Genomic DNA, 50,026 nt, shown 5'->3' with positions numbered 1-50,026 from the left:
GGCGACGGCCGGCGGGGGCGGCGCGCGCGACACCGCGGGCGCCGGAGCCTGGGCAGGCTCTGGCGACACGGCGCCGGGCTTGGGAGCCCGAGTATCGGTGTCTGTTCCGCTACGCTTACCGAACACTTAACAACTCCATGCGGCGGCTTATTTTCCCCGCAACTTGTCAATCAGGGGTGAAAGCAAGGAAGACTTTTGCTTCTTCGTCTCGCTGCGGCCGGTCAGGCGCTGGGCGATTTGAAGGAACATTTCGATCGACTTGTGGTTGGCGGAGATCTCCGCGATCATCTGGCCGTTGTTGGCGGCCGAGCCGAAGATCTGCGGTTCGAACGGGATCGAGACGACCGGCTGGCTCTCGATCGCCTTGGCGAACTCGGCGGCGGCAATTTCGGGCCGTTTCGGGACGCCGACCTGGTTCAGGCAGTAGAGCGGAGGCCGATCGTTGGGCCGCGAGGCCTTCAGCAGATCGAACAGGTTCTTGGTGTTGCGCAGATTGGCGAGATCAGGCGCTGCCACAATCAGGATGTCGTCCGCCCCGATCAGGGCGCGCTTGGTCCAGCCCGACCATTGATGCGGAACGTCGAGCACGATGCACGGCATGGTGGAGCGCAGCGTGTCGAACACGGCATCGAAGGCGTCGGTGCCGAAATCATAGACCCGGTCGAGCGTCGCCGGCGCCGCCAGCAGGCTGAGATGGTCGGTGCATTTCGACAGCAGGCGGTCGATGAAGGCGGTGTCGACGCGATCCGGCGAGAACACGGCATCCGCAATACCTTGCGGCGGGTCCTGGTTGTAGTCGAGCCCGGCGGTGCCGAAGGCGAGGTCGAGATCGGCGACGACCGAGTCCATTGCGAGGTCGCGCGCGATCGCCCACGCGACGTTGTGGGAGATGGTGGACGCGCCGACGCCGCCCTTGGCGCCGACCACGGCAATGATGCGGCCGACCGCCTTGGCTTCGGGCGCCGAGAACAGGTTGCAGATCGAGCGCACGACGTCGATCGCGCCGACCGGCGCGAGCACGTAGTCGCTGACGCCGCGGCGCACCAGCTCGCGGTAGAGCGTGACGTCGTTGATGCGGCCGATCACGACCACGCGGGTGCCGGCGTCGCAGACCGTGGCGAGATGGTCGAGGCCGGTCAGAAGATCGTTGCGGCCGTCGCTCTCGAGCACGATCACGTTCGGCGTCGGCGCCGAGCGGTAGGCTTCGATCGCGGCCGCCATGCCGCCCATCTGGATCTTCAGATGGGCCTTGCCGAGACGACGGTCTTCGCCGGCCGACTGCACCGCGGCAGCGGTCTCGACGGTCTCGCAGAAAGCCTGGACCGACACGCGCGGTGAGGGAGCAATATGCTCCTCGACCGGCGTCGGCGCCTCGGACTGCTCTTGTTGAGTCTGGCGAGCGTAGCTGATCATTTGCCGGTGTCGCTGAGTTTGGCCTTTTCGGCCTCAGGATAGGTGGTCGCCGTCGTCGTTCCCTTGCGATACTTCTCGAAGGCCGTGGTGCGACGCGCCGTATAGGACGGCGTTTCAGGCCGCGGCTGCTCGAGGTCCGACGGATTGTCGATCATCGCCGCCATGTTGCGCTGATAGGCGCAGCCGTAATTGTAATAGTCCTTGTTCTCGAACCAGCTCTTGTTCTTCATCGAGGGGCCGATGTCGTCCGGCCACAGGCCACAGGGACCGGCGATCGCGGCGATCTTGGAATAGGTGAGCCGGATCGGCGGCAGGAAGCGCCTGTCTTCCGGCTGGTAGGGGCGAATGTTGACGCCCCGCGGCGGAACGCCCGCGCCCGCCAGCATCGCCTGGATCTCGCGCATCGTGTCCGCGACCGGACGCGCGTTGGGCGTACCGGACGGCACGTCGATGCGGATGGCGCCGGTGCCTTCGTGCAGCCAGGCCGAGGCGACGCCCATCACGTCGGCGCGCTGGGCGGCGGTCAATCCGCCGCGGGCGTGGCCGACGAAGACGACGATCGAGCGGTTCTGCTCCTCGATCGCGATCGGATGGCGCTGCTTGTAATCGTCGGGGATGGAGGCCGTGACCGCTTCGTTGTGCTGGCAGCCGCCGAGGGCGAGCGCCAAGCCGACGAGCGCGCCACCGAAACGGATGGCGCGTTTGCGAATCTGGGGTGGTGCTGTGATCATCGTGAAATCCCCGTTCCGCCTCAGTCGGTAATGAAGCCGTAGGTGCCGCGGTAGTTCTTGGCCGGTTCGGTCCGGCCGGGCACGCCGTAGATGCGGTTGATATTGCCGAGCAGCTCGGCCTGCGGGTCTGCAGGCGCGGCGAAGCCGTCATCCGGCCGCGACAGGTCCTTTGGCGACGCGGCGCGAACGACATAAGGTGTCACGATCACCACCAGCTCGGTCGCGTTGTTGACGAAGTCACGGCTGCGGAACAGCGTACCGAGGATCGGGAGCTGCATCAGTCCCGGCAACCCGCTGACCGCCTGCTTGGTCTGCTGCTGGATCAGGCCGGCCATGGCCATCGCGCCGCCGGAGGGAATTTCGAGCGAGGTTTCGGCGCGGCGGGTCTTGATCGAGGGCACCGTCAGCGAGTTCACCGAGTTCGAGGTCACAGCCTGCGACAGCGTGATCGAATTTTCGTTCGACAGTTCCGAGACCTCGGTCATCACGCGCAGGCTGATCTTGCCCTCGCTCAGCACGATGGGGGTGAAGTTGAGCGAGATACCGAACTTCTTGAAGCTGATCTGGGTGGTACAGACATGCGTGGTGGGATCGCACGCATAGCCCGCCGGTACCGGGAATTCGCCGCCGGCGATGAAGGTCGCGGACTCACCGGAGATCGCGGTCAGGTTCGGCTCGGCCAGCGTCCGGATCACGCCGGCGCTCTCCATCGCGCGCAGGGTCGCCTGCACCGACGGCGTCGCGCCGAACTTCGTGGTCAGGGCGTTGCCGTCCACCAGGTTCTTGCCAAGAGCCGTGAAGGGGTTGGAGTTGGTGAAGCTCACCACCGAGGTGCCGTAGTTCAGGTTCGCCGTGAGATCGATGCCAAGCTGCTTGATGATGGTGCGCGCGACTTCGGCGACGGTCACCTTCAGCATGACCTGGTCGCGGCCGCGGACCACGATCGAGTTCACCACCTTTTCGGCACCGCCGGCGAGGCGCGCGGCGAGATCATTGGCCTGCTGCGCTTCCAGCGGGTTCGCCGCCGAGCCTGTCAGGACGACACCGTCGCCGAGGCCGTCGATCTGGATGTCGGAATTGGGCAGGACCTGCTTGAGCGCTGCGCGCAGGCCGTTGAGGTCGCGCTTGACCGCGATGTCATAGGCCGCGATCTGCTGGCCGGCGGAATCGAAGAACACAATGTTGGTCTGGCCGACCGAGGCGCCGATGATGTAGGCGCGCTGCGACGAGCGGACCACCGCATTGGCGATCTTGGGATCGGCGACGAGCACGTCCTTGATGTCGCGCGGCAGGTCGATCACGATCGACTTGCCGACGCCGAGCGAGAGGAAGCGTGCGTTCATCTGACCGTCGGCCGCGACCTGCGCCACGGGGCGGTAGTCGGCGGCGATCGCCGGGGTGAGCACCGGGTTGAGCGTCAGCGCGAAGGCGGCCGAAAACGACAGGGCGCGGACCATTGAGGTTCGCATCGTCGCCAAATCTGCCCTGCATTTCATATCGACAGTCCTCATCGTGCCTTCGCCGTCGCGCTTGGGATGCCGTAGCGAATGATCGAAACGCCATCGCGCTTCGCGGAATCATCGAGCGTGATCTCGCTCATCTTGACGTCGGCGATGCTGCGCAGCGCGAGCGACAGCGTGCCGCTCTGCCGGGCCGCGGAGAGCGTCGCCGTCTGCGCGGGATTGAGCTCGAGCGTGACGGTCTTGCCCACCACGGCGTTCTGGCCGTCCTTTTCCTTCGGCGCCTGGTCGATGGCCAGCACGCGGACGTTGGCCAGGATGATCTCGGACGTGACGATGTCCTGGGCGCCGGCGCCCTGGTCGGCGTTCTTGAGGCGGCGCGTCAGAAGCACGTCGACGCGGTCGTTGGGCAGGATGAAGCCGCCCGCGCCGGTCTCCGGCGAGATCTCGGTCGAGATCGCGCGCATGCCGGTCGGCAGGATCGCCGCCATGAAGCCGGAGCCTTCGGCCCTGACCAGCTTCTGGTCGCGGATCGGCTCACCCTGGATGAAGGGCGCGCGGGCGATCGAGCCGATGACCTGGGTTGCGCCCTCGGGGCGCTCGTTGCGGCGGATGAAGGTGGAGCTCGCGGTCGCAGCCGGCCAAGTCTGCCATTGCACGTCTTCCGGCTTCACGGTCTGGCCGAGGCCGATGTCGTTCTTGGCGACCAGGACGTCGACGGTCGGAAGCTGTGCGACCGGAGCCGCCGGTGGCGGCGCAGAGTCCGAGCCGCTCGCCAGGTACGCGGCGACACCGCCGGCGCAGATGGCGACCGTCAGGACGACAATGCGTGCCCTATTCATACGCTTCACTTTCCACAAAACGCCGCGACGCAGCCGCCGCCGTAATCGGCAGTTGACCAGCTATTCGTCAAAGCATGGTTAATGAGGCGTATCTAAATCGGCTTAACGCCGGCTTACCCGGTGGGTTCAGCGCAGTGCGAGGTGAGCGAGGTCGATCGCCTTCACCCATTCGGTCTCCGGATAGACCATCAGCGCGCCGAGCGTGAGCGCGATGCCGTAAGGAATGCCGCTCTCCTTGTCGTGCAGCCGCGCCAGCCAGGCCTGGCCCGCCAGCCCGTAAGGCAATGGCCATTGCCGGAACTGGAGCAGGAGCAGCGTCAGCGCTCCGCCGAACAGCGAGGCGTAGAGCAGGAAATCCATCAATTGCGCGAAGCCGAACCAGAGCGCGACCGAAGCCGCGACCTTGGCGTCGCCGCCGCCCATCCAGCCCATCGCAAAGCAGCCGAAGGCCACGACGAGGAGCAGTGCGCCGGCGCCGACATGGCTCAGCATCTCGTAAGGTGCCATGCCACCAGCGAACGCGAGCACGAAGAAGCCCGCGATCAGCGCCAGCGACACGCGGTTCGAGATGGTCATCGTGAAGAGATCGCTCGCGGCGGCGAAGGCCATCAGGGCCGGGAAGAGCAGAAGGCGCGCAAGGTCGAGGATCATGGGCGGCGTCTTGAGCTTGGGTTCATCGCGGGATCGGGGTGTCGCCGCATGCTAGCCGGCAGTGCTAAACAAACCGACAACGGCGGCAGCGGCGCTGCGAGCAGGGACCTGCCGGAGGCGCACTCACCAGATGCTGGCAATGCGCGCGGCGAGGACGGCCGTCGCGAGCAGCAGCGCAAGGCAAACCCAGTACGCTGGCGAAGAGGTCTCGGCCGCCTCCGCCTCGCTCGCCGCAACCGCGGCTTTCGTTCTGTACTCGCGCAACGCCACTGGAACTCGCCGCATTCAGAAAAACAAAGGCCCCGGAAGTCCGGGGCTTTTGCCGTCGTTGGTCGGTCGCTTACTTCAGCGAGGAGCTGATCGAGCCGAACTTGGTGTTCAGCGAGCTGCCGAGGTTGTTGACGACGGTGATGATGGCCAGTGCGATGCCGGCGGCAATCAGGCCGTATTCGATGGCGGTGGCGCCGGATTCATCCTTCGCGAAACGCGCAATCAGGTTCTTCATGAACTAAACTCCGTCTGGGGTGTGATCGCCTCGTTCGGCGCTGTGCTTGACGCGATAAACATGAGATCCGAGCTCTTTCGGTAGAGTTAATTCGATCGGGCAAACCCGCTTCCAGCCCGATGCTTTTGCCCAGAGTGAATTTGGCCTTAAGGATGCAATCGAAATTCTTCCTGTTCCAAATGCGCCCCAAGCGCGCCGTGGACTTCACCCTCCCTTAAATTTCGGGGAGTAGGCCTAAGCGGGATCAGAAGTTTGGAAGAGAGGCGACGATGTCGAGCCTGCCCATGCAAGTCGCCTTGATGCTCGGCGAGACCATCCAGAAGATGGTCCCCGTCACCTTCGTGCTCGCGGCGGTCTTCACCGTGCTCGAGCATTTCTGGGCCTGCAATCCCGGCGCGCCGTGGTGGCGCAAGCGCGAGATCCTCACCGACATCTGCTACTGGTTCTTCGTTCCGGTGTTCGCCCGCACCATGCGGATCGGACTCCTGATCGTCGGTGCCGGCGCCATCTTCAACATCCACGACGCCGACGACCTGATTGCCTTCTACGACAATGGCCATGGCCCGCTGGCGCAGTTGCCGCTGTGGGTACAGGCCATACTGTTCCTGGTGCTGTCTGACTTCATGCTGTACTGGCTGCACCGGCTGTTCCACGACGGCGGATTCTGGAAGTACCACGCCATCCATCATTCGTCGGAGGAGATCGGGTGGATTTCCGCAGCCCGCTTCCATCCCGTCAATCTCATGCTCGGGACGATCGGCGTCGACGTCGTGCTGCTGATGGCCGGCATCTCCCCGAACGTCATGATCTGGCTCGGTCCGTTCACTACCTTCCATTCGGCGTTCGTGCACGCCAACCTGAACTGGACCTTCGGGCCGTTCAAATATGTGCTGGCGACGCCGGTGTTCCACCGCTGGCACCACACCGCGCTCGAAGAGGGCGGTGACACCAATTTTGCCGGGACGTTTCCGATCTGGGACGTGCTGTTCGGCACCTTCCGCATGCCGGAGGGGAAACTGCCGCAGGACTACGGCAAGGACGAAGCGACCATGCCGAAGGAGATCGGGGGCCAGCTCGCCTATCCGTTCCGCCAGTAAGGGATCTTCCGAGGCAGCAAAGCGCCAGTCCGTTCAAACAATAGTCGGCGAGTTTGCGGAACGTTCACGAATTAAGGGCAGGTTAGCCGGGTCGGGCACCGGCTCCGCTGTGTATCGAATCGCTTCTGCCGGTTTGTGACGTCCCGGGGGTAAGAGTATGCGTAAAGAGTTGCTGCGCCGTCATGCGCGCGTTTGTCTTCTGGTTGCGGCTGCGGTGCTGGCATCGCCGGCCGCCAGCCTTGCCGAGGCGACCGCCGACACCATCGCCGTCAATGTCGACCAGGCCAAGCTGGTCCGGCTGCCCGGCAAGGTGGCGACCATCGTGGTCGGCAATCCCCTGATCGCCGACGTCACGCTCCAGCCCGGCGGCATGATCGTCGTGACCGGGAAGGGCTATGGTGCCACCAATTTCATCGCACTTGATCGGGGCGGTGAGATCCTGGTCGACCGTCAGATCCAGGTCGAAGGTCCGAGCGACCGGCTCGTCACCGTCTATCGCGGGGTCGAGCGCGAGTCCTACAGCTGCATGCCGCTGTGCCAGCGCCGCGTGACGCTCGGCGACAGCGACAACTATTTCAACAACACGATGAGCCAGGCCGGTTCGTTGAGCAACAACGCCAGCGGCAATGCCGGCGCGGCCGCCAAAACGAACTAGCAAGACGAGCTCGCAAGACGAACTGGCAAGACCGACGCGTTGTCCAGCGTCCACGACAGCGCGGATGCGGCCGGTACGATCTGCTGAGTCCATCCGCTCTTTCGGACATAAAAAAAAGGCCGTGCGTTGCGCACGGCCTTTTCCTTTTGCTTGCTCGCTAGAGCCGTCCGGGCCAACGGCCCGTGGGCTCAACCGGCGGCGCGGAGGTTGTCCGCTGCCGACTTGCCGGAACGACGGTCGGCCACGATCTCGTAAGAGACCTTCTGACCTTCACGCAGCGTGCCGAGACCGGCGCGCTCGACGGCGCTGATGTGTACGAAGACGTCCTGGCCGCCATCGTCGGGCTGGATGAAGCCAAAGCCCTTGGTCGCGTTAAACCACTTCACGGTTCCCATGCTCACGGGGTAGTTCCTTCTCAGATGTGCAGTGTCGAAGCCTACTTTCGCAGGCGGGTTAGATCGAGTTTCTGGAAGGGTCGTCAGCGTGTCTGAACCGGCTGTACCGGTGGATGCCAATGTCGTCCGGCCGAAAATCGATGAGTGATTTTATTGGAATTAAGGCACCAAAACAATCCTGACGTGCACGATTTTTTGATCCGCCGCGATCGACACGGCGGATCAGCATACAGGTCAGAATTTTACTTTCGCAGCCGAGATGCCGGAAGCGGATCAACGGCGGCGGAACTGGCCACCGCGCTGTCCGGGACGGGGAGGCCCGCCCACGCCACTCGGACGTTCGTCCTTGTGGCGGAAAATCAGCCGGCCCTTCTCGAGGTCGTAGGGCGACATTTCCACGGTCACGCGGTCACCCGCCAGCGTCTTGATGCGGTTCTTCTTCATCTTGCCGGCGGTGTAGGCGACGATCTCGTGCCCGGCGTCGAGCTGCACGCGGTAGCGCGCGTCGGGGAGGATTTCGGTGACCAGTCCTTCGAACTGGATCAGCTCTTCCTTAGCCATGAATTTCTCCAGGTCGTGGACGGCTAGTGCGAATAGGGTTTGCGGGTCGGTTGGCCCATCGGCCGACTCTCGCGGCGTAAAAAGGCCACGCCTTGTATCCCATCGGGCTTGCCGGCGCTATGCGCGGAACGCTGTTCCGGGCGCTCGGTTGGGGAAGAATGCGTCTTACCACCGGACCGTTGGCGGCGAGACCCCTTCGAGACCTTCTGGCTACCACCGGGACGTCCGTCAACATGCCTTCCGTCACCGTGCCGACCTTCGCCGGGCCTTCCGTCGCCATGCTTGGCGGCGCTATGGTGGCGTCCGTCGGCATGCCTTTCGTCGGTGCGTCGTCCGTCAGTGTGACGTCCCTCACCATGCCTTGCGCCTTGCGGACGCTGGCCCGGGCGGCCCGGCCGGCCCTGTCGTTGCTGCGGCGGGGGCGGACCCGCATCGCGGCGCCCGGCATCGGTGCGGTGATCCTCACGCGATAGCGTTACCTTGATCAGCCGCTCGATGTCGCGGAGATAGCTGAGTTCCTCGCCGCCGGCGACCAGCGAGATCGCGGTGCCGTCGGCGCCGGCGCGCGCGGTGCGGCCGATGCGGTGCACATAGGTCTCCGGCACGTTCGGCAGGTCGAAATTGATGACGTGGCTGATGCCGTCGACATCGATACCGCGGGCGGCGATGTCGGTGGCGACCAGGGTGCGGATCTCGCCCGAACGGAACTGGGCGAGCGTCCGCTCGCGATGGTTCTGCGACTTGTTGCCATGGATGGCGCTGGCGGCGATGCCAGCCTTCTCAAGCGTCTTCACGACCTTGTCGGCACCATGCTTGGTGCGGGTGAAGACCAGCGCGCGATTGACCGGCTCGTCCTTCAGGAGCTTGGTCAGGAAGGCGGGCTTGGCGGAGAAATCGACCTGGATGATGCGCTGGTTGATCCGCTCGGCGGTCGAGGACACCGGGGTGACCGCAACGCGGGCGGGGTCCCGCAGCATCGCGTCGGCGAGCTCGGCTATATCCTTCGGCATGGTGGCCGAGAAGAACAGCGTCTGCCGCTTGATCGGCAGCTTGGCGACGATTTTACGGATGTCGTTGATGAAGCCCATGTCGAGCATGCGGTCGGCCTCGTCGAGCACGAGGAATTCGACGCTTCCAAGCTTCAGCCCGTTGCTCTGTACGAGGTCGAGCAGCCGGCCGGGGGTCGCCACCAAGACCTCGAGGCCAGGCATCAGCGCGCGAACCTGGCGGCCCATCGGCACGCCGCCGATGGCGAGCGTCGAGGACAGCCGGATGTGGCGGCCGTAGGCGTTGAAACTGTCGAGGATCTGGCCGGACAGCTCGCGGGTGGGCGAGAGCACCAGCACGCGGCAGGTCTTCGGCTGCGGCTTGATGCGGTTCTCGAGCAGGCGGTGCAGGATCGGCAGCGCGAAGGACGCGGTCTTGCCGGTGCCGGTCTGGGCGATGCCGACGACGTCGCGGCCGGTCAGTGCCGTGGGAATCGTCTGGGCCTGGATGGGGGTGGGGGTGACGTAATTCTCTTCGGCGAGAGCACGCGCGATGGGTTCGGCAAGGCCGAAGTCCTGAAAGGAAGTCAAAAGATGGGTTCTTTCCATGTCGAAAGCGAGCGCCCGGCGCAATCAGCGGGGCACGCGCAATAAGGGTGTCGAATGGACACCTGCGTGTTTGGGGTGTCGGATGGCTTGATGGGATGGGGCAAGCCAGAGGCCCGGAAAGGGCTTAAGAACACGCGGCTCGCTACGACCCCTTGATTCGCAAGAGGTCTCGAACCTCCATATGGAACATTCAGGGGGCGGTTTCAAGGCAACGCGGCCTCAAACCGTGATTGCAGTGCAGAAATAGTTATGCCGGAAATTTAGACAGGGTTATTGTTTTGCTTAAAAAATAACCTGTCTGCCGCATTGGCATACATTTTATTCGCCCAAGATTTGGGCAATCGGACTGCGGCGAAAGTTGGATTGCAGCGAAATTATATAATCTGACCAATAGGTTGGCATGTGCCCAGCCCATGGCATGGTTCTTGCGATTCCATTAATCGCAGGCGGCCGTGGGGCCGTTTCGCAGCGTCTTTTTCACGTCTGCGTCAGGGAGATGATACATCCATGTTTAACAAATCCACTCACGATATAGCGGCGTCATTTAGCCGCCGTGGCGTTCTCGCCGCGACCGCCGGACTGATGATGGGTCTGGCTTCATTGACTGGCGCCAAGGCCGCGGACGACACCATCAAGGTCGGCGTCCTTCATTCTCTCTCCGGCACCATGGCCATCAGCGAAACCACGCTGAAGGACACCATCCTCTTCCTCATCGACGAGCAGAACAAGAAGGGCGGCGTCAACGGCAAGAAGCTCGAAGCCGTCGTGGTCGATCCTGCCTCGAACTGGCCGCTGTTCGCTGAAAAGGCGCGCGAGCTGATCACCAAGGACAAGGTCGCGGTCGTGTTCGGCTGCTGGACCTCGGTGTCGCGCAAGTCCGTGCTCCCGGTCTTCAAGGAGCTGAACAGCATCCTGTTCTACCCCGTGCAGTACGAGGGCGAGGAGAGCGAGCGCAACGTGTTCTACACGGGTGCTGCGCCGAACCAGCAGGCGATCCCCGCCGTCGACTATCTGATGAAGGACGAGAAGGTGAAGCGCTGGGTGCTCGCGGGCACCGACTACGTCTATCCGCGCACCACCAACAAGATCCTGGAGGCCTACCTGAAGTCGAAGGGTGTCGCCCAGGAAGACATCATGATCAACTACACGCCGTTCGGTCATTCCGACTGGCAGACGATCGTGGCCGACATCAAGAAGTTCGGCTCGGCCGGCAAGAAGACCGCGGTGGTTTCGACCATCAACGGCGACGCCAACGTTCCCTTCTACAAGGAGCTCGGCAACCAGGGCATCAAGGCCAAGGACATCCCGGTGGTCGCGTTCTCGGTGGGTGAGGAAGAGCTCGCCGGCATCGACACCAAGCCGCTGCTCGGTCATCTCGCCGCCTGGAACTACTTCCAGTCGATCAAGTCGCCCGAGAACGAGAAGTTCATCAAGGCCTGGCAGACCTACACCAAGAACCCGAAGCGCGTGACCAACGATCCGATGGAAGCGCACGTCATCGGTTTCGACATGTGGGTCAAGGCGGTCGAGAAGGTGAAGTCGACCGATCCGGACAAGGTGATCGACGCGCTGCCCGGCATCGAAGCCAAGAACCTGACCGGCGGCACCTCCAAGATGCTTCCGAACCATCACATCACCAAGCCGGTGTTCATTGGCGAAATCAAAGCCAACGGCCAGTTCGACGTGGTGTGGAAGACCCCGGGTCTTGTCGCAGGCGACGCCTGGTCGAAGGAGCTCGATGGCTCCAAGGACCTGGTCGGCGACTGGGTCGGCAAGAAGTGCGGCAACTTCAACACCAAGACCAACAAGTGCCTCGGCTCGGGCTCCTGATCCCGATCTGTCGGTTCATTGCACGACGGGAGGAGGCGGCTATTCCGCCGCCTTCTCCCCACTTCTGCCGGGGTGATTCAAAGTGCCAACCAATTTGTCCGCTCGTCTCTGTACCTTCGTCCTCTCGTTGTTCCTGATCGCGTTCGCACTGCCGGCCTTTGCCGGTCCGTTCGAGGATGCGGTCGCCAAATTCGCCAATGACGATTTCTCCGACACCGATGAGGCGATCGGCGTGGTCGCGAGCAGCGGCAACAAGCTGGCTTTCCCCATCATCAGCGCGCTCCAGGACGGTCGCCTCATGGCCGACCCTGATAGCAAGAAGGTTTACGTCACCGGTGCCGACGGCAAGTCGATCGATGCTGCGACCGGCGAGCCCGTCGCCAGCGTTCCCGACAGCGCCAGCGCTGTGCGCCTCAACAACCGCCTGCGCCGCAGCGTCGACGCTGCGATCGGCAGCCTGACGCTCCAGTCGCCGGATGTCGGAACGCGCCTCCAGGCGGCGCAATCCGTCTTCAAGTCGCACGAGGAGACCGCGCTCGAGCCGGTCGATGCCGCGCTCGCCAAGGAAACCAGCAAATCGGTCAAGGCCGCACTCGGCGATGCCCGCGCCGCGATCCTGCTGTTCAAGTCCGATGCCACCGAGGTCGAGAAGCTCGAGGCGGTCGCGACCCTCAAGGCGCGCGGCGACCAGGAGGCGATGGCGCTGCTGACAGGCATGGGCGATCAGCCGGCCTCGGTGACCAAGGCCGCTGCGAGCGCAATCAGCTCGATCCAGTCTTCGCTCGCGGTCTGGTCCACGGTGCAGAATGCCTGGTACGGCCTCTCACTCGGTTCGGTGCTGCTGCTCGCCGCGATCGGCCTCGCCATCACCTTCGGCGTGATGGGCGTCATCAACATGGCGCATGGCGAGATGGTGATGATCGGCGCCTACACCACCTTCGTGGTGCAGGAGGTGATCCGCACCCGCTATCCCAGCCTGTTCGACTATTCCTTGCTGATCGCCGTGCCGCTCGCCTTCCTCGTCGCCGGCGGCATCGGCGTGCTGATCGAGCGCAGCATCATCCGTTTCCTCTATGGCCGTCCGCTGGAGACGCTGCTGGCAACCTGGGGCCTGTCGCTGGTGCTGCAGCAGGCGGTGCGCACCATGTTCGGCCCGACCAACCGCGAGGTCGGCAATCCCTCCTGGATGAGCGGCGCGTTCGAGCTCGGCCAGATCACCATCACCTACAACCGGCTCTGGATCCTCGTCTTCACGCTCGCGGTGTTCGCGATCCTGCTCGCGATGCTGCGCTACACCGCGCTCGGCCTCGAGATGCGCGCGGTGACGCAGAACCGCCGCATGGCGGCCTCGATGGGCATCGCCACCTCGCGCGTCGACGCGCTGACCTTCGGTCTCGGCTCCGGTATTGCCGGCATCGCAGGCGTAGCGCTGTCGCAGATCGACAATGTCAGCCCCAATCTCGGCCAGAGCTACATCATCGACAGCTTCATGGTCGTGGTGTTCGGCGGCGTCGGCAATCTCTGGGGCACGCTGGTCGGCGCCTTCACACTCGGCATCGCCAACAAGTTCCTGGAGCCGGTCGCCGGCGCCGTGCTCGGCAAGATCGCGATCCTCGTTCTCATCATCCTGTTCATTCAAAAGCGGCCGCGCGGCCTGTTCGCGCTCAAGGGCCGTGCGGTGGAAGCATGACCCCTCACATGCTGACCCGATCGCTGGACCGCGGCGCGACGATCTTTCTCGCCATCGTCGCGGTCTGCGGCATCCTCATCCCGCTCTCAAACCTGCTGCTGCCCGCGGGCTCGTTCCTGCAGGTGCCGACCTATCTGGTCGCGCTCTGGGGCAAATATGTCTGCTACGCGATCCTCGCGCTTTCGATCGATCTGATCTGGGGCTATTGCGGCATCCTCTCGCTCGGCCACGGCGCCTTCTTCGCGCTCGGCGGCTACGCGATGGGCATGTACCTGATGCGGCAGATCGGCACCCGCGGCGTCTACGGCAACCCGATCCTGCCCGACTTCATGGTGTTCCTGAACTATTCGAAGCTGCCCTGGTACTGGTACGGCTTCGACATGTTCTGGTTTGCGGCGCTGATGGTGCTGTTCGTGCCGGGCCTGCTCGCCTTCTGCTTCGGCTGGCTCGCCTTCCGCTCCCGCGTCACCGGCGTGTACCTGTCGATCATCACGCAGGCGATGACCTATGCGCTGCTGCTTGCCTTCTTCCGCAATGATTTCGGCTTCGGCGGCAACAACGGCCTGACCGACTTCAAGGACATCCTCGGCTTCAACGTCCAGGCCGAGGGCACCCGTGCCGCGCTGTTTGCGCTGAGCTGCCTGGCGCTCATCCTGAGCTTCCTGATCTGCCGCTCCGTCGTGTCCTCCAAGCTCGGCAAGGTTCTGATCGCAATTCGCGACGCGGAATCGCGCAGCCGGTTCCTCGGGTACCGCGTCGAATCCTACAAGCTGTTCGTGTTCACGTTGTCGGCCTGCATGGCCGGCGTTGCCGGTGCGCTCTACGTGCCCCAGGTCGGCATCATCAACCCGAGCGAATTCGCACCCGGCAATTCGATCGAGGCGGTGATCTGGGTTGCGGTCGGCGGGCGCGGTACGCTGATCGGCGCGGCACTCGGCGCCGTCGTCGTTAACTATGCAAAAACGTTCTTCACCTCGGGCATGCTCGCGCCCTACTGGCTGTTCATGCTGGGCGCGCTGTTCATCCTGGTGACGCTGCTGCTGCCGAAGGGCATCGTCGGCACCTTCAATGCCTGGTGGGAGTCGTCCAAAGAAAAACGCACCGCAGCCAGCGCGAGCGCCGCGGCCGAAGATGGCGTCACCGAACCCAAGATGGCGGAGTAGGCGCAATGAACGTGATGGATACACGCGCGACCTCCGCGATGCTCTATCTCGACGGCGTGCACGTCTCGTTCGACGGCTTCCACGCCATCAACAATCTGTCGCTGACGCTCGCGCCCGGCGAGATGCGCGCCATCATCGGCCCGAACGGTGCCGGCAAGACCACGATGATGGACATCATCACCGGCAAGACCAAGCCCGACGAGGGCACGGTGCTGTTCGACGGCGTCACCGATTTGACGCGTCTGGACGAGACCCGCATCGCCGAGCTCGGCATCGGCCGCAAATTCCAGAAGCCGACCGTGTTCGAGAGCCAGACCGTGCAGGACAACCTCCTGCTCGCGCTCAATGTCGACCACAGCGTCAAGGGCACGCTGTTCTGGCGCGGCAGCAGGGCGGAGTCCGAGCGCATCGACAAGGTGCTGGAGACGATCCGCCTCACCGATGCCCGCAACCGGCTCGCCGGCAGCCTCAGCCACGGTCAGAAGCAGTGGCTCGAGATCGGCATGCTGCTGGCGCAGGATCCGAAGCTGCTGCTCGTCGACGAGCCCGTCGCGGGCATGACTGACGTCGAGACCCATCTCACCGCCGAGCTGCTGAAAGAAATCAACAAGACCCACACCGTGATGGTCGTCGAGCACGACATGACGTTCGTGCGCGAGCTCGGCGTCAAGGTCACCTGCCTGCATGAAGGCACCGTGCTTGCGGAAGGAACCATCGACCAGGTCTCGTCCAACGAGCGGGTCATCGAAGTCTATCTGGGGCGCTGAGCGATGCTTGAGGTCAAGGACATCAACCTGTTCTACGGCGCGGCGCAGGCGCTGCGCGGCGTCTCCATCGCCGCGGAGCCCGGCAAGGTCACCTGCGTGCTCGGGCGCAACGGCGTCGGCAAGACCTCGCTCCTGCGCGCCATGGTCGGGCAGTACCCGATCTCTTCGGGCGCGATCGTGCTCGACGGCAGCGACATCACGGGCCTCAAGCCCTATGAGCGGGCGCGCAAGGGCATCGGCTTCGTGCCGCAGGGCCGCGAGATATTTCCGCTGCTGACGGTCGAGGAGAACCTCAAGACCGGCTTCGGTCCGCTCAAGCGCGAGGACAGGCACATTCCGGACGACGTGTTCTCGCTGTTCCCGGTGCTGCAATCGATGCTCGGCCGGCGCGGCGGCGACCTCTCCGGCGGCCAACAGCAGCAGCTCGCGATCGGCCGCGCGCTGGTGATGCGGCCGAAATTGCTGCTGCTCGACGAGCCGACCGAAGGCATCCAGCCGTCGATCATCAAGGACATCGGTCGCGCCATCTCGTATCTGCGTAACCTCGGCAACATCGCCATCGTACTGGTCGAACAATATCTCGACTTTGCCTGCGAACTCGGCGACAGTTTCGCGGTGATGGATCGCGGCGCGGTGAAATTCTCCTGCGACCGATCCAATCTCGATCCGGCCGAAATCAGCCGCCAGATGGCGCTGTAATCCGAAAATTTCTGCCGCGGCCGGCTGGGGAGACGGATGCGCAGCGACGCTTTGACGACATCTTCGGTATTCGAGGCGAACCGCGCCCGCGGCGCGGTGCGCTTCGACGTCCATGCCCGCGATGGGGTGACGCGGCGGGGCGTCTTGCATGAGTCCGGCTCCCTGCGCGTGCGCTTTCCCTCGCCGGAGGGCGAGGGGCTCTCCGGCGTGTTCGTCAACACGGCTGGCGGCGTTGCCGGCGGAGACAGTTTTGACATCGAGATCGCGGCAGGTCAGGGCTCGCGCCTGACATTGACCACCGCTGCGGCCGAGAAGGTCTATCGTGCGCCCGGGGCGGCGGCGCAGCTCAATATCGCCTTGAAGGTCGCCGCGGGCGCGCACCTCGGCTGGTTGCCCCAAGAGACGATCCTGTTCGATCGTGCCCGGGTCCATCGTCGCTTCGACATCGAGCTGGACGAGGCCGCCTCGCTTCTGCTTTGCGAAATCGTCGTGTTTGGCCGCACCGCCATGGGCGAGCGGATGGAGCAGGGCGAGTTCATTGATCGCTGGCGGCTGCGTCGTGGTGGCAAGCTGGTGTTCGCCGAAACCGTCAGGCTCGACGGCAATATCGGTGCAAAACTAGGGCGATCGGCGGTGGCCAAGGGCGGTGCCGCGATCGGCACGGCGCTGATCGTTCCCGGCGACGAGCCGCTGATCGAGCGTATCCGCGAGGCCTCGGAGTCATTCGCCGGCGAGGTCGGAATCTCCGCCTGGAATGGCTTTGCAATGGCGCGGTTCTGTGCCCAAGATGCCGCGCGCTTGCGCGCCGATATGATGGCGGTGCTGGCGCGGACCGGCGCGGCGCTGCCGCGGCTGTGGCTGAGTTGATGGCTGCTGAATTGATGCATTGAACGGAAGAGATGCTGCATGAACCTGTCTCCCCGCGAAAAGGACAAGCTCCTGATCTCGATGGCGGCGATCGTCGCCCGCCGCCGGCTGGATCGCGGCGTCAAGCTCAACCATCCCGAGGCGATCGCGATCATCTCCGACTTCATCCTCGAAGGCGCGCGCGACGGCCGTACCGTCGCCGAGCTGATGCAATCCGGCGCGCAGGTTCTCACCCGCGACCAGGTGATGCCGGGCATTCCCGAAATGATCCACGACATCCAGGTCGAGGCGACCTTTCCGGACGGCACCAAGCTCGTCACCGTGCACGAGCCGATCAGGTAGGAGCGAGAGCATGATTCCCGGCGAACTCTTCATCCAGGACGGCGAGATCGAGCTCAATGCCGGCCGCAAGACCGTGACGCTGACGGTGGCCAACACCGGCGACCGCCCGATCCAGGTCGGCTCGCACTACCATTTCTTCGAGACCAACCCGGCGCTGAAATTCGACCGCAAGAAAGCCCGCGGCATGCGCCTCGACATCGCCGCCGGCACCGCCGTCCGCTTCGAGCCCGGCCAGACCCGCGACGTCCAGCTCGTCGCCGTGGCCGGCAAGAAGACCATCTACGGTTTTCGCGGCGACGTGATGGGGAAGCTGTGAGTCCATGCTCCCCGCCGTCCGCCTCGTCTCCGAAGCTGCTGAGCTGGCCGCGCGCCGGCACAACGGCATGGCGCGCAAGGGGCGGGGGAACGAGCCTTACATCAACCATCTCGCGGAGGTCGCGAACCTGCTGGCGACGGCGACCGATGGCGCGGATGCCGAGCTGGTCGCGGCCGGGTGGCTGCACGACGTGATCGAGGACACCGACACCACTCGCGAGGAGCTCGCACAGAAATTCTCTGATCGCGTCGCCTCTCTCGTCGTTGAATGCACTGACGACATGAGCCTGCCCAAACCAGAGCGGCGACGCCGGCAGATCGTCGATGGGCCGAAGAAATCTGCCGGAGCAAAACTCATCAAGATCGCCGACAAGATCAGCAACATCGGCGCGCGCATTCATTCCGACCCGTCCGCCGAAGAGCGCGACGATCTCGCCGACTACACGGGCTGGGCTGAGCAGGTCGTCGCCGGATGCCGTGGCGGCAATTCGTGGCTCGATGCAAAATTCGACGATGCCGTAAGCGCAGCGAGGGCTTCGCTGTGAACAACCAAAAATTCAAACGCAAACGGGGCTTGTGATGTCCGTCAAAATAAAGCGTTCCGTCTATGCCGACATGTTCGGCCCGACCACCGGCGACAAGGTGCGGTTGGCCGACACCGATCTCATCATCGAGGTCGAGAAGGATTTCACCACCTACGGCGAGGAGGTGAAGTTCGGCGGCGGCAAGGTGATCCGCGACGGCATGGGCCAGTCGCAGGTCACCAACAAGCAGGGTGCGGCCGACACCGTCATCACCAATGCCCTGATCGTCGACCACTGGGGCATCGTGAAGGCCGACGTTGCGATCAAGGACGGCATGATTTCGGCGATCGGCAAGGCTGGTAATCCCGACATCCAGCCGGGCGTCACCATCATCGTCGGCCCCGGCACCGACGTGATCGCGGGCGAAGGAAAAATCCTCACCGCCGGCGGCTTCGACAGCCACATCCATTTCATCTGTCCGCAGCAGATCGAGCACGCGCTGATGTCTGGCGTCACCTCGATGCTCGGCGGCGGCACCGGTCCCTCGCACGGCACGTTCGCCACCACCTGCACGCCGGGACCGTGGCACATGGGGCGGATGATCCAGTCGTTCGACGCCTTCCCGGTCAATCTCGGCATCTCCGGCAAGGGTAACGCGTCGCGGCCCGCCGCCCTGGTCGAGATGATCAAGGGCGGCGCCTGCGCGCTGAAGCTGCACGAGGACTGGGGCACCACGCCGGCTGCGATCGACAACTGCCTGTCGGTGGCCGACGATTACGACGTCCAGGTCATGCTGCATTCCGACACGCTGAACGAATCCGGCTTCGTCGAGGATACGATCAAGGCCTTCAAGGGCCGTACCATCCACGCCTTCCACACCGAGGGCGCCGGCGGCGGTCACGCCCCCGACATCATCAAGGTCGCGGGGCTGAAGAATGTGCTGCCGTCCTCGACCAACCCGACGCGGCCCTTCACCCGCAACACCATCGACGAGCATCTGGACATGCTGATGGTGTGCCACCATCTCGATCCCTCGATCGCGGAAGACCTCGCGTTTGCGGAGAGCCGCATCCGCAAGGAGACCATCGCGGCCGAGGATATCCTGCACGATCTCGGCGCGCTCTCGATGATGTCCTCGGACTCGCAGGCCATGGGCCGACTCGGCGAGGTCATCATCCGGACGTGGCAGACCGCGGACAAGATGAAGAAGCAGCGCGGGTCGCTCGACCAGGACAAAGGCAAGGACAACGACAACTTCCGCGTCAAGCGCTACATCGCCAAGTACACGATCAATCCTGCGATCGCGCACGGCGTGTCGAAGCTGATCGGATCGGTCGAGAAGGGCAAGCTCGCCGACCTCGTGCTGTGGTCGCCGGCCTTCTTCGGCGTCAAGCCGGACTGTATCATCAAGGGCGGCTCGATCGTCGCCGCCCCCATGGGCGATCCCAACGCCTCGATCCCGACGCCGCAGCCGGTGCACTATCAGCCGATGTTCGGTGCCTTCGGCAAGGCGCGCACCGCGTCGTCCGTGGTGTTCACCTCGAAGGCGGCGGTCACCGGCGGCCTCGCGCGAAAGCTCGGCATCGACAAGAAGCTCTATGCGGTGCAGAACACCCGCGGAAAGATCTCGAAGAAGAGCATGATCCACAACGACGCCACGCCCAATATCGAGGTCGATCCCGAGACCTACGAGGTGCGCGCCGACGGCGAACTGCTGACCTGCGCGCCCGCCGAGGTGCTGCCGATGGCGCAGCGATATTTCATGTACTGAAATAGCGTCTGGATGCATGTCCCCGGCGCATGTCCCGATTGCATGTCTTGTTGCATGTCCTGGGGCGGCTTTTCCGGTTTTGCGTTCGACCCCGCCTGGTCTAAGGTCCCGCCCGGTATCTTACCTTAGAAGAAAAGCCGGGAGGATTTCTCGTGATTTACGTCGTTGCCACCTTGACCATCAAGCCCGAGACGCGCGCCGAATTCATTGCGGCCGCCACCGCCTGCATCAAGGAGACGCGGAAGGAGCCCGGCAACATCGCCTATGATTTGCACGAGAGCGTCACCGATCCCGCCAAGATGGTGTTCGTCGAGCAGTGGGAGAGCGCCGAGGCGCTGGTGCCGCATCGCGCCATGGAGCACATGAAGACGTTCGGCCGCGTCGCGGTGAAGTGTTTTACGGCGCCGCCGAAGATTGAAGTGATCACGCCCGAGAAGGTCGAGACACGGTAACGGGGTAAAAGCATGATCCGGGCGACGCAGGTTAAGGGACAGCACGGCTTCACGGAGACGCCGGCGGATACGGTGGTGCTCGATTTCGACGACCGGCACCGCCGCCGCATGGCGATGACGGGGACGCGGGGCCTCGAATTCCTGCTCGACCTGGAGAATGCCGTCGCACTGCGCGGCGGTGATGCGTTGGTGCTGGAGGACGGCAGGCTGGTCGAAGTGGTCGCGGCGCCCGAGCCGCTGCTGGAGATCCGCGGCCGCGATCCGCACCACCTCATTCGCGTCGGCTGGCATCTCGGCAATCGCCATTTGCCGACGCAGATCATGGCCAAGAGCCTGCGCATCCGCCGCGACCATGTCATCGAGGCCATGGTGAAGGGTCTCGGCGCGCGCGTGATCGAGATCGAGGCGCCGTTCGATCCCGAGGGCGGCGCTTACGCCGACGGCGGCCACGCACATGGTCACGATGATCACGGGCATCACGATCACGACCATCATCACCATGATCATGGTCACGATCACCACGACCACCATGATCATGCCGCGCATGACCATGGCCACGACCATCACCACGACGAGCATTGCGACCACCCCGACCACCACCACGGCCACAAGCATGCTCATGACCACAAATGAGCCGGTGAGTGCCGGTGACCTCGCCGAGCGCGAGGCGGCGGCGCTGTACCGGCTGATGACGTGGCTGTCGCCAGCCTTTCCGGTCGGCGGCTTCTCCTATTCCAGCGGCATCGAATGGGCGGTCGAGGCGGGCGACATCGCTGACACCGCGACGCTGGCCGACTGGCTCGACGCCATGCTGGGCGATGGTTCCGGCTTTTGCGATGCGACGTTCCTGGTCCACGCCTATCGCGCCACTGAATTGGGCGAGGACACCACCTTGAACGATATCGCGGAGCTCGCCGCCGCCTTCGTGCCGTCGCGCGAGCGGCAGCTCGAGACGACCTCGCAGGGCCGCGCCTTCATCGACATCTCCCGCGCCGCGTGGGATGCCGACGGGCTGAATGCCATGGTGGCGGCATGTCGCACGGCACTGATCTATCCTGTCGCCGTCGGCGTGGTTGCCGCGGTGCACGGCGTGCCGCTGGCGCCGACGCTGCACGCCTTCCTGCATGCGCTGGTCTCGAACTGGATTTCGGCGGCGAGCCGCCTCATTCCGCTCGGCCAGACCGACAGCCAGCGGGTGCTGGTGAAGCTGGAAGCCGCCGTTGCCGCGACCGCCAATCGTGCGTTGAATGCGAACTTGGATGACCTCGGCAGCGCGACCTTCCGCGCCGATCTCGCCAGCCTGCGGCACGAGACGCAATATACGCGGCTGTTTCGCTCGTGAGCGGTGCGGCCTTTAATCCATCGAGAGAGAGCGAGTGACATGTCGAAATCTCACGGCCCCTTGCGCGTCGGAATAGGCGGCCCGGTCGGATCGGGCAAGACCGCGCTGATGGACCTGCTCTGCAAGACCATGCGCGAGCGCTATGACATTGCGGCGATCACCAACGACATCTACACCAAATGGGATGCGGAATTCCTGGTGCGCTCGGGCTCGCTGACGCCGGACCGCATCGCCGGCGTCGAGACCGGCGGCTGCCCGCACACCGCGATCCGCGAGGACGCTTCGATGAACCTGGCCGCGGTCGCCGACATGCGCGCAAAATTCCCCGGGCTCGACCTCGTGCTGATCGAGTCCGGCGGCGACAATCTGGCTGCCACTTTTTCCCCGGAGCTCGCCGACCTCACCATCTACGTCATCGACGTGGCGGCCGGCGACAAGATCCCGTCCAAGGGCGGCCCCGGTATCACCCGCTCCGACCTCCTGGTCATCAACAAGATCGACCTCGCGCCCCATGTCGGCGCCTCCCTGGAGAAGATGGAGACGGACGCCAGGCGCATGCGCGGCGCGCGCCCCTTCGTCATGACCAACCTGAAAAAGAGCGAGGGGCTCGACCAGATCGTCGGCTTCATCGAGGCCAAAGGCGGCCTGAAACGGGCGGGCTGACGGCGCGACGACGTGGCGCAGGCGTTTTCCGCCGTTAACGTCTGGGGCAAAAGCCGCATCCGCGGAACAAATTTCGGACACGGCGATTAACTACCTCCGGTGCCCGGAGCAAAGCCTTCATGGCCAGACCATCGGCCGGGCGAATTAAGCTTTTCAGGCGACCGAAGTTGCGTACTGATGCCTCCTCCTTCATTATCTCCGTTACTGGGGTCCACTCTGTTTCGGCACATGGCCGTTCGAGCGGCGTTGATATGCTCCGTGTTTATTGCCGACCTGCTGTTTTCGCCTGAGTAGTCGAAGTGGTCCGGCTGGGTTTTATCATCGGTTTCATCGCCCTGCTCGGAGCCCTGCTCTCCGGGCTCGCGGCCTATCGCGTCCACGACCAGGAGCTGGCACTGGACCGGATCGCGCTGGCGCGCGCGATCGACGTCCACGCGAGCCTGGTCCAGGACCGGCTGACCGAGCGCGAGCTGCTCGCGCGTGTCGCCTCAGGCTTGTTCCGTGCGCCGTCGGTCATCAAGCCGAACATGCTGGAGCCGCTGCGCTCGGCCATCTACGCCTTCAAGACCGATTTCGTGGTCGCCGGGTGGGTCGCCCGGCTGAAGCCGAACGAGCTTCTCCCGGCGGAGGACGCGATCGCGAGCGCCGGCTTCCCCAATCCGCAGATTCGCACGTATGACGACAAGCCGATCGATCTTGCGAAGGTCACCCAGCCGATCGACGTGCTGATGGACCTCGAACCGCGCAGCAACGAGACCAAGGCGCTGCCCGGCCGCAGCTACGAGCAGGATCAGGTGCGCAGCGCCATGCTGACGCGTGCGCGTGTCGAGAAGAGGTCGGTCGCCTCGGACCCGGTTCAGTTGCTGCGTGGCGGCGGGCCCATCGGCATCATCGTGGCCGCGCCCGTCATTCCCGAGGGCGCGACCGAGCCGGCCGGCTTCGTCACGTTTTCCTACGAGCTCGCCTCCCTGATGCTGACCAATGACGACATGTCGTTGTTCTCGGTCGCGCTGAAGGATCCGCGCAGGGAAGGTGGCGAGCTCGTTGCCAACGACCAGGGCGTGGTCTCGTCACGCATGACGGCAGCGGACGGGCCGGCGCCGTCGGCGACGCGCACGGTGAGCTTTGGCGGCCGCGACTGGCATCTCGGCTACTACGCCAAGACCAATTCGGCGCGGCGCGCTGAGCAGACGGCGATCATCGTGGCGGCGATCGGTTTTGCCATCACCGCGATGGTGTGCGGCCTGTTCGGCTATGTCGCCTACAACAATCTGCGGCTCAGCCGGGAAATCCAGGTGCGGATCGGCTTCGAGCGCCGGCTGACCGCCGTCATCGACGAGCTCAACCACCGGGTCAAGAACATCCTGGCGGTGATCCAGTCGATCGTGACGCGCACGCTGCGCCACGGCTCGGACATCGACGTTGCGCGTGAACTGCTGATCGGCCGCATCCACGCCATGTCCAACGTGGTCTCGCTGCTCAGCGAGAGCCAGTGGCAGGGCGTCAAGCTGAAGGGCCTGTTCGAGGCGCGCGCCATCCCGCATGCCGATCGCATCGCCGTCACCGGCCCCGACATCGCGGTCAGCGCGCGCGCCGCGCAGAGCCTGTCGCTCCTGTTCTTCGAGCTCGCCTCGCACTCCGACGAAGGTCTGTCGCTGGTCGGAAAGCATCCGCACATCACCGCGAATTGGACGGTGACGGGCGAGGGGACCGACGAGGTCTTCCATTTCCGCTGGGAGGAGTTCAACACCAGCGAGGCGACGCGCCGCCCGGATTCCGATTTCGGTCTGATCCTGCTCGACCGTGTCGCGCCCGAAGCGCTCGGCGGCACCGCCAAGCGCTACTTCACCGACGCCTCCTACGTCTATGAATTGACGGCGCCGATGGAGACGGTGGTCGACATGTCCGAGCGCGACCGCACGGACAAGATCTCGGCGCCGGTCAGGCCGGTGCGATAGAGGTCGAGCTTCAGATTGTTGCTTTGAGCATGATCTTTTCGGAAAACCGCTTCGCACTTTTCCGGATCATGCTCTAACCCTTCGGCCGCAGCACCAGGTCGACCAGATTGCGCGCGTAGGCCGGCGTGATCGGTGCAATGCCGAAGACGTAGCGGTAGAACAGGCTGCCATAGATGGCGTCGTAGAGATACTCGGGCGCTCCCTCCGCCAGGATGCTGCCATCCGTCTGGCCAGCGGCGATCATCTCGACCAGTGCGTCGCGGCGGAATTGCAGGTAGCGGGCATAGAACAGCTCCGCCGAGCCGGTCTTGGAAATGCATTCGGAGACGACGGCGAGCTGCACCTTGCCGAACTCGCCCTGGAGCGCCTCGGCATAGGCCGCGGCATGGCGGCGTGCGCGCGCCGCGGGGCTGCCGGAGCTCGCAGGCGGCAGCGGCAGCATCTGCGCGGCATGATGAAGGAAGGCGTCGATCAGCAGCGCTTCCCGCGACGGCCACCATTTGTAGATCGTCATCTTGGAGACGCTGGAGTGGCGTGCGACGGCGTCGATGGAGGTGGCGGCAAGGCCGGTGGCGGCCATCAGCGCATAGGCGCTTTCGAGAATGGCGTTGGTGGTCTCGATCGATCGCGGCCGGCCGCGCCGGGGCGCGCTGTCAGCCTCATCACCCCCGCCCTTTGCCATCGCCACGCCCGGTCCCCTCACGCAGAGGCTCCCCGCATAGCGCAGCCACAGGTCTCGGCCTAGCAGAATCGCACGATTATTTGGCTCGAGCGAAGTGGGTACCGGTTCGCGTGAAGAAAACGCGTCAAGACAGGAATCTAGAGCTCCGTTCCGATTAGATCGGAACGGAGCTCTAGGCCTGCTGCCGCAGGGCGGCCGGAAGGTCCTGCCGCCTCGACCACGAGATGTAATAGGCCACAGCCGTCATCGCCGCGAAGCCAACGAGGCTTACCGCGATCTGCATCACCACGAGGTTCGGTCCGGTGATCAGGATGAGATGGCCGGCGAAGGACAGGAACACGGCAACGCAGAACACCGCGAGCCATTCCTCGCCGCATGTGATCACCGCCTGAAGCGGCCGCAACTTCAGGCCGGGGTGGTCGGCCGGAATGAGATGGGTCGCGAGGAAGGCGAGCGCGAGGAAATGGATCACGCGATAGGGCGCGAGGTTTTCCTTGTCTGTCGGCGCGATGCTGTTGACGACGACGTCCGGCAAATAGACGGCCAGCGCGGGCGAATGCCGCATCAAGGTGACCGCCATCGCGAAGATGAGATAGGCACCCGCGAGGATCCGCAGCCAGGACATGCCGTGCAACGCGCGTCCGGAGGCGCCTGTTACGGCGAACCAGCCGCCGAGGACCATCAGCATCTGCCAGCACAGCGGATTGAAGGTCCAGTCCTGGTCCGGATAGACCCGGAAATTCCAGTCGAACCAGCGCGCCGCAACGTACAGCGCGACCGATGCCGCCAGCGTCAGGTTCGGCCGCCGCAACAAACCCCATAGCGCAAACGGAAAGAACGCCATCAGCGGGATCATCAGTTGCAGGAGGTCGAGGTTCAGCGGCTCTTCCTGGAGCACGAGGCCGCGGATCAGGATGCGCAGCGGATGATCGAGAATGCCCGAGATGTTGTATTCGTGGATGATCTCCGGCGCCATCGATTGCGAGGCGACATAGGCGATGGTGTCGATATAGATCACGAAGAGCACGACATAGGCAGCGTAGAGCCGCCAGACGCGGCGGAAGATGCGCGTCGCCGCGACGACGTAGCCGCGCTCCAGCGCCATCCTGCCGTGAATGATGGCGACGCCATAACCCACCACGAACACGAACAGGTCAGCGGCGCCGCTGAAGCCGAAATTTCGCAGCGTCAGGAGATTAACGACGTTGTTCGGGATGTGGTCGACGAACACCGACCAGTTGGCAATGCCGAGCGTCAAATACAATCTGGCATCGTGATGGAATGCGGCGAGGTTCGCCTTGACGGACGGTTTCATCGCGGAAAATGACTTTTGGAATCACGGGCGCTGCTTTTAGCGGCAACCGCCCGCCTATCCGAGTAGCGTTTGCGTGAGGGGGGCTGGAATTGTCCAATCTGGCGCAAAATTGCGCATGATCGCCGGATGGAATTCCCGCAAGCTCGCCCGTTCTGCCGACGACGAAATTATCTTAGCGCTTCGACCGCTATTCGGCCGGTTCAGCCGAGGCTTCGTCGGATGCGCCGGCGCGGCTCGCCATGATTCCGAGGGCGACGCCGCCGATCGCCAGGATCGGCAGCAGCCGCTTGATTCCGATGGCGCGAACGATCTGGAGGCCCGTCGCGAGCAGCATGGGGTCGGCGAGCATGCTCGAAGCGGCCGACTTCGCGGCGCGCTCGGCGGCGATCCGGGCGCGCTTCCGCATCTCCCGCTTGTAGCCCCAATAGCTCCCCGCCGCGGCAAGCGTCAGCAGGAAGAAGATGCCGGCGCCGGCGAGGCAGGCCTGCACCGGTCCATAGGTCTGAAGGACCGAGATGAAGGCGGCCGCGCAGAGAAAGCCCGTGGTGATGAAGAGCGCGAGTGCCGCGCCCGCGGCGAGCGATGTCAGGCGGACGGTCGCGCCCGTCGATGCGCTGATGCCGTCGATGATGCGCTGTAACATGGCCTTGCTCCTCAGATCCCCGCAAGCCGGCAGCGACGGCGCGACAGCGCCGCCGTAACAACGTCAAGGTCCTGCGCCCACGCTACCGGCGCCAGGCGACACCGATCAGGAAGCCGATGCCGAGCGCGAGTCCGACGGTCGCGAGCGGCCGCTGCGTGATGGCATCTTCCAGCGTTTCCTCGATCGAGCCGTAGGCGTCTTGCGCAGCTTCCATCATGGCGCTGCCGCGATCCGACATGTCGTCGACCGCGGAATCCACGCTCTCGCGGGCCTGGCGATAGCCGCGGCGGGCCTGCTTGCTGGTGGAATTGGCAAAGGTGTTGAGCGCGTCGGTGATCTGATCGGTGAGGGCGGCGATATCGCTTTTCACGGCTGCTACATCCTTCTCGAGGCGTTCTCTGGTGGCTTTGTCGGTCCAGTCTCTCATCCCGGTTTCGCCATTGGTTGACATCAGGAGCTCCAAAGCTGTTGGCGGCTGAGATAGCCGGAAAACGTTTCGTGCCCGGGTAAGTTCCGTTCGGGAAACCGGTCATGCCTGCGGCAGCTGCGGCGAATTCTCCGGCAGCAGATGCTCCTTCAGGATCAGCCCGACGATCAGGAGCGGCGACGACAGGAATGCGCCCATCGGCCCCCACAGCCAGGTCCAGAAGGCCAGCGCGATGAAGACGGCAAGCGCGTTCAGGGAAAGCCTGCGCCCGATGATGGTCGGCGTGACGAAGTGTCCTTCCAGGAAGGTGATGCCGCCGAAGGCGAGCCCCGCCATCAGTCCGCCGCCGATGGTCGGGAAGGCGACGAGCCCCACCACGACCAGGATGACGAACATCGCGACCGGTCCGATGATCGGGATGAAGTTGAGCGCCGCCGCAAGCGCGCCGAGCCCGGCCGGATTGGGCATGCCGGTGACGGCGCAGATGAGACCGGTTGCGATACCCACGCCGACATTGATCAGCGTCACCGTCAAAAGATAGTTGCCGAGATGGACCTCGATCTCGTTGAGGATCCGCAGCGTGCGCAGCCGCGAATCGCGATCGCCGAAATTCATGATCAGCGCCCGCCGCAGGTCGCGCCAGCTCGCGATGAACAGGATCAGCGTGGCGAAGAACAGCAGGAATTCGGCGAAGGTCGGCGACAGGAATTCCAGCGTCGGTTGCACCCATTCGGTTTTCGGCAGCGGAAGGCTAGGCAGCCCCTCCGAGCCGCCCACCATCGTCTGCAATTCCTTCCACAGCGCCAGCGGCCGGTCGAAGACGTGCATCTTCTCCTTCAACTGCGCGCCCAATTCCGGCAGGCGCGAGCTCCACTCCATCGCTGGCACGGCAATCAGCGCGACGACGAAGGCGACCACCGTCGTCACCGCGATCACGATCAGCACGGCGCCGAAGGCGCGCGGCACATGCCGCCGCTCGAGAAAGCTCGCGGCCGGCGACAACATGGTGCCGGCGACGACCGCCATCACGACCGGGAGGAAGAATGCCCTGGCGACGTAGAGCACGGCGACCACGGCAATCAGGAACAGACCGGCGAGCGCAAAGGCGACGAACTCGGTGCGGCGGATCACCGGCGGCAGCTCGACATGGCTGTCGGGAAGCGGGGCGCCCTCGTTATTGCCGGAAATCAGACGTTCAGTGGGAAGGACGCGCACAATATCTCCTCCCGCACGGAAGCCTCCGCGCGCCCATTGTTGGCAGTAGAACGTCCGGGCGGACGTTCCGGTTCCATCGCGGTTTCGTGAAGTTTTGCTCGCTTGACTGTGACCTCGCCGCCGCAGCGAGCGGTGGAACTTGAGTCGGTCCAGCTGCGTTTGTTGGGAGCCGCATCACCTGATGCACATCCAATGGGGCAGCACATGACAAGGTTCTCTCCAGTCCGTCGCCGCTTCTCGCTGCGCGCCACCACCGCCATTGCCTTCGCGACAGCATTGCTGACCGTGCCCTTCGCGGCACAGGCCCAGACGCTCGGCTACGCGCCGATGCAGCCGCAGGGATATCCGCAGGACCCGAGCTATTCGCGGGGTTATGTCAACGCGGCGCCGCAGGCCGCCGACGAGGATGCCGCGCTGCCCGACCGGCTGCGCAAGCAGATCGTCAGCTTCGACCGGAACGAGCCGGCCGGGACCATCGTCATCGATACCGGCAACACTTACCTCTATTACGTGCTCGGCAATGGCCGCGCGATCCGTTACGGCGTCGGCGTCGGCCGACAAGGTTTCACCTGGGCCGGCGTGCAGAGCGTCAGTCGCAAGGCCGAGTGGCCGGACTGGCATCCGCCGGCCGAGATGATCGCGCGTCAGCCTTATCTGCCGCGCTTCGTCGCCGGCGGTCCCGGCAATCCGCTCGGCGCTCGCGCGATGTATCTCGGCTCGAGCGAATACCGCATCCATGGCACGAACGATCCCACCACGATCGGCAAGTTCGTGTCCTCCGGTTGCATTCGCATGACCAACGAGGACGTCACGGACCTGTTCAGCCGCGTCAATGTCGGCGCCAAGGTGGTGGTGCTGCCGAAGAACGCGCCGCTGATGGCCAAGGGATACGACAAGGGCGGCGACCCCGTACGCAAGCGCCCGCCGGTGACGACGCTGCCTTCGGGACGGCAGGCGCTGAACATCACGACGTCGGCAGTGAACTGAGAGTTGAGCGAGGTCATATGAAGAGACGTTCGATCGGCAAACTGGCCGGTGGCGCGGCGGCGTGCTTCGCCGTCGCCTCGCTCGGCCTCGCGTTGACGCCGTCGGCGCATGCGGAAGACTTCTTCTCGGCGCTGTTCGGCGGCTTCCGCGCGCGCTCCGCGCCGGAGATCCGCATGCCGTTCCCGACCGATGACATGCCGCGCTACGACACGCCGCGCCAGCGGGCCTCTTATGGCGGCGGCATCGCCTATTGCGTGCGCGGTTGCGATGGCCGCTACTTCCCGGCGCAAGGAAACGACGCCGAAAGCAAGGCGAAATCCTGCAAGAGCTTCTGCCCGACGTCCGAAACCTCGCTGGTCTATGGCAGCAACATCGACGACGCCACGACGGACAAGGGAAAATCCTATTCCGACCTGCCCAACGCGTTCCGCTTCCGCAACGAGATCGTCGCGGGCTGCACGTGCAACGGCAAGGATCCGGTCGGACTTGCCCAGGTCAAGGTCGAGGACGATCCGACCTTGCGCAAGGGTGACATCGTCGCGGGCAGCGATGGCCTGGTGGTCGCCAACCGCAACGCCAACGACCGCCGTGGCGTCGCGATGAATTTTTCGCCGCTGCCGGAGTCGGTGCGCGCCAGGTTCCGCCAGGTGCCGGTGGTCGCGAAGGAGTAGGGGCGGTGCGGCCTCAAGTGGGTTGCGGCGCTAGCGCCTCGATCTCCACTGTCGTCCCGGACAAGCGGAGCGCAGATCCGGGATCCATAACTACAGGAAGCGGTTTGACGAAGGCACGTGGTTAGCAGCTCGCGCGACAACTTCTCCCTGTGGTTATGGGTCCCGGCGTTCGCCGAGACGACACTGAAGGTGTAGCGGCAGCTTTCTATCCAATCCGCAGTCCTACGCCGCGCGGATTTTCCCCAGGAAGTCGCTGACCTGCTGGCCGAGCTGGCGGCTCTGGGTTTCCAGCGTTTCCGAGGCCTGCTTGACGTTGTCCGCCGCACCGGCGGCAGCATCCGCGTCGGCCTTCACGCCGTTGATGTTGTCCGACACGTTCCTGGTGCCCTGCGCCGCAAATTGCGTGCTGCGCGTGATCTCCTGGGTCGCCGCGCCCTGCTCCTGTACGGCGGCGGCGATCGCGGTGGCGACCTCGTTCACTTCGCCGATGATGCCACCGATGGTCTGGATCGCGTTGATGGCGTCGCTCGCCACCCTCTGGATGTCGGCGATCTGCCCGGAGATTTCCTCGGTGGCTTTGGCGGTCTGGCTCGCCAGCGATTTCACCTCGGAGGCCACGACCGCGAAACCGCGCCCGGCTTCGCCCGCACGTGCGGCCTCGATCGTCGCGTTGAGCGCGAGCAGATTGGTCTGCGCCGCGATGGTGTTGATCAGGCCGACGACCTCGCCGATGCGTCCTGCGGACTGCGCCAGCCCTTGCACCGTGCCGTCGGTCTCGCGGGCCTGGTTGACGGCGCGGCTGGCAATGCCCGCGGCGTGCGCCGCCTGCTGGCTGATGTCGTTGATCGAGGCGGAGAGCTCCTCGGCGGCGGCGGCGACGCTGTCGACGCTCATGGAGGCGTCGTTGGAGGCCTTGCCGGCGACCTGGACGCGGTCGTTGGTCTGGCGCGACACCGCGGAGAGATCACCCGAGGTCTTGCGCATCTCGCCGGACGCCTCGCTCAGTTCGCCGAGCGTCTTGCGCACCGCGCCCTCGAACTCGCCGACATAGGTCTCGACGGCGCGCTGGCGCGCGGCCGCGCCGACATTGCGCTCGCGCTCCTGCGCCTCGATCTTGAGCTTCTCGGTCGCCTGCTGCTTGAAGGTTTCCAGCGCGCCGGCAAGCGCGCCGATCTCGTCCTGGCGGTCGAGATAGCCGCTGTCGACGGCGAGGTCGCCGCCGGCGACCTTGAGCATGGCGTCGCGGATGGTGTTGAGGGGATGGATGACGCGGCGGCTGACCAGCATGACCGCGCCGACGGCGAGGCCGATGGCGAGCGCCAGGAGTGCAAGCTGCACGATCAGCGCGCGCTGTGCGGTACTGCGCTGCTCCTGCGTGTAGCTCCGGGCGGCGTCGAGCGCGGCTTCGGCCACCGCGACCGCACTGGCCATACGGCCGACCGTGAGCGGGCTCCACTGGTTGGCCGTCAGCTCGGCCTTCTCACCCTTGACCAGGGTGTCCGCGAGACGGTCGCGCAGGGTGAGATATTGCGGCTCGAAATAAGCGGTCTTGGCCGTGGTCATGGCCGAGGCGAGCGCGGGCGGCAATTGCATGCCCGAGGTCGACAATTCCAGCGCTTTCCACATCGCGGCCGTACCGCCGACAAATTGGGTATAGTTGTAGCGGCCCTCCGGCGAGATCTTGCCGGCCGCAAGTCCGGTCGAGACGATCAGTGAGGCCTCGCCCGCGGTGTTGCGGAGCAGCCAGGCGCTCTGCTTGATCGACAGCAGCTGGTCGATCACGGCATCCTGGTGGTTGACGGTGGCGGCGAGGACGCCCGAGAGCTTGTCGAGCACGTCGAGCAGCCCCTGCGTCGTCTCCATGTATTCCTTGGTCAGGCCGGCGCGGCGCTGGTCCTTCGGTTTGGCAACATCCTCCCAGAACTGCTTCTGCTCTTCGCCCAGCAGCTTGTAGAGCCGCGCGAGCTCAGGCACCAGCGCGCCCGATTGCGGGAAGTCGATGCTCGGCAGCAGCTCGAGCGCGCGGGCCATCGCCGGCATCTGGGCATCGCGCAGCGCGCGCAGATATCTCTCGATCTCGGAGTCCATCGGCTCGGTCGCGTTCAGCAGCCGGGACGTGGTCGAGCGGTCGGTGCGCAGATTGTGCATCGCCTTGAACAGATCGGCGGAGGCGTCGGCGATCTGCGAGATGCGGTTAGCGGTCTTGAGGCGGTCCCAGGAGGCGTAGGCGGTGAGCGAGAGCGCAATCACCACGCAGACCGAGGTGATGGCGATCACCGCCTTCAGCAGCGCGGACACGGTCAGACGATTCAGCATCGAAGCCTCCTAAAATTCCCATTGCAAAGTTCGTCGAGACGCCCCGGCAACATCAAAACGGAGGGGCAGGCAGATCGGCAATCGCATGCCGTTTGCGGCGCATCACCCAAACGGTTTCTGCATCTGAAACGAAAAGGGTAAAGTTTTAGGCAGGCCGGCTGATCGTAGAAGTACGTATTTACTAGAAGTTGCAGTGGGTTGCCGTGATGGAACCTGCGCTGGAGATAGGCGTTAGAACACCGTAGCAATTTGCCTGAAGGGGGGTCCTTGCGATGCTGGTCGGCGTACTCGTCACCTTTCTCGTCGTCATTCTCGTGCTCTATCTCATCAACATGCTGCCCATGGACGGTCGCGCCAAGCAAATCGCGCGTGTGGTCGTCATCATCATCGGCGTCGTGTCGCTGCTGAAATATCTGACGGTGTTTTAGCGGGGTAGGGCGTGTAGCCCGGATGGAGCGCAGCGAAATCCGGGGGCCTGCCCCAAGCAACGCCGGTCCCGGATTGCGCTTCGCTCCATCCGGGCTACGGCCCGAAAACAAAAAAGCCCCGGCGCGAGCCGGGGCTTTGGTGTTTGAATGACCGGGCTCTAGCCCGCAGCCTTGGCCTCGCGGCGGCGGGCGGTGAGGATGTACTCGGTGTAGCCGTTCGGCTGCTCGCGCCCCTTGAAGATCAGGTCGCAGGCCGCCTTGAACGCGACACCGTCGAAGGCGGGCGCCATCGGCTTGTAGATCGCATCGCCGGCGTTCTGCTTGTCGACCACGACGGCCATGCGCTTGAGCGATTCCATCACCTGCGCCTCGGTGATCACGCCCTGATGCAGCCAGTTGGCGAGATGCTGGCTGGAGATGCGCAAGGTGGCGCGGTCTTCCATCAGGCCGACATCGTGGATATCAGGCACCTTGGAGCAGCCGACGCCCTGGTCGATCCAGCGCACGACATAGCCGAGGATGCCCTGGCAGTTGTTGTCGATCTCCTGCTTGACGTCGTCGGGCGCCCAGTTCGACTTCGACACCGGAATGGTGAGGATGTCGGACAGCTTCGCGCGCGGACCGCCCTTGGTCAGCTCCTGCTGACGCGCGGTGACGTTGACCTGGTGATAGTGCAGGGCGTGCAGCGTTGCCGCCGTCGGCGAGGGCACCCAGGCGGTGGTGGCGCCGGCCTGCGGATGCGCCAGCTTCTGTTGCAGCATGTCCGCCATCTTGTCGGGCGCGGCCCACATGCCCTTGCCGATCTGGGCATGGCCGGGCAGGCCGTCGATCAGGCCCATGTCGACGTTCCAGTCCTCATAGGCCTTGATCCAGGCCTGCGCCTTCATCTCGTTCTTGCGGATCATCGGACCCGCTTCCATCGAGGTGTGGATCTCGTCGCCGGTGCGGTCGAGGAAGCCGGTGTTGATGAACATGATGCGCTTGGAGGCGCGTTGGATGCAGGCCTTGAGGTTGACGGTGGTGCGCCGCTCCTCGTCCATGATGCCGACCTTGAGCGTGTTCTCGGGCAGCGACAGCATCTTCTCGACGCGGTCAAAAATCTCGCAGGTCAGCGACACCTCATCCGGGCCGTGCATCTTCGGCTTGACGATATAGGCAGATCCGGTGCGGCTGTTCTTGACCTTGGAGTTGCCCTTGATGTCGTGAATCGCAAGAAGCCCCGAGACGGCGGCGTCGAGCAGGCCTTCCGGAATTTCCTCGTCCTTCTCGTCCAGCACCGCGTCGGTGAACATGTGGTGACCGCAATTGCGCATCAGCAGCAGGCTGCGGCCATGCAGCTTCACTTCGCCCTTGCCGTCCGGCGTCTTGTAGCTGCGGTCACTGTTGAGCGAACGGGTCAGCGTCTTGCCGCCCTTCTCGAAATCGGCCGAGAGCGTGCCGTTCATCAGGCCAAGCGTGTTGCGATAGACCAGCACCTTGTCCTCGGCATCGACCGCGGCGACCGAGTCTTCCATGTCGAGGATGGTCGAGACCGCGGACTCCATGATCATATCGGCGACGCCGGCGGGATCGTCCTTGCCGATCACGCTGCTGCGGTCGATCTTGACCTCGACGTGCAGGCCGTTGTTGGCGAGCAGCACCGCGGACGGCGCGGCGGCATCACCCTGGAAGCCCGCGAATTGCGCGGCGTTCTTCAGCGCGGTGGCATTGCCGCTCTTCAGCTTCACCGCGAGCTGGCCCGCGACGACGCTATAGGCGGTGACGTCGGTGTGGCTGCCGGTCGCCAGCGGCACGGCGGCATCGAGGAACGCCTTGGCCTTGGCGATCACCTTGTCGCCGCGCGCCTTGTTGTAACCTTTGCCGCTCTCGGCAGCGTCGTGCGGGATCGCGTCGGTGCCGTAGAAGGCGTCATAGAGCGAGCCCCAGCGCGCGTTCGCCGCGTTCAGCGCATAGCGTGCGTTGGTGAGAGGCACGACGAGCTGCGGGCCGCAGATCTTGCCGATTTCTTCATCGACATTGGCGGTCTCGACCTTCTGCGTCGCCGGCTCCGGGACGAGATAGCCGATCTCCTTCAGGAACGCGGTATAGGCATCGAGGTCGAACGCCTTGCCCTTGTTGGCGCGGTGCCAGTCGTCGATCTTGGCCTGCAGCGTGTCGCGCACCGCCAGCAGCGCGCGGTTCTTCGGCCCCAGATCCTTGATGATGGCGGCGACCCCGGCCCAGAACGCATCCGGCGCGATCCCCGTTTTCGGGGCCGCTTCCTTGGCGATGAAGTCAAACAGGACGGGAGCGATCTTCAATCCGTGGGCGTCGACGCGTTTCATGATGGGCTTTCTTGTTGGAAATGGCTGTTTTTTGGCTGCTTTTGACCCGACAGCAGCAAAATGCGCCCATAAGGGGCAGCTTTCAGGGCCTATTAGCCCCAAAATCGGGGCCGTGAGAAGGCCTCCAAAAGTTGTCAAAATGTCAAGGCGAGGTGTGGGTCTGGCTCGTTTTACAAACGCTTCAGCCCGGCTTAGCGCCACGCGCACAGATGCGCTCCCTCCCCCCTTGCGGGGGAGGGCGGGGGAGAGGGGTAGCCCAGGAAAAGGTGTGCCTGAATTCGACGGAGCGGAGTGCTCGCGCTGATGGAGAGAGTCCCCGTGTGGACCCCTCTCCCTAGCCCTTCCCCGCAAGGGGGGAGGGAACGCAGTAGAGCGTGGGGACAGAGCGCGGCGTCTCTCGTGGAGAGCGCGCGCTCAAATATTCGCGGCGAGGTCCACGAGCTCGTCGAACAGCACGCCGGTGGTCTTCAGCATCCGTTCGATCTCGTCCGCGGCGTCGGCAACCGTGCGGGCCGACGTGTCGATCACGAGCTCGGCAGCCTCGGGTCGCTCGTAGTCGTTGCCGATGCCGGTGAACGACGCCAGCGCGCCGGCGCGGGCCTTCTTGTAATGGCCCTTGGGATCGCGATCCTCGCAGACCTCTGCCGGCGTCGCGACATGGATCTCGCGGAACGCGGTGTCGGCGATGCGGCGCGCGGTGGCGCGGTCCTCGCGTGCCGGCGAGACGGCGGCGACGATCGCGATGTGGCCGTTGCGGGCGAGATGGGTCGCGACTTCGGCGAGGCGGCGGATGTTCTCGCTGCGGTCGGCGGCGGAGAATCCGAGATCGTTGTTGAGCCCGGCGCGCAGCGTGTCGCCGTCGAGCAGGATCGGCGAGCCGCCATTGGTGAACAGCCGACGTTCCAGCGCCTTCGCCAGCGTCGACTTGCCGGACGCCGGCAGGCCGGTGAGCCAGACCACGGCGCCGTTGTGGCGGTAGCGCGCGGAGCGTTCGTCGGGCCGCAGCGCCGATTCCACCGGCACGATGTCGACCGGCACGGCGCGCTGGCCGGCATCGACCGACAGCACGAGACCACCGCCGGCGATGCGCCCCGAGACTTCGATCACGAGACGGCCGGTGCGCGGATTCTCGGTGTAGGGATCGGCGGCAATTGGGCTCGAAAGAGAAATGTCGATCTCGCCGACATGGTTGCGGCCGATCGCCTTGTTCTCGACGCTCGACAGCTCGCCGGGATCGACCGCCTTCTCGATGGCGACGACGGTGGCGCGGCTTTCCTTCGGGCCGCAGCGGACCAGCAGCTGGTCGCCCTTGGCGAGCGGCTTGTCGTGCAGCCAGAAGATGCGCGCGCGCAGACGGCGCGTCTCGCGCGGTGCGGAGCCGACATGCGCGACGATGTCGCCGCGCTCGATGAACAATTCGCGGTCGAGCGTGATGCCGACCGAGCGCCCCGCGCCCTGCCGTCCGGCGACCGGCGTTACCGGCCAGCTTTCGACCGTCTTGATCCTGGCGATCTTGCCGGCCGGCATGATCACGATCTCGTCGCCGGCAATGAGGCTGCCGGATTCGATGCGGCCCGCCACGATGCGGCGGTCGTCGAACTTGTAGATCGCCTGCACCGGCAGGCGCAGGGCGAGGGCTTCCAGCGGACGCGCCGGCTCGAGCTGGTCCAGCGCCTCGACCATGGTCGGACCCTTGTACCAGCCGATGCGGTCGGTGCGCTCCGCGACGCCGTCGCCATCGCGGGCCGAGATCGGGATCACCGCCGTCGGCGTCACGCCGAGGCCGTTGAGATGCGCCGAAATCTCGTCGCTGATTTCTTTGAAGCGCTCGGCGCTGAAATCGACGCGGTCCATCTTGTTGACGACGATCGCGACCTGCTTCACGCCGAGCAGGTGCAGCAGATAGCCGTGCCGCCGGGTCTGGTCACGCACGCCTTCGAGCGCGTCGATGATCAGCACCGCGCCGTCCGCCTGCGACGCACCGGTGATCATGTTGCGCAGGAATTCGGCATGGCCGGGCGCGTCGATCAGCACGATGTCGCGCGAATTGGTGCGGAAGCGGATCTGCGTGGTGTCGATGGTGATACCCTGATCGCGCTCGGTCTGGAGCGCGTCGAGCAGGAACGACCATTCGAACGGCATGCCGCGCCGCGCGCTGACGGCTTTCAGCATCTCGAGCTTGCCGTCGGGCAGGCTGCCGGTCTCGTGCAGCAGGCGCCCGACCAGCGTCGACTTGCCGTGGTCGACATGGCCGACGATCACGATACGGACCTGCGGACGCGTGGTGCCGTTCGGAGTGGCGGGCGAAGCGGGGGTGACGATCATGTTCATAGCCGCGTTGCGTCCTTGAATCAGAGATAGCCGGCGACGCGCAGACGCTCGAAGGCGTCCTCGGTCTCGTGGTCGAGCGCACGGCCGGCGCGCTCCGGCACCTTGGTCTGCTCGAGCTCGACCAGGATCTCGTCGATGGTCGACGCGGTCGACGCGACCGGATTGGTGATGTCCTGATCGCCCAGCGAGCGATAGCGCTTGCCGTCCTTGGCGAGATACAGCGGGATGATCGGAATGTTCTCGCGCTTGGTGTAGGCCCAGATGTCGGCCTCGGTCCAATGCAGGATCGGATGGATGCGCAAATGCGCGCCTTGCGGCGGCGAGGCGTTGAAATGGTCCCAGAACTCCGGCGGCTGATCGCGCACGTCCCAATTGCCTTCGAGCCCGCGCGGCGAGAACACGCGCTCCTTGGCGCGCGTCGCCTCTTCGTCGCGGCGGATGCCGGCGATCAGGCCGTCAAAGCCGAATTTGGCGAGCGCCATCTTCAGACCTTCGGTCTTGCGCGCAGCGGAACGGGCCGCCGGCGGCAGCGTTGGGTCGACGGCATCGATCGGCGGGCAGGGTTCGACGCGCAGGTCGAGCTCCCACTCTTTCCCGTAGTGATCGCGGAAGCGATACATCTCCGGAAACTTCTTGCCGGTATCGACGTGGAGGGCCGGGAACGGCAGCCGGCCGAAGAACGCCTTGCGCGCCAGCCAGATCATGACGTTGGAGTCCTTGCCGAGCGACCACAGCAGGGCGATCTTCTTCAGGCGGCCGAAGGCCTCGCGGAAAATGTAGATGCTCTGCGCCTCAAGCTGGTCCAAATGGTCCATGTTGGGGGCGGTCAGCCCGACGGGAATTTGCTCGGAAACGGGAGCCCGGAAGTCCCGTCCATCTGCACCGGAATCGGTCCTGAGAAGATGCATCTCTGCCACTTTGCGTTTGGAGGCGAATTTTCTATAGTTGCGGTGCAGAAGAGAAGAAAAAATTTTCTCTTTGCGCGCTCGAAACGACACATATATAGAAAATAATTCCAGTCAACCCCGGATGTGGGGGAAGCGAGTATCGCATGCGGTTCTTGCCGGTGTTCCTCGATCTCAAGGCCGGTCCGGTGGTCCTCATCGGCGCGGGTGAGCTTTTGCGCGCTAAGCTGCGCGTGCTCGCCGCTGCCGGTGCGCGCATCCGCGTGCATGCGATCGACGGCAATCAGGACCTGAGCCTCAGCTCCGAAGACGCGGCGCGGATTGAAATCGCGACTGGCGATCCGCTCACCGCCGATCTCTCGGGCGTCATTGCCATCGTTTGCGCCGGCGCGGGCGATGTCGGCGTTGCCATGTCGGTCCGCGCCAAGGCGCTCGGCCTGCCCGTCAACGTCATGGACGATCTCGAACATTCCAGCTTCATCTTCCCGGCGATCGTCGATCGCGGCGATGTCGTAGTCGCGGTCGGCACCGGCGGCACCTCGCCGGTGGTGGCGCGGCGCGTGCGCGAGAAGATCGAGGCGCTGCTGCCGGCCCGCATCGGCGAGCTTGCCGAGTTCATCGGCGGCTTCCGCAAATCCATCAACGAGCGCATCGCCGAGTTTCCGCTGCGCCGCCGCTTCTGGGAGCGCGTCATCGACGGTCCGATCGGCGCGTCTGTGCTCGCGGGCCGCAAGGGCGAGGCCGACGCCGCGATCAGGGCGATCTCCGATCCGTCCGCATTCGCGCGTGCCGACAAGCCGGAAGGCTCGGTCGCGCTGGTCGGCGCCGGGCCCGGCGATCCTGATCTTCTCACCATCAAGGCGCTGCGCGCGCTCCAGGATGCCGACATCGTCTTTCATGACGAACTGGTCTCGGGCGAAATTCTCGACCGCATCCGCCGCGACACCACGCGCGTTCCGGTCGGCCGGCGCGTCGGCAAGCCCGGCATCGGCCAGGACGCCATCAACAAGCGCATGATCGAGGCCGCGCAATCCGGCCAGCGCGTGGTGCGGCTGAAGGGCGGCGACCCCTTGGTGTTCGGCCGCGGCGGCGAAGAGGTCGAAGCGCTGCGCGCGGCCGGCGTCGCCTATTCGATCATTCCCGGCATCACGGCAGGGCTCGGCGGCGCCTCCGATTTCGAGGTGCCACTCACCTATCGTCATGAGGCGACCCGCATCACCTTCCTCACCGCGCACAAGGCGCGCGATGCCGAGAACGTGGACTGGTCGACGCTGACCGACACCAAAATGACCGTCGTGGTCTACATGGGCATGACCGCGGCCCCGGCGATCCGCGAAGGCTTGTTCGCGGCCGGCCGTTCGCCGGAGACGCCGGTCGGCGTATTCTCCCGCGTCACGCGGCCGGATGCACAAGGCGCGATCGGCACGCTGCGCGACCTGCCCGAGCTCGTGCGGCGGACCCATGGCGGTCCCGCCATCCTCATCATCGGCGACGTGGTCCGGCATGCCGGCTCGCTTCGCCGCGAAACACCCAAACAAATCATCTCTGACCTCCTGGATGCTGCCGAATGACCTCTCCCTTGCAAAAGAAACTTAAAATCAGCGATTCCTCCGTCGTGACCGCTAACCGTACCTGGGATGGCGTCGTCGTCTACCGCACCGCTGCCAAGGGCTGGTCGGCTGACCTCGCAGACGCCGCGATCGTGCGAAACTCCGATGAGGCGAAAGCGTTGCTCGCCGAGGCCGTGGCCGATGACGTCGGCGCGATTGGTCCCTATATCGCTCCGGTCCAGATCGGCGAGGACGGCAAGATCGTGCCCGGAAATCTGCGCGAGCAGATCCGCCGCGATGGCGTGACCATCGACTTGCCGGTTTAATCGCAGGTCGGGCTGTAAGGCACTTTAATCATGTACGCTTACGACGAAATCGATCGCACGCTGGTCAACGAGCGCGTCTCGGAATTCCGCGACCAGGTGCAACGCCGTCTCTCGGGCGAGTTGACCGAGGACGAATTCAAGATGCTGCGCTTGCAGAACGGCGTCTATCTGCAACTGCACGCCTACATGTTCCGCGTCGCGATTCCCTACGGAACGCTGGCGTCGAACCAGTTGCGGCAGCTTGCCCATGTCGCGCGCAAATATGACCGCGGCTACGGCCATTTCACCACGCGCCAGAACATCCAGTTCAACTGGATCAAGCTTTCGGACCTGCCGGATGCGCTGGCCGATCTCGCCGAGGTCGGCATCCACGCGATGCAGACCTCCGGCAACAACATGCGCAACGTCACCTCGGATCAGTGGGCCGGCGTCGCGCCGGGCGAGATCGAGGATCCCCGCATCTGGTCGGAGCTGATCCGCCAGCACACTACGCTGCATCCGGAGTTCTCGTTCCTGCCGCGCAAGTTCAAGATCGCGATCACCGCTTCGGATCACGACCGCGCTGCGATCAAGGTCCACGACATCGGCCTGCGGCTGATCAAGAACGAGAAGGGCGAAACCGGCTTCGAGGTGCTGGTCGGCGGCGGTCTCGGCCGCACGCCGTTCATCGGCAAGACCATCAAGCACTTCGTCCACGGCCGCGATCTCCTGAGCTATATCGAGGCGATCCTGCGCGTCTACAACCAGTACGGCCGCCGCGACAATATCTACAAGGCGCGCATCAAGATCCTGGTGCACGAGCTCGGCATCGAGAAGTTCTCCCGCGAGGTCGAGGAGGAGTGGCAGCATATCCGCAACTCCTCGCTTCAGATCGACGACGAGGTGATCGAGGACATCCGCTCGCGCTTCATCTATCCGGCTTACGAGAAGCTGCCGCACATGCCGGACGAGCTGCGCCAGGCAGCGGCCGATCCCGATTTCGAGGCGTGGCGCAAGAACTCGGTCGCCGCGCACAAGAACCCGGGCTACTCCATCGTCACGATCTCGCTGAAGCCGATCGGCGCGCCTCCGGGCGATGCCACGGCCGAGCAGATGGATGCGCTGGCCGATCTCGCCGACAAATATTCCTTCGGCGAGATCCGCGTCGGTCATGAGCAGAATTTGGCGCTGCCGCATGTTGCCAAGCGCGACCTGCCGGCGCTGTGGAAGGCGCTCGACAAGCTTGGGCTGGCGACGCCGAACGTCAACCTGATCACCGACATCATCGCCTGCCCGGGGCTCGACTATTGCTCGTTGGCCAATGCGCGCTCGATCCCGATCGCGCAGGAGCTGACGCGGCGCTTTGCCAACCATGAGCTCGCCAATCTGATCGGGCGGCTGCATATCAACATCTCCGGCTGCATCAATGCCTGCGGCCATCATCATGTCGGTCATATCGGCATTCTCGGTGTCGAGAAGAACGGCGAGGAGGTCTACCAGATCACCATCGGCGGCCGTGCCGACGAGAGCGCCGCGCTTGGCAATCTGATCGGCCCCGGCGTCAAGTTTGACGAGGTCGCTGACGTCGTCGAGGACATCGTGGAAGCCTATCTGGCGCTGCGCGAGCGGCCGGAGGAGCTGTTCGTCGACACGGTGAAGCGCCTCGGCGTCGAACCCTTCAAGGAGCGCGTCTATGCCACTCGTTAACGGCGGAAAAATCGCCGACGACAGCTTCGTCAAGCTTGCCGTCGACACGCCGCTGCCCGAGGGCGGCGACATCCTGGTGCCGGCCGAGCGCTTCCTCAGCGATGCGGACGCGCTGCTCAAGCGCGGCGGCAAGGTCGGCGTGATCTGGCCGAACAATCGCGATATCGCCGAGCTCGTGCCCTATCTCGGCAAGATCGCCGTCGTCGCATTGGTGTTCCCGAGCTTCCGCGATGGCCGCGCCTACAGCCAGGCGCGCCTGCTGCGCGAGCGCTATAATTATCGCGGCGATTTGCGTGCCACCGGCCAGGTGCTGCGCGATCAGTTCGTGTTCATGCTGCGTGCCGGCTTCGATTCCTTCGAGGTCAAGAAGCAGGCCGACGCGGAAGCCTTCATGCAGACCGCGAAGCGCTATTCGGTGTTCTATCAGCCGACCGGCGACGGCCGCATCACCGCGCTGCACCGGCGGATGCAGCTGCGTCACTCCGAAGGTGTCGGCACGTGAACGCAATCGCGCCCCAGGTCGCTTCGGTGTCCGCGTCCGCGCTGCCCTCGGCGGAGGAGCTCGATCGCGCGTTGCGCGATGCCTCGCCTGCGGAAGTCATTGCCGCGGCGTTGAAGGCGGTTGGGCGCGAGAAGCTTGCGCTGGTGTCGTCCTTCGGCACGGAATCGGCGACGCTGCTGAAGGTCATGGCCGACGTCGATCCGGCGATCCCCGTGATCTTCCTCGACACCGGCTGGCTGTTCGAGGAGACGCTGGCCTATCGCGACACGCTGATCGCGGAACTCGGCTTGAAGGACGTCCGCTCGATCAAGCCTGTCGAGGAGACGCTGTCGCGCGAAGATCCCGACCGCGACCTCTGGTTCTCCGATCCAGACGCCTGCTGCCGCATCCGCAAGGTCGAGCCGCTGGCGCGTGCACTGAAGCCGTTCGATGCGTGGCTCAATGGCCGCAAGCGCTTTCAGGGCAATGCGCGCACCGACATTCCGGTGGTCGAGGATGATGGCGCGCGGTTGAAGTTCAACCCCTTTGCCAATGTCTCGCGCGAGGAACTCGAAGCCATCTTCGTCCGCGCCAAATTGCCGCGTCATCCGTTGGTGGAGTCCGGTTTCCTGTCGGTTGGGTGTATGCCTTGCACCAGCAGAACGGCCGAGGGCGAGGATGCACGCGCCGGTCGCTGGCGCGGCCGAGCCAAGACAGAATGCGGCATCCACACGATGAAGACTTCGTAGCACAGTCGAGCTGTCCGGCTACGAACAAGAAAATCCGGTTCCGTTGACTTGAGAGCGTTTCGCCCCGAGTTATGCCCGCGTGCCATCGATGACGATGACGTCGTCGAGGTAAATGGAGATGGACATGATGCGCCGTATCGTTCCGCTCGCGGCAGGGCTGCTCTTGACTGGATTGTTGGCAAGCTCGGCTCTCGCCGCTGACATCAATCTCTTGAACGTGTCGTACGATCCGACGCGTGAGCTCTATGCCGAGTTCAACAAGGCGTTCGCGAATGCCTATCAAAAGGAAACCGGCAAGAGCGTCGAGATCAAGCAGTCGCATGGCGGCAGCGGCTCGCAGGCGCGTGCCGTGATCGACGGATTGCAGGCCGATGTGGTGACGCTCGCGCTCGCCTATGACATCGACGCCGTCGCGAACAAGGGCCTCACCGCGACCGACTGGCAGAAGCGTTTGCCGCAGAATTCATCGCCCTATACCTCGACCATCGTGTTTCTGGTGCGCAAGGGCAATCCGAAGGGCATCAAGGACTGGGACGATCTGCTCAAGACCGGTGTCTCGGTGATCACGCCGAACCCGAAGACCTCCGGCGGGGCGCGCTGGAATTATCTCGCCGCCTGGGGCTTTGCCCAAAAGAAATACGGCTCGGCCGACAAGGCCAAGGACTTCATCGGAAAGCTCTACCAGCAGGTGCCGGTGCTCGATACCGGTGCGCGCGGCGCCACCGTGACCTTCGTCGAGCGCGGCGTCGGCGACGTGCTGCTGGCCTGGGAGAACGAGGCCTATCTCGCCCTGAAGGAGTTTGGTGCGCAGAAGTTCGAGATCGTGGCGCCGCCGCAATCGATCCTCGCCGAGCCGCCGGTCGCGATCGTCGACAAGGTTGCCGATAAAAAAGGCACCCGCAACGCGGCCGATGCCTACCTCCAGTATTGGTATACCAAGGAAGGTCAAGAAATCGCCGCGCGCAATTTCTACCGTCCGCGCGACGCCGAGATCGCCAAGAAGTACGAAAACTCCTTCGCCAAGGTCGAACTGTTCACGATCGACGACGTTTTCGGCGGCTGGACCAAGGCGCAGAAGGAACATTTTGCCGACGGCGGCGTCTTTGATCAGATCTACAAGAACTGATCGGGCGCCGTCTTAGGAGTAGCAGGGGGCCTGGTGAGCGCAGTTGCAGCACGACGACGGACATTGCCGGGCTTCGGTCTCACGATGGGACTGACGCTTTCCTGGCTCTCCATCATCATTCTGATTCCGCTGGCCGGGCTGTTCCTGAAATCGCTGGAGCTGAGCCCCGAGCAATTCTGGAACATCCTGTCCAGCCGCCGCACCCTCAACGCCTTGCGCGTCTCCTTCGGCCTCGCCTTTGCGGCGGCCTGCGTCAATCTCGTCATGGGCAGCATCATCGTCTGGGCGCTGGTGCGTTACCGCTTCCCCGGGCGCCGGCTGTTCGACGCCATCGTCGACGTGCCGTTCGCGCTGCCGACGGCGGTCGCCGGCGTGGCGCTGACGGCGCTGTTTGCCGAGACGGGCTGGCTGGGTGCGCCGCTCGCAGCGCTCGGTATCAAGGTGGCATTCACGCCGATCGGCATCTTCGTCGCCATGATCTTCATCGGCATCCCCTTCGTGGTGCGCACCGTGCAGCCGGTGCTCCAGGACCTCGACCCCGAGATCGAGGAGGCCGCCGGCAGCCTCGGCGCCAGCCGCTGGCAGACCATCATCCGCGTGATCCTGCCCTCGCTCGGACCGGCGCTGCTCACCGGCCTCGCGCTCGCCTTCGCCCGCGCGGTCGGCGAATACGGCTCGGTGATCTTCATCGCCGGCAATCTGCCTAATGTCTCCGAGATCGCGCCGCTCCTGATCGTGATCCGGCTGTCCGAATTCCGCTATGCCGACGCGACCGCTATCGCGGTGGTCATGCTCGTCGTCTCCTTCGTCATCATCTTCGCCGTCAACCGGCTCCAGCGCTGGGCGCAGAGCCGGATCCCGGCGCGCTGAGGGCAGATCATGACGATGCAGATCGCAGATTCCGTCTCGCTGCCTTCGACCGATGCGCGCGCGCGTGCCCACGCGGCCGCCGCCCGGGACAGCCTCCGCACCGAGCCGCCCGCAATACGTATCGCCATCATTGCGCTGGCGGTGGTCTTCCTCAGCGTCTTCGTCGTGCTGCCGCTGGTTCTGGTGTTCGCGCAGGCCTTTTCGAGAGGCGTTCTCGCTTATCTGTCCGCGCTCGCCGAGCCGGAGGCGCTGGCTGCGATCAAGCTGACGCTGCTGGTCGCGGCGATCTCGGTCGGCCTCAATCTCGTATTCGGCCTCGTCGCGGCATGGGCCATCGCCAAGTTCGAGTTTAGCGGCAAGACCTTCCTGATCACGCTGATCGACCTGCCGTTCTCGGTGAGCCCGGTGATCTCGGGCCTCGTCTTCGTGCTGCTGTTCGGCGCGCAGGGATATTTCGGCAGCTGGCTTAGGGATCACGATATCCAGATCCTGTTCGCGGTGCCCGGCATCGCGCTCGCCACCACCTTCGTGACCTTCCCGTTCGTGGCGCGCGCGCTGATCCCCCTGATGCAGGAGCAGGGCACGCAGGAGGAGGAGGCCGCGATCTCGCTCGGCGCCTCCGGCCTGCAGACCTTCTTCCGCGTCACCCTGCCCAACATCAAATGGGGCGTGCTCTACGGCGTCCTGCTCTGCAACGCGCGCGCGATGGGCGAATTCGGCGCCGTGTCGGTGGTATCCGGACACATCCGCGGCGAGACCAACACCATGCCGCTGCTGGTCGAGATTCTCTACAACGAGTACCAGTTCGTCGCTGCGTTTGCGATCGCCTCGCTGCTGGCGATGCTGGCCCTGATCACGTTGATCGCCAAGACCGTTCTCGAACGTCACCTCGACGAAGGACACGACGCAAGTGACCATTGAAGTCAGGAATCTCGTCAAGCAGTTCGGCAGCTTCAAAGCCCTCGACGGCGTCGATCTCAAGGTCGACAATGGCGAGCTGCTGGCGCTGCTCGGTCCGTCCGGTTCCGGCAAGACCACGCTGCTGCGCATCATCGCCGGCCTCGACTGGCCCGATTCCGGCGAGGTTTCCTTCAATGGCGAGGATGCGCTGGCGCGGGGCGCGCGCGAACGGAACGTCGGCTTCGTGTTCCAGCACTACGCGCTGTTCCGCCACATGACGGTGTTCGAGAACGTCGCCTTCGGCCTGCGCGTGCAGCCGCGCGCCAGCCGTAAGGACGAGTCCACCATTCGTGCGCGCGTCAAGGAGCTGCTCGATCTCGTGCAGCTCGACTGGCTCGCCGACCGCTATCCGAGCCAGCTCTCCGGCGGCCAGCGCCAGCGCATCGCACTCGCCCGCGCGCTCGCGATCGAGCCGCGCATCCTCCTGCTCGACGAGCCCTTCGGCGCGCTCGATGCCAAGGTGCGCAAGGAGCTGCGCCGATGGCTGCGCTCGCTGCACCAGGAGATCAACGTCACCTCGATCTTCGTCACCCACGACCAGGAGGAGGCGCTCGAAGTCGCCAACCGCGTCGTGGTGATGGACAAGGGTAGGATCGAGCAGATCGGCTCGCCCGACGACGTCTATGAAAGCCCGGCGACCGCCTTCGTCCACGGCTTCATCGGCGAATCCATCGAGCTGCCGGTCCAGGTCGAAGGCGGCGTCATCAGGCTCGGCGACCGCCCACTCAATCTTGCAGCAGACGGCTTGGTGTCTGGCGCGTCAAAACTGTTCGTGCGGCGACATGATATGCTGGTCGGCCCGCCCGGAAGCGGTGCCTTCGAGGGCGCTGTGCAGCACGTCCGGAATTTCGGCCCCGTGCAGCGGGCCGAGGTGGCGCTATCCGGCGGCGAGACCATCGAGATCGACGCCCCCCGCGACAGGGAACTGCGCGCCGGCGACACGATCGGCCTCGAACCGCGCCGCTACCGGATATTTGCGGGCTAGTAGGCGCCTCGGCCGAAAGCTCAAATCTTCCTCAATATTCACCTTTCAGCCACGGTTGGTATGCAACAACGGCCCCTCATTTGGGGGCCCCTGAACATGCGCGCTGCGGCCGCAATACTCATCACTTTGCTTCTCGCCGGCTGCGCCGGCAACGAAGCACCGGTCCAGCAGCCGTCGATGTATGCCGACATGTCGGTCCCGGGCACCAAGCTCGATGCGCAGGCGGCAGCGATCATGATCTCGCAATACCGCCAGAACAACGCCCTCGGCACCGTCGTGATCGACCCCGATCTGATGCGGCTCGCCGAATCCCAGTCCCAGGCCATGGCGGCGGCCAACAAGATGGACCATGATGTCCGCGCCCCGCTGGCCAAGCGCCTCAGCGCGGGCGGCTATCCGGCGACGGTGGCGGTCGAGAACGTTTCGGCGGGCTATCATACGCTGGCGGAAGCGTTTTCCGGCTGGCGCGACTCGCCTCCGCACCGGGCCAACATGCTCAAGAGCGGTGTCACAAAACTGGGCATCGCGGCGGGCTATGCTCCCGGCACCAAATACAAGGTGTTCTGGACCATGATCCTGGCCTCGACCGACCCCCGATAAGCCAGACTTGATCCCGGGATGCATTGACGCCGCGGCGGACTGTCGCCACGGTGGCTCGCCTTTTGCTATTGTTCCCAGATGACAGATCATAGCCCGGAAGTCGCAACAGTCCCCGCGAAGGCGCAGCGCGTCCTGGTCCTCCAGGGCGGTGGGGCGCTCGGCTCCTATCAGGCCGGCGCCTACCAGTCGCTGTGCCATTTCGACTTCGAGCCGGAATGGGTCGCCGGCATCTCGATCGGCGCGGTCAACGCCGCCATCATCGCCGGCAACGAGGGACAGACCCGCGTCAAGCGGCTCAAGGAATTCTGGGAGATGGTGTCGGCGCCGGTGCCGTGGAAGCCGATCGGCAAGAGCGATCACAGCCGCGAGCTGTTCAATTCGACCAGTGCCGCATTGATCGCGACCTTCGGCGTGCCCGGTTTCTTCACGCCGCGCATTCCGCCCGCGCCGCTCTGGCCGCCCGGCACCAAGCAGGCCGAGAGTTATTACGACACCGCGCCGCTGAAGAAGACGCTGGAGCGCCTGGTCGATTTTGATCGCATCAACGATCTGAAGACGCGCCTGTCGGTCGGCGCCGTCGGCGTCACCTCGGGCAACTTCAAATATTTCGACAATTACGAGTTCAAGAAGCTCGGCAAGACCATCGGCCCCGAGCACATCATGGCCTCCGGCGCGCTGCCGCCGGGATTTCCGTCCGTCGTGATCGAAGGCGAGCACTATTGGGACGGCGGCATCGCCTCCAACACGCCGCTCGACTACGTGCTCGATGCCGAGGTCGCTCGCGACATGCTGATCTTCCAGGTCGATCTGTTCAGCGCCCGCGGCGATCTGCCGAATTCGCTGCTCGAGGCGACCGAGCGCGAGAAGGACATCCGCTTCTCCAGCCGCACGCGGATGAACACCGACAAGAACAAGCAGATCCACAACGCCCGCCGGGCCGTGCGCGATCTGATTTCCAAATTGCCCGATTATCTGAAGAATGATCCTTCCGTGGAATTCCTCGCGAAGGTATCGCGCGAAAGCACCGTCACCGTGGTGCATCTGATCTATCGCAGCAAGAACTACGAATCCTCGTCGAAGGATTACGACTTCTCGCATGTCGCCATGGTCGAGCACTGGGAAGCCGGCGTGCGCGACGTGCATCTGTCGATGCGCCACAAGGACTGGCTCGAGCGGCCGCAGTCCGGCGAGACCATGGTGACCTACGATCTCACGGGGGACGTCACCGCGCCCCCGCCAAAAAGGAGCGAATAACATGGGTAGTCTGTCAGGCAAGAACGCCGTCGTGACCGGTTCGACCAGCGGCATCGGGCTCGCCTATGCGCGCGCCTTCGCCGCCGCCGGCGCCAATGTCGTCATCAACGGCTTCGGCTCGCCGGAGGACATCGAGAAGGAACGCGCCAAGATCGAGTCCGACTTCGGCGTGAAGGCGGTGTATTCGCCGGCCGACATGACCAAGCCCGCCGAGATCGCCGGGATGATCGCGCTCGGCGAGAAGTCGTTCGGCTCGGTCGACATCCTCGTCAACAATGCCGGCATCCAGTTCGTCTCGCCGATCGAGGAATTCCCGGTTGAGAAATGGGACCAGATCATCGCGATCAACCTGTCCTCGGCTTTCCATGCCATCCGCGCGGCGGTGCCCGGCATGAAGAAGAAGGGCTGGGGCCGTATCATCAACACGGCGTCGGCGCACTCGCTGGTCGCCTCGCCCTTCAAGTCCGCCTATGTGTCGGCCAAGCACGGCATCGCCGGCCTGACCAAGACCGTGGCGCTCGAGGTCGCGACCCACAAGATCACCTGCAACTGCATCAGCCCCGGCTATGTCTGGACGCCGCTGGTGGAGAAGCAGATCCCCGACACGATGAAGGCGCGCAACCTCACGCGCGAGCAGGTCATCAACGACGTGCTGCTCGACGCGCAGCCGACCAAGGAGTTCGTCACCTCCGAGCAGGTCGCAGCCCTCGCGCTGTTCCTGTGCGGCGACGATGCCGCGCAGATCACCGGCACCAACCTGTCGATCGACGGCGGCTGGACGGCGGAGTAAGGCTCCAGCCGTAGGGTGGGCAAAGGCGCGTCAGCGCCGTGCCCACCATCCTCCCGCGATTGAGGAGAAACGGTGGGCACGCTTCGCTTTGCCCACCCTACGATCCCGCCCTTGGTC

At 64.5% G+C, this 50,026-nt stretch carries 51 protein-coding genes; 32 read left to right on the top strand and 19 right to left on the bottom strand.

Going from position 1 to position 50,026, the window contains the following annotated elements; translation table 11 throughout:
• Nucleotides 1-147 precede the first annotated feature (147 nt).
• The 7 genes from AC0L3X_RS36765 to AC0L3X_RS36735 form a co-directional block, all read right to left on the bottom strand.
• Entirely contained in the window at nucleotides 148-1,413 is a 1,266-nt protein-coding gene (locus tag AC0L3X_RS36765; protein WP_063980969.1) for a CpaE/TadZ family protein, read from the bottom strand.
• Nucleotides 1,410-2,144, bottom strand: coding sequence for a CpaD family pilus assembly protein (locus AC0L3X_RS36760; protein ID WP_063980970.1), 735 nt, complete (start codon nucleotides 2,142-2,144; stop codon nucleotides 1,410-1,412). Before AC0L3X_RS36760 ends, AC0L3X_RS36765 begins: the two co-directional genes overlap by 4 nt.
• A 20-nt stretch (nucleotides 2,145-2,164) precedes the next feature.
• Nucleotides 2,165-3,640, bottom strand: a complete 1,476-nt coding sequence (locus tag AC0L3X_RS36755) for a type II and III secretion system protein family protein (protein WP_063986077.1) — start codon at nucleotides 3,638-3,640, stop codon at nucleotides 2,165-2,167.
• 11 nt (nucleotides 3,641-3,651) lie between these two features.
• Entirely contained in the window at nucleotides 3,652-4,446 is a 795-nt protein-coding gene (gene cpaB / locus AC0L3X_RS36750) for a Flp pilus assembly protein CpaB (RefSeq protein WP_063980971.1), read from the bottom strand.
• 126 nt (nucleotides 4,447-4,572) lie between these two features.
• Nucleotides 4,573-5,097: an A24 family peptidase gene (locus tag AC0L3X_RS36745; RefSeq protein ID WP_014498226.1), complete on the bottom strand. Its 525-nt coding sequence runs from the start codon at nucleotides 5,095-5,097 to the stop codon at nucleotides 4,573-4,575.
• Between the two features lie 123 nt (nucleotides 5,098-5,220).
• Entirely contained in the window at nucleotides 5,221-5,382 is a 162-nt protein-coding gene (locus AC0L3X_RS36740; RefSeq protein WP_354124360.1) for a hypothetical protein, read from the bottom strand.
• Nucleotides 5,383-5,437: 55 nt separating this feature from the next.
• Entirely contained in the window at nucleotides 5,438-5,602 is a 165-nt protein-coding gene (locus AC0L3X_RS36735; protein ID WP_014498224.1) for a Flp family type IVb pilin, read from the bottom strand.
• 269 nt (nucleotides 5,603-5,871) lie between these two features.
• On the opposite strand from AC0L3X_RS36735, the gene AC0L3X_RS36730 reads away from it, so the two are divergent.
• A complete protein-coding gene (locus tag AC0L3X_RS36730; RefSeq protein WP_063980972.1) occupies nucleotides 5,872-6,699 on the top strand; it encodes a sterol desaturase family protein in 828 nt (275 codons plus the stop codon).
• Nucleotides 6,700-6,856: 157 nt separating this feature from the next.
• The gene (locus AC0L3X_RS36725) at nucleotides 6,857-7,354 is read left to right on the top strand and encodes a pilus assembly protein N-terminal domain-containing protein (protein ID WP_063980973.1); all 498 of its coding nucleotides are present in this window, start codon (nucleotides 6,857-6,859) and stop codon (nucleotides 7,352-7,354) included.
• Between the two features lie 188 nt (nucleotides 7,355-7,542).
• Here the strand turns inward: AC0L3X_RS36725 and AC0L3X_RS36720 are convergent, their stop codons facing one another.
• The 3 genes from AC0L3X_RS36720 to AC0L3X_RS36710 all read right to left on the bottom strand — a co-directional run bounded on the left by AC0L3X_RS36720 (nucleotide 7,543) and on the right by AC0L3X_RS36710 (nucleotide 9,905).
• Nucleotides 7,543-7,755 carry a cold-shock protein gene (locus AC0L3X_RS36720; RefSeq protein WP_028148374.1) on the bottom strand — a complete coding sequence of 71 codons (213 nt, stop codon included), beginning with the start codon at nucleotides 7,753-7,755 and terminating at the stop codon, nucleotides 7,543-7,545.
• 267 nt (nucleotides 7,756-8,022) lie between these two features.
• Complete coding sequence (gene infA, locus AC0L3X_RS36715; RefSeq protein ID WP_008131890.1) at nucleotides 8,023-8,310, bottom strand: translation initiation factor IF-1; 288 nt, start codon at nucleotides 8,308-8,310, stop codon at nucleotides 8,023-8,025.
• Nucleotides 8,311-8,333: 23 nt separating this feature from the next.
• Nucleotides 8,334-9,905 (bottom strand): DEAD/DEAH box helicase, encoded by a 1,572-nt coding sequence (locus AC0L3X_RS36710; protein WP_063980974.1) that lies wholly within the window; start codon nucleotides 9,903-9,905, stop codon nucleotides 8,334-8,336.
• 507 nt (nucleotides 9,906-10,412) lie between these two features.
• Between AC0L3X_RS36710 and urtA the strand changes: the two genes are divergently transcribed.
• The 15 genes from urtA to AC0L3X_RS36635 all read left to right on the top strand — a co-directional run bounded on the left by urtA (nucleotide 10,413) and on the right by AC0L3X_RS36635 (nucleotide 24,288).
• Nucleotides 10,413-11,735 carry an urea ABC transporter substrate-binding protein gene (gene urtA / locus AC0L3X_RS36705; protein WP_354132145.1) on the top strand — a complete coding sequence of 441 codons (1,323 nt, stop codon included), beginning with the start codon at nucleotides 10,413-10,415 and terminating at the stop codon, nucleotides 11,733-11,735.
• An 82-nt stretch (nucleotides 11,736-11,817) separates the two neighbouring features.
• Entirely contained in the window at nucleotides 11,818-13,425 is a 1,608-nt protein-coding gene (urtB, locus tag AC0L3X_RS36700; RefSeq protein ID WP_063980976.1) for an urea ABC transporter permease subunit UrtB, read from the top strand.
• Nucleotides 13,422-14,588 carry an urea ABC transporter permease subunit UrtC gene (gene urtC, locus AC0L3X_RS36695; RefSeq protein WP_063980977.1) on the top strand — a complete coding sequence of 389 codons (1,167 nt, stop codon included), beginning with the start codon at nucleotides 13,422-13,424 and terminating at the stop codon, nucleotides 14,586-14,588. The genes urtB and urtC overlap by 4 nt, the downstream gene beginning before the upstream one ends.
• Before the next feature lie 5 nt (nucleotides 14,589-14,593).
• Nucleotides 14,594-15,355 (top strand): urea ABC transporter ATP-binding protein UrtD, encoded by a 762-nt coding sequence (gene urtD, locus AC0L3X_RS36690; protein ID WP_014498216.1) that lies wholly within the window; start codon nucleotides 14,594-14,596, stop codon nucleotides 15,353-15,355.
• Nucleotides 15,356-15,358: 3 nt separating this feature from the next.
• Nucleotides 15,359-16,054: an urea ABC transporter ATP-binding subunit UrtE gene (gene urtE / locus AC0L3X_RS36685; RefSeq protein WP_014498215.1), complete on the top strand. Its 696-nt coding sequence runs from the start codon at nucleotides 15,359-15,361 to the stop codon at nucleotides 16,052-16,054.
• 36 nt (nucleotides 16,055-16,090) lie between these two features.
• A complete protein-coding gene (locus AC0L3X_RS36680) occupies nucleotides 16,091-16,921 on the top strand; it encodes an urease accessory protein UreD (RefSeq protein WP_063980978.1) in 831 nt (276 codons plus the stop codon).
• 39 nt (nucleotides 16,922-16,960) lie between these two features.
• Entirely contained in the window at nucleotides 16,961-17,263 is a 303-nt protein-coding gene (locus tag AC0L3X_RS36675; RefSeq protein ID WP_007605424.1) for an urease subunit gamma, read from the top strand.
• Nucleotides 17,264-17,273: 10 nt separating this feature from the next.
• Entirely contained in the window at nucleotides 17,274-17,579 is a 306-nt protein-coding gene (locus AC0L3X_RS36670) for an urease subunit beta (protein WP_007599812.1), read from the top strand.
• Nucleotides 17,580-17,583: 4 nt separating this feature from the next.
• Nucleotides 17,584-18,123, top strand: coding sequence for an HD domain-containing protein (locus tag AC0L3X_RS36665; RefSeq protein ID WP_354132146.1), 540 nt, complete (start codon nucleotides 17,584-17,586; stop codon nucleotides 18,121-18,123).
• Nucleotides 18,124-18,157: 34 nt separating this feature from the next.
• Complete coding sequence (ureC, locus tag AC0L3X_RS36660; RefSeq protein ID WP_071916691.1) at nucleotides 18,158-19,873, top strand: urease subunit alpha; 1,716 nt, start codon at nucleotides 18,158-18,160, stop codon at nucleotides 19,871-19,873.
• A gap of 152 nt (nucleotides 19,874-20,025) precedes the next feature.
• Nucleotides 20,026-20,325, top strand: a complete 300-nt coding sequence (locus AC0L3X_RS36655) for a putative quinol monooxygenase (RefSeq protein ID WP_014498210.1) — start codon at nucleotides 20,026-20,028, stop codon at nucleotides 20,323-20,325.
• A gap of 12 nt (nucleotides 20,326-20,337) precedes the next feature.
• Nucleotides 20,338-20,958, top strand: coding sequence for an urease accessory protein UreE (locus tag AC0L3X_RS36650; protein WP_063980980.1), 621 nt, complete (start codon nucleotides 20,338-20,340; stop codon nucleotides 20,956-20,958).
• A complete protein-coding gene (locus tag AC0L3X_RS36645; RefSeq protein ID WP_084794959.1) occupies nucleotides 20,939-21,667 on the top strand; it encodes an urease accessory protein UreF in 729 nt (242 codons plus the stop codon). Before AC0L3X_RS36650 ends, AC0L3X_RS36645 begins: the two co-directional genes overlap by 20 nt.
• Before the next feature lie 39 nt (nucleotides 21,668-21,706).
• Nucleotides 21,707-22,330, top strand: a complete 624-nt coding sequence (gene ureG / locus AC0L3X_RS36640; protein ID WP_063980981.1) for an urease accessory protein UreG — start codon at nucleotides 21,707-21,709, stop codon at nucleotides 22,328-22,330.
• A gap of 299 nt (nucleotides 22,331-22,629) precedes the next feature.
• Nucleotides 22,630-24,288, top strand: coding sequence for a CHASE domain-containing protein (locus AC0L3X_RS36635; protein ID WP_063980982.1), 1,659 nt, complete (start codon nucleotides 22,630-22,632; stop codon nucleotides 24,286-24,288).
• A 73-nt stretch (nucleotides 24,289-24,361) separates the two neighbouring features.
• Here AC0L3X_RS36635 and AC0L3X_RS36630 read toward each other — a convergent pair whose 3' ends face one another.
• The 5 genes from AC0L3X_RS36630 to AC0L3X_RS36610 all read right to left on the bottom strand — a co-directional run bounded on the left by AC0L3X_RS36630 (nucleotide 24,362) and on the right by AC0L3X_RS36610 (nucleotide 28,570).
• Entirely contained in the window at nucleotides 24,362-24,970 is a 609-nt protein-coding gene (locus AC0L3X_RS36630; RefSeq protein WP_063980983.1) for a TetR/AcrR family transcriptional regulator, read from the bottom strand.
• A 172-nt stretch (nucleotides 24,971-25,142) separates the two neighbouring features.
• Nucleotides 25,143-26,285 carry an OpgC domain-containing protein gene (locus AC0L3X_RS36625; protein WP_473317228.1) on the bottom strand — a complete coding sequence of 381 codons (1,143 nt, stop codon included), beginning with the start codon at nucleotides 26,283-26,285 and terminating at the stop codon, nucleotides 25,143-25,145.
• Nucleotides 26,286-26,472: 187 nt separating this feature from the next.
• Nucleotides 26,473-26,928, bottom strand: coding sequence for a hypothetical protein (locus AC0L3X_RS36620; RefSeq protein ID WP_028148388.1), 456 nt, complete (start codon nucleotides 26,926-26,928; stop codon nucleotides 26,473-26,475).
• 82 nt (nucleotides 26,929-27,010) lie between these two features.
• Complete coding sequence (locus AC0L3X_RS36615; protein ID WP_028148389.1) at nucleotides 27,011-27,382, bottom strand: ElaB/YgaM/YqjD family protein; 372 nt, start codon at nucleotides 27,380-27,382, stop codon at nucleotides 27,011-27,013.
• A gap of 75 nt (nucleotides 27,383-27,457) precedes the next feature.
• On the bottom strand, nucleotides 27,458-28,570 hold the full coding sequence (locus AC0L3X_RS36610; protein WP_063980985.1) for an AI-2E family transporter: 1,113 nt from the start codon (nucleotides 28,568-28,570) through the stop codon (nucleotides 27,458-27,460).
• 204 nt (nucleotides 28,571-28,774) lie between these two features.
• Here AC0L3X_RS36610 and AC0L3X_RS36605 point away from each other — a divergent pair, with 204 nt between their 5' ends.
• A complete protein-coding gene (locus AC0L3X_RS36605) occupies nucleotides 28,775-29,557 on the top strand; it encodes a L,D-transpeptidase (protein WP_063986079.1) in 783 nt (260 codons plus the stop codon).
• Nucleotides 29,558-29,574: 17 nt separating this feature from the next.
• Nucleotides 29,575-30,228, top strand: a complete 654-nt coding sequence (locus tag AC0L3X_RS36600; RefSeq protein ID WP_063980986.1) for a DUF2865 domain-containing protein — start codon at nucleotides 29,575-29,577, stop codon at nucleotides 30,226-30,228.
• Nucleotides 30,229-30,450: 222 nt separating this feature from the next.
• On the opposite strand, the gene AC0L3X_RS36595 is transcribed toward AC0L3X_RS36600, so the two are convergent.
• Nucleotides 30,451-32,544, bottom strand: a complete 2,094-nt coding sequence (locus AC0L3X_RS36595) for a methyl-accepting chemotaxis protein (RefSeq protein ID WP_354132147.1) — start codon at nucleotides 32,542-32,544, stop codon at nucleotides 30,451-30,453.
• A 272-nt stretch (nucleotides 32,545-32,816) separates the two neighbouring features.
• On the opposite strand from AC0L3X_RS36595, the gene AC0L3X_RS36590 reads away from it, so the two are divergent.
• Nucleotides 32,817-32,972, top strand: a complete 156-nt coding sequence (locus tag AC0L3X_RS36590) for a Thivi_2564 family membrane protein (RefSeq protein ID WP_011084288.1) — start codon at nucleotides 32,817-32,819, stop codon at nucleotides 32,970-32,972.
• Nucleotides 32,973-33,130: 158 nt separating this feature from the next.
• Here AC0L3X_RS36590 and AC0L3X_RS36585 read toward each other — a convergent pair whose 3' ends face one another.
• From AC0L3X_RS36585 to cysD, 3 genes are all read right to left on the bottom strand, one after another.
• The gene (locus AC0L3X_RS36585) at nucleotides 33,131-35,296 is read right to left on the bottom strand and encodes a malate synthase G (RefSeq protein WP_063980988.1); all 2,166 of its coding nucleotides are present in this window, start codon (nucleotides 35,294-35,296) and stop codon (nucleotides 33,131-33,133) included.
• A 414-nt stretch (nucleotides 35,297-35,710) separates the two neighbouring features.
• Nucleotides 35,711-37,627 (bottom strand): adenylyl-sulfate kinase, encoded by a 1,917-nt coding sequence (cysC, locus tag AC0L3X_RS36580; protein ID WP_473317227.1) that lies wholly within the window; start codon nucleotides 37,625-37,627, stop codon nucleotides 35,711-35,713.
• A 20-nt stretch (nucleotides 37,628-37,647) separates the two neighbouring features.
• Nucleotides 37,648-38,442 carry a sulfate adenylyltransferase subunit CysD gene (gene cysD, locus AC0L3X_RS36575; protein WP_063980990.1) on the bottom strand — a complete coding sequence of 265 codons (795 nt, stop codon included), beginning with the start codon at nucleotides 38,440-38,442 and terminating at the stop codon, nucleotides 37,648-37,650.
• Between the two features lie 236 nt (nucleotides 38,443-38,678).
• Here cysD and cysG point away from each other — a divergent pair, with 236 nt between their 5' ends.
• The 12 genes from cysG to AC0L3X_RS36515 all read left to right on the top strand — a co-directional run bounded on the left by cysG (nucleotide 38,679) and on the right by AC0L3X_RS36515 (nucleotide 49,909).
• Nucleotides 38,679-40,103: a siroheme synthase CysG gene (gene cysG / locus AC0L3X_RS36570; protein ID WP_063980991.1), complete on the top strand. Its 1,425-nt coding sequence runs from the start codon at nucleotides 38,679-38,681 to the stop codon at nucleotides 40,101-40,103.
• Nucleotides 40,100-40,408 (top strand): DUF2849 domain-containing protein, encoded by a 309-nt coding sequence (locus AC0L3X_RS36565; protein WP_071916679.1) that lies wholly within the window; start codon nucleotides 40,100-40,102, stop codon nucleotides 40,406-40,408. The genes cysG and AC0L3X_RS36565 overlap by 4 nt, the downstream gene beginning before the upstream one ends.
• Nucleotides 40,409-40,438: 30 nt before the next feature.
• Nucleotides 40,439-42,094: a nitrite/sulfite reductase gene (locus AC0L3X_RS36560; RefSeq protein WP_063980993.1), complete on the top strand. Its 1,656-nt coding sequence runs from the start codon at nucleotides 40,439-40,441 to the stop codon at nucleotides 42,092-42,094.
• Nucleotides 42,081-42,596: a DUF934 domain-containing protein gene (locus AC0L3X_RS36555; protein WP_063980994.1), complete on the top strand. Its 516-nt coding sequence runs from the start codon at nucleotides 42,081-42,083 to the stop codon at nucleotides 42,594-42,596. Before AC0L3X_RS36560 ends, AC0L3X_RS36555 begins: the two co-directional genes overlap by 14 nt.
• The gene (locus AC0L3X_RS36550; RefSeq protein WP_063980995.1) at nucleotides 42,593-43,324 is read left to right on the top strand and encodes a phosphoadenylyl-sulfate reductase; all 732 of its coding nucleotides are present in this window, start codon (nucleotides 42,593-42,595) and stop codon (nucleotides 43,322-43,324) included. Before AC0L3X_RS36555 ends, AC0L3X_RS36550 begins: the two co-directional genes overlap by 4 nt.
• Before the next feature lie 124 nt (nucleotides 43,325-43,448).
• Entirely contained in the window at nucleotides 43,449-44,450 is a 1,002-nt protein-coding gene (locus AC0L3X_RS36545; protein ID WP_028148402.1) for a sulfate ABC transporter substrate-binding protein, read from the top strand.
• Between the two features lie 33 nt (nucleotides 44,451-44,483).
• Nucleotides 44,484-45,320, top strand: a complete 837-nt coding sequence (gene cysT, locus AC0L3X_RS36540) for a sulfate ABC transporter permease subunit CysT (RefSeq protein ID WP_071916676.1) — start codon at nucleotides 44,484-44,486, stop codon at nucleotides 45,318-45,320.
• Between the two features lie 9 nt (nucleotides 45,321-45,329).
• Nucleotides 45,330-46,241 (top strand): sulfate ABC transporter permease subunit CysW, encoded by a 912-nt coding sequence (gene cysW, locus AC0L3X_RS36535; RefSeq protein ID WP_063980996.1) that lies wholly within the window; start codon nucleotides 45,330-45,332, stop codon nucleotides 46,239-46,241.
• Nucleotides 46,231-47,265, top strand: coding sequence for a sulfate/molybdate ABC transporter ATP-binding protein (locus AC0L3X_RS36530; RefSeq protein ID WP_063980997.1), 1,035 nt, complete (start codon nucleotides 46,231-46,233; stop codon nucleotides 47,263-47,265). Before cysW ends, AC0L3X_RS36530 begins: the two co-directional genes overlap by 11 nt.
• A gap of 96 nt (nucleotides 47,266-47,361) precedes the next feature.
• The gene (locus tag AC0L3X_RS36525; RefSeq protein WP_063980998.1) at nucleotides 47,362-47,865 is read left to right on the top strand and encodes a CAP domain-containing protein; all 504 of its coding nucleotides are present in this window, start codon (nucleotides 47,362-47,364) and stop codon (nucleotides 47,863-47,865) included.
• Nucleotides 47,866-47,943: 78 nt separating this feature from the next.
• Nucleotides 47,944-49,119 (top strand): DUF3734 domain-containing protein, encoded by a 1,176-nt coding sequence (locus tag AC0L3X_RS36520; RefSeq protein ID WP_063980999.1) that lies wholly within the window; start codon nucleotides 47,944-47,946, stop codon nucleotides 49,117-49,119.
• Between the two features lies 1 nt (nucleotide 49,120).
• The gene (locus AC0L3X_RS36515; protein WP_028157423.1) at nucleotides 49,121-49,909 is read left to right on the top strand and encodes a 3-hydroxybutyrate dehydrogenase; all 789 of its coding nucleotides are present in this window, start codon (nucleotides 49,121-49,123) and stop codon (nucleotides 49,907-49,909) included.
• Nucleotides 49,910-50,026: the final 117 nt, after the last annotated feature.

This window comes from Bradyrhizobium sp. MI1.7 (assembly GCF_055811795.1).
The sequence above is the reverse complement of the archived record's forward strand: the minus strand, read 5'-3'. Positions and strand labels throughout refer to the sequence as shown.

Bases quoted from the DNA above. Each gene is read 5' to 3' on its own strand.
- AC0L3X_RS36765 (WP_063980969.1), bottom strand. From the start codon at position 1,413: ATGATCAGCTACGCTCGCCAGACTCAACAAGAGCAGTCCGAGGCGCCG.
- AC0L3X_RS36760 (WP_063980970.1), bottom strand. From the start codon at position 2,144: ATGATCACAGCACCACCCCAGATTCGCAAACGCGCCATCCGTTTCGGT.
- AC0L3X_RS36755 (WP_063986077.1), bottom strand. From the start codon at position 3,640: ATGAAATGCAGGGCAGATTTGGCGACGATGCGAACCTCAATGGTCCGC.
- cpaB (WP_063980971.1), bottom strand. From the start codon at position 4,446: ATGAATAGGGCACGCATTGTCGTCCTGACGGTCGCCATCTGCGCCGGC.
- AC0L3X_RS36745 (WP_014498226.1), bottom strand. From the start codon at position 5,097: ATGATCCTCGACCTTGCGCGCCTTCTGCTCTTCCCGGCCCTGATGGCC.
- AC0L3X_RS36740 (WP_354124360.1), bottom strand. From the start codon at position 5,382: ATGCGGCGAGTTCCAGTGGCGTTGCGCGAGTACAGAACGAAAGCCGCG.
- AC0L3X_RS36735 (WP_014498224.1), bottom strand. From the start codon at position 5,602: ATGAAGAACCTGATTGCGCGTTTCGCGAAGGATGAATCCGGCGCCACC.
- AC0L3X_RS36730 (WP_063980972.1), top strand. From the start codon at position 5,872: ATGTCGAGCCTGCCCATGCAAGTCGCCTTGATGCTCGGCGAGACCATC.
- AC0L3X_RS36725 (WP_063980973.1), top strand. From the start codon at position 6,857: ATGCGTAAAGAGTTGCTGCGCCGTCATGCGCGCGTTTGTCTTCTGGTT.
- infA (WP_008131890.1), bottom strand. From the start codon at position 8,310: ATGGCTAAGGAAGAGCTGATCCAGTTCGAAGGACTGGTCACCGAAATC.
- AC0L3X_RS36710 (WP_063980974.1), bottom strand. From the start codon at position 9,905: ATGGAAAGAACCCATCTTTTGACTTCCTTTCAGGACTTCGGCCTTGCC.
- urtA (WP_354132145.1), top strand. From the start codon at position 10,413: ATGTTTAACAAATCCACTCACGATATAGCGGCGTCATTTAGCCGCCGT.
- urtC (WP_063980977.1), top strand. From the start codon at position 13,422: ATGACCCCTCACATGCTGACCCGATCGCTGGACCGCGGCGCGACGATC.
- urtD (WP_014498216.1), top strand. From the start codon at position 14,594: ATGAACGTGATGGATACACGCGCGACCTCCGCGATGCTCTATCTCGAC.
- urtE (WP_014498215.1), top strand. From the start codon at position 15,359: ATGCTTGAGGTCAAGGACATCAACCTGTTCTACGGCGCGGCGCAGGCG.
- AC0L3X_RS36680 (WP_063980978.1), top strand. From the start codon at position 16,091: ATGCGCAGCGACGCTTTGACGACATCTTCGGTATTCGAGGCGAACCGC.
- AC0L3X_RS36675 (WP_007605424.1), top strand. From the start codon at position 16,961: ATGAACCTGTCTCCCCGCGAAAAGGACAAGCTCCTGATCTCGATGGCG.
- AC0L3X_RS36670 (WP_007599812.1), top strand. From the start codon at position 17,274: ATGATTCCCGGCGAACTCTTCATCCAGGACGGCGAGATCGAGCTCAAT.
- AC0L3X_RS36665 (WP_354132146.1), top strand. From the start codon at position 17,584: ATGCTCCCCGCCGTCCGCCTCGTCTCCGAAGCTGCTGAGCTGGCCGCG.
- ureC (WP_071916691.1), top strand. From the start codon at position 18,158: ATGTCCGTCAAAATAAAGCGTTCCGTCTATGCCGACATGTTCGGCCCG.
- AC0L3X_RS36650 (WP_063980980.1), top strand. From the start codon at position 20,338: ATGATCCGGGCGACGCAGGTTAAGGGACAGCACGGCTTCACGGAGACG.
- AC0L3X_RS36645 (WP_084794959.1), top strand. From the start codon at position 20,939: ATGCTCATGACCACAAATGAGCCGGTGAGTGCCGGTGACCTCGCCGAG.
- ureG (WP_063980981.1), top strand. From the start codon at position 21,707: ATGTCGAAATCTCACGGCCCCTTGCGCGTCGGAATAGGCGGCCCGGTC.
- AC0L3X_RS36630 (WP_063980983.1), bottom strand. From the start codon at position 24,970: ATGGCAAAGGGCGGGGGTGATGAGGCTGACAGCGCGCCCCGGCGCGGC.
- AC0L3X_RS36625 (WP_473317228.1), bottom strand. From the start codon at position 26,285: ATGAAACCGTCCGTCAAGGCGAACCTCGCCGCATTCCATCACGATGCC.
- AC0L3X_RS36620 (WP_028148388.1), bottom strand. From the start codon at position 26,928: ATGTTACAGCGCATCATCGACGGCATCAGCGCATCGACGGGCGCGACC.
- AC0L3X_RS36605 (WP_063986079.1), top strand. From the start codon at position 28,775: ATGACAAGGTTCTCTCCAGTCCGTCGCCGCTTCTCGCTGCGCGCCACC.
- AC0L3X_RS36600 (WP_063980986.1), top strand. From the start codon at position 29,575: ATGAAGAGACGTTCGATCGGCAAACTGGCCGGTGGCGCGGCGGCGTGC.
- AC0L3X_RS36595 (WP_354132147.1), bottom strand. From the start codon at position 32,544: ATGCTGAATCGTCTGACCGTGTCCGCGCTGCTGAAGGCGGTGATCGCC.
- AC0L3X_RS36590 (WP_011084288.1), top strand. From the start codon at position 32,817: ATGCTGGTCGGCGTACTCGTCACCTTTCTCGTCGTCATTCTCGTGCTC.
- AC0L3X_RS36585 (WP_063980988.1), bottom strand. From the start codon at position 35,296: ATGAAACGCGTCGACGCCCACGGATTGAAGATCGCTCCCGTCCTGTTT.
- cysC (WP_473317227.1), bottom strand. From the start codon at position 37,627: ATGAACATGATCGTCACCCCCGCTTCGCCCGCCACTCCGAACGGCACC.
- cysD (WP_063980990.1), bottom strand. From the start codon at position 38,442: ATGGACCATTTGGACCAGCTTGAGGCGCAGAGCATCTACATTTTCCGC.
- cysG (WP_063980991.1), top strand. From the start codon at position 38,679: ATGCGGTTCTTGCCGGTGTTCCTCGATCTCAAGGCCGGTCCGGTGGTC.
- AC0L3X_RS36565 (WP_071916679.1), top strand. From the start codon at position 40,100: ATGACCTCTCCCTTGCAAAAGAAACTTAAAATCAGCGATTCCTCCGTC.
- AC0L3X_RS36560 (WP_063980993.1), top strand. From the start codon at position 40,439: ATGTACGCTTACGACGAAATCGATCGCACGCTGGTCAACGAGCGCGTC.
- AC0L3X_RS36555 (WP_063980994.1), top strand. From the start codon at position 42,081: ATGCCACTCGTTAACGGCGGAAAAATCGCCGACGACAGCTTCGTCAAG.
- AC0L3X_RS36545 (WP_028148402.1), top strand. From the start codon at position 43,449: ATGATGCGCCGTATCGTTCCGCTCGCGGCAGGGCTGCTCTTGACTGGA.
- cysW (WP_063980996.1), top strand. From the start codon at position 45,330: ATGACGATGCAGATCGCAGATTCCGTCTCGCTGCCTTCGACCGATGCG.
- AC0L3X_RS36525 (WP_063980998.1), top strand. From the start codon at position 47,362: ATGCGCGCTGCGGCCGCAATACTCATCACTTTGCTTCTCGCCGGCTGC.
- AC0L3X_RS36520 (WP_063980999.1), top strand. From the start codon at position 47,944: ATGACAGATCATAGCCCGGAAGTCGCAACAGTCCCCGCGAAGGCGCAG.
- AC0L3X_RS36515 (WP_028157423.1), top strand. From the start codon at position 49,121: ATGGGTAGTCTGTCAGGCAAGAACGCCGTCGTGACCGGTTCGACCAGC.